Annotated in this window: 55 protein-coding genes and 1 pseudogene (1 of these 56 running past the window's edge); 28 read left to right on the top strand and 28 right to left on the bottom strand. The window is 61.6% G+C overall.

From position 1 onward, the window contains the following. Together AC0R79_RS00280 and AC0R79_RS00275 are read left to right on the top strand one after the other, a co-directional pair. Positions 1-55: the final stretch of a tetratricopeptide repeat protein gene (locus AC0R79_RS00280; protein ID WP_474732696.1), read on the top strand. 812 nt of this gene lie to the left of the window's left edge; only the last 55 of its 867 coding nucleotides appear in the window; the start codon falls outside the window, past its left edge; the stop codon is at positions 53-55. Positions 56-171: 116 nt separating this feature from the next. Beyond that, entirely contained in the window at positions 172-1260 is a 1089-nt protein-coding gene (locus tag AC0R79_RS00275) for a hypothetical protein (RefSeq protein WP_474732694.1), read from the top strand. Between the two features lie 62 nt (positions 1261-1322). On the opposite strand, the gene AC0R79_RS00270 is transcribed toward AC0R79_RS00275, so the two are convergent. After that, positions 1323-1682: a DUF6124 family protein gene (locus tag AC0R79_RS00270; RefSeq protein WP_221534048.1), complete on the bottom strand. Its 360-nt coding sequence runs from the start codon at positions 1680-1682 to the stop codon at positions 1323-1325. A gap of 434 nt (positions 1683-2116) precedes the next feature. Between AC0R79_RS00270 and AC0R79_RS00265 the strand changes: the two genes are divergently transcribed. Next, complete coding sequence (locus AC0R79_RS00265) at positions 2117-2503, top strand: SCP2 sterol-binding domain-containing protein (protein WP_007954413.1); 387 nt, start codon at positions 2117-2119, stop codon at positions 2501-2503. A gap of 120 nt (positions 2504-2623) precedes the next feature. On the opposite strand, the gene AC0R79_RS00260 is transcribed toward AC0R79_RS00265, so the two are convergent. The 6 genes from AC0R79_RS00260 to exbB all read right to left on the bottom strand — a co-directional run bounded on the left by AC0R79_RS00260 (position 2624) and on the right by exbB (position 9425). Continuing rightward, the gene (locus AC0R79_RS00260; protein ID WP_127800645.1) at positions 2624-4024 is read right to left on the bottom strand and encodes an aminoacyl-tRNA deacylase and HDOD domain-containing protein; all 1401 of its coding nucleotides are present in this window, start codon (positions 4022-4024) and stop codon (positions 2624-2626) included. Positions 4025-4103: 79 nt separating this feature from the next. Then, positions 4104-6179: an ATP-dependent DNA helicase RecG gene (gene recG / locus AC0R79_RS00255; protein ID WP_474732691.1), complete on the bottom strand. Its 2076-nt coding sequence runs from the start codon at positions 6177-6179 to the stop codon at positions 4104-4106. Between the two features lie 9 nt (positions 6180-6188). Further along, the gene (locus tag AC0R79_RS00250) at positions 6189-7118 is read right to left on the bottom strand and encodes a hydrogen peroxide-inducible genes activator (protein ID WP_007954418.1); all 930 of its coding nucleotides are present in this window, start codon (positions 7116-7118) and stop codon (positions 6189-6191) included. Between the two features lie 175 nt (positions 7119-7293). Beyond that, positions 7294-8040 carry a TonB family protein gene (locus tag AC0R79_RS00245; RefSeq protein WP_007954422.1) on the bottom strand — a complete coding sequence of 249 codons (747 nt, stop codon included), beginning with the start codon at positions 8038-8040 and terminating at the stop codon, positions 7294-7296. Continuing rightward, positions 8037-8465, bottom strand: a complete 429-nt coding sequence (gene exbD, locus AC0R79_RS00240) for a TonB system transport protein ExbD (RefSeq protein WP_007954431.1) — start codon at positions 8463-8465, stop codon at positions 8037-8039. Before exbD ends, AC0R79_RS00245 begins: the two co-directional genes overlap by 4 nt. 6 nt (positions 8466-8471) lie before the next feature. Then, positions 8472-9425 (bottom strand): tonB-system energizer ExbB, encoded by a 954-nt coding sequence (exbB, locus tag AC0R79_RS00235; protein ID WP_007954433.1) that lies wholly within the window; start codon positions 9423-9425, stop codon positions 8472-8474. Between the two features lie 188 nt (positions 9426-9613). Here exbB and AC0R79_RS00230 point away from each other — a divergent pair, with 188 nt between their 5' ends. Continuing rightward, positions 9614-10471: an SDR family oxidoreductase gene (locus AC0R79_RS00230; protein WP_474732689.1), complete on the top strand. Its 858-nt coding sequence runs from the start codon at positions 9614-9616 to the stop codon at positions 10469-10471. Between the two features lie 63 nt (positions 10472-10534). Here AC0R79_RS00230 and AC0R79_RS00225 read toward each other — a convergent pair whose 3' ends face one another. The 6 genes from AC0R79_RS00225 to AC0R79_RS00200 all read right to left on the bottom strand — a co-directional run bounded on the left by AC0R79_RS00225 (position 10535) and on the right by AC0R79_RS00200 (position 15844). Continuing rightward, complete coding sequence (locus AC0R79_RS00225) at positions 10535-11275, bottom strand: putative periplasmic lipoprotein (protein WP_007954437.1); 741 nt, start codon at positions 11273-11275, stop codon at positions 10535-10537. A gap of 72 nt (positions 11276-11347) precedes the next feature. Then, positions 11348-11728, bottom strand: coding sequence for a RidA family protein (locus AC0R79_RS00220; protein WP_003229509.1), 381 nt, complete (start codon positions 11726-11728; stop codon positions 11348-11350). Between the two features lie 24 nt (positions 11729-11752). Further along, the gene (gene spoT, locus AC0R79_RS00215) at positions 11753-13858 is read right to left on the bottom strand and encodes a bifunctional GTP diphosphokinase/guanosine-3',5'-bis pyrophosphate 3'-pyrophosphohydrolase (protein ID WP_007954439.1); all 2106 of its coding nucleotides are present in this window, start codon (positions 13856-13858) and stop codon (positions 11753-11755) included. A 57-nt stretch (positions 13859-13915) separates the two neighbouring features. Beyond that, the gene (gene rpoZ, locus AC0R79_RS00210; RefSeq protein WP_003229503.1) at positions 13916-14179 is read right to left on the bottom strand and encodes a DNA-directed RNA polymerase subunit omega; all 264 of its coding nucleotides are present in this window, start codon (positions 14177-14179) and stop codon (positions 13916-13918) included. 168 nt (positions 14180-14347) lie between these two features. Continuing rightward, the gene (gene gmk, locus AC0R79_RS00205; RefSeq protein WP_003229498.1) at positions 14348-14968 is read right to left on the bottom strand and encodes a guanylate kinase; all 621 of its coding nucleotides are present in this window, start codon (positions 14966-14968) and stop codon (positions 14348-14350) included. 12 nt (positions 14969-14980) lie between these two features. Next, positions 14981-15844 (bottom strand): YicC/YloC family endoribonuclease, encoded by an 864-nt coding sequence (locus tag AC0R79_RS00200; protein WP_007954440.1) that lies wholly within the window; start codon positions 15842-15844, stop codon positions 14981-14983. A 267-nt stretch (positions 15845-16111) separates the two neighbouring features. On the opposite strand from AC0R79_RS00200, the gene rph reads away from it, so the two are divergent. Further along, positions 16112-16834 carry a ribonuclease PH gene (gene rph / locus AC0R79_RS00195; RefSeq protein WP_003229494.1) on the top strand — a complete coding sequence of 241 codons (723 nt, stop codon included), beginning with the start codon at positions 16112-16114 and terminating at the stop codon, positions 16832-16834. Positions 16835-16863: 29 nt separating this feature from the next. Next, positions 16864-17232 carry a DUF4870 domain-containing protein gene (locus tag AC0R79_RS00190; RefSeq protein ID WP_474732685.1) on the top strand — a complete coding sequence of 123 codons (369 nt, stop codon included), beginning with the start codon at positions 16864-16866 and terminating at the stop codon, positions 17230-17232. A gap of 63 nt (positions 17233-17295) precedes the next feature. On the opposite strand, the gene AC0R79_RS00185 is transcribed toward AC0R79_RS00190, so the two are convergent. After that, positions 17296-18075 carry an exodeoxyribonuclease III gene (locus AC0R79_RS00185; RefSeq protein WP_007920349.1) on the bottom strand — a complete coding sequence of 260 codons (780 nt, stop codon included), beginning with the start codon at positions 18073-18075 and terminating at the stop codon, positions 17296-17298. 82 nt (positions 18076-18157) lie between these two features. Here AC0R79_RS00185 and pyrE point away from each other — a divergent pair, with 82 nt between their 5' ends. Further along, complete coding sequence (pyrE, locus tag AC0R79_RS00180) at positions 18158-18802, top strand: orotate phosphoribosyltransferase (RefSeq protein WP_007954442.1); 645 nt, start codon at positions 18158-18160, stop codon at positions 18800-18802. 69 nt (positions 18803-18871) lie between these two features. Here the strand turns inward: pyrE and argB are convergent, their stop codons facing one another. The 4 genes and pseudogenes from argB to coaBC form a co-directional block, all read right to left on the bottom strand. After that, entirely contained in the window at positions 18872-19777 is a 906-nt protein-coding gene (argB, locus tag AC0R79_RS00175) for an acetylglutamate kinase (protein WP_007954443.1), read from the bottom strand. A gap of 24 nt (positions 19778-19801) precedes the next feature. Further along, positions 19802-21178 (bottom strand): annotated as a pseudogene (locus tag AC0R79_RS00170) (phosphomannomutase/phosphoglucomutase); the annotation flags it as partial. A 257-nt stretch (positions 21179-21435) separates the two neighbouring features. Further along, positions 21436-21891, bottom strand: coding sequence for a dUTP diphosphatase (gene dut / locus AC0R79_RS00165; RefSeq protein WP_007954445.1), 456 nt, complete (start codon positions 21889-21891; stop codon positions 21436-21438). A gap of 5 nt (positions 21892-21896) precedes the next feature. Then, positions 21897-23105 (bottom strand): bifunctional phosphopantothenoylcysteine decarboxylase/phosphopantothenate--cysteine ligase CoaBC, encoded by a 1209-nt coding sequence (gene coaBC, locus AC0R79_RS00160; protein WP_085606127.1) that lies wholly within the window; start codon positions 23103-23105, stop codon positions 21897-21899. 135 nt (positions 23106-23240) lie between these two features. Here coaBC and radC point away from each other — a divergent pair, with 135 nt between their 5' ends. Then, positions 23241-23915, top strand: a complete 675-nt coding sequence (gene radC / locus AC0R79_RS00155; protein WP_127800635.1) for a RadC family protein — start codon at positions 23241-23243, stop codon at positions 23913-23915. A 77-nt stretch (positions 23916-23992) separates the two neighbouring features. Here the strand turns inward: radC and AC0R79_RS00150 are convergent, their stop codons facing one another. Next, positions 23993-25579, bottom strand: a complete 1587-nt coding sequence (locus AC0R79_RS00150; RefSeq protein WP_007954449.1) for an ABC transporter substrate-binding protein — start codon at positions 25577-25579, stop codon at positions 23993-23995. Positions 25580-26025: 446 nt separating this feature from the next. Here AC0R79_RS00150 and rpmB point away from each other — a divergent pair, with 446 nt between their 5' ends. Both rpmB and rpmG read left to right on the top strand, forming a co-directional pair. Further along, on the top strand, positions 26026-26259 hold the full coding sequence (rpmB, locus tag AC0R79_RS00145) for a 50S ribosomal protein L28 (RefSeq protein WP_003177273.1): 234 nt from the start codon (positions 26026-26028) through the stop codon (positions 26257-26259). A gap of 11 nt (positions 26260-26270) precedes the next feature. Then, the gene (gene rpmG / locus AC0R79_RS00140) at positions 26271-26426 is read left to right on the top strand and encodes a 50S ribosomal protein L33 (RefSeq protein ID WP_003177274.1); all 156 of its coding nucleotides are present in this window, start codon (positions 26271-26273) and stop codon (positions 26424-26426) included. A gap of 119 nt (positions 26427-26545) precedes the next feature. Here the strand turns inward: rpmG and AC0R79_RS00135 are convergent, their stop codons facing one another. From AC0R79_RS00135 to AC0R79_RS00125, 3 genes are all read right to left on the bottom strand, one after another. Next, positions 26546-26767 (bottom strand): hypothetical protein, encoded by a 222-nt coding sequence (locus tag AC0R79_RS00135; RefSeq protein WP_085606120.1) that lies wholly within the window; start codon positions 26765-26767, stop codon positions 26546-26548. A 187-nt stretch (positions 26768-26954) separates the two neighbouring features. Then, positions 26955-27275: a hypothetical protein gene (locus tag AC0R79_RS00130; RefSeq protein ID WP_474732681.1), complete on the bottom strand. Its 321-nt coding sequence runs from the start codon at positions 27273-27275 to the stop codon at positions 26955-26957. Positions 27276-27324: 49 nt separating this feature from the next. Beyond that, positions 27325-27687, bottom strand: coding sequence for a cupin domain-containing protein (locus AC0R79_RS00125; protein WP_085606116.1), 363 nt, complete (start codon positions 27685-27687; stop codon positions 27325-27327). 235 nt (positions 27688-27922) lie between these two features. Between AC0R79_RS00125 and AC0R79_RS00120 the strand changes: the two genes are divergently transcribed. Both AC0R79_RS00120 and AC0R79_RS00115 read left to right on the top strand, forming a co-directional pair. After that, positions 27923-29416: an aldehyde dehydrogenase gene (locus tag AC0R79_RS00120; protein ID WP_474732679.1), complete on the top strand. Its 1494-nt coding sequence runs from the start codon at positions 27923-27925 to the stop codon at positions 29414-29416. 184 nt (positions 29417-29600) lie between these two features. Then, entirely contained in the window at positions 29601-30746 is a 1146-nt protein-coding gene (locus AC0R79_RS00115; RefSeq protein WP_007954456.1) for an MFS transporter, read from the top strand. A gap of 21 nt (positions 30747-30767) precedes the next feature. Here the strand turns inward: AC0R79_RS00115 and AC0R79_RS00110 are convergent, their stop codons facing one another. Then, positions 30768-32303: a phospholipase D family protein gene (locus AC0R79_RS00110; protein WP_433899878.1), complete on the bottom strand. Its 1536-nt coding sequence runs from the start codon at positions 32301-32303 to the stop codon at positions 30768-30770. 378 nt (positions 32304-32681) lie between these two features. Here AC0R79_RS00110 and AC0R79_RS00105 point away from each other — a divergent pair, with 378 nt between their 5' ends. From AC0R79_RS00105 to AC0R79_RS00070, 8 genes are all read left to right on the top strand, one after another. After that, complete coding sequence (locus AC0R79_RS00105) at positions 32682-33344, top strand: DUF1120 domain-containing protein (RefSeq protein WP_085606112.1); 663 nt, start codon at positions 32682-32684, stop codon at positions 33342-33344. 130 nt (positions 33345-33474) lie between these two features. Continuing rightward, entirely contained in the window at positions 33475-34182 is a 708-nt protein-coding gene (locus tag AC0R79_RS00100; RefSeq protein WP_474732676.1) for a fimbria/pilus chaperone family protein, read from the top strand. After that, positions 34182-36605, top strand: a complete 2424-nt coding sequence (locus AC0R79_RS00095; protein ID WP_474732674.1) for a fimbria/pilus outer membrane usher protein — start codon at positions 34182-34184, stop codon at positions 36603-36605. The genes AC0R79_RS00100 and AC0R79_RS00095 overlap by 1 nt, the downstream gene beginning before the upstream one ends. Positions 36606-36618: 13 nt before the next feature. Further along, positions 36619-37161 carry a hypothetical protein gene (locus AC0R79_RS00090; RefSeq protein WP_127800629.1) on the top strand — a complete coding sequence of 181 codons (543 nt, stop codon included), beginning with the start codon at positions 36619-36621 and terminating at the stop codon, positions 37159-37161. A gap of 221 nt (positions 37162-37382) precedes the next feature. Beyond that, positions 37383-38033 carry a DUF1120 domain-containing protein gene (locus AC0R79_RS00085; RefSeq protein ID WP_127800627.1) on the top strand — a complete coding sequence of 217 codons (651 nt, stop codon included), beginning with the start codon at positions 37383-37385 and terminating at the stop codon, positions 38031-38033. Positions 38034-38134: 101 nt separating this feature from the next. Then, positions 38135-38845 carry a fimbria/pilus chaperone family protein gene (locus AC0R79_RS00080; RefSeq protein WP_127800625.1) on the top strand — a complete coding sequence of 237 codons (711 nt, stop codon included), beginning with the start codon at positions 38135-38137 and terminating at the stop codon, positions 38843-38845. Next, the gene (locus AC0R79_RS00075) at positions 38845-41268 is read left to right on the top strand and encodes a fimbria/pilus outer membrane usher protein (RefSeq protein ID WP_474732671.1); all 2424 of its coding nucleotides are present in this window, start codon (positions 38845-38847) and stop codon (positions 41266-41268) included. Before AC0R79_RS00080 ends, AC0R79_RS00075 begins: the two co-directional genes overlap by 1 nt. 13 nt (positions 41269-41281) lie before the next feature. Then, the gene (locus AC0R79_RS00070; protein ID WP_474732669.1) at positions 41282-41809 is read left to right on the top strand and encodes a DUF1120 domain-containing protein; all 528 of its coding nucleotides are present in this window, start codon (positions 41282-41284) and stop codon (positions 41807-41809) included. Here the strand turns inward: AC0R79_RS00070 and AC0R79_RS00065 are convergent. After that, the gene (locus tag AC0R79_RS00065) at positions 41806-43227 is read right to left on the bottom strand and encodes an aminotransferase-like domain-containing protein (RefSeq protein WP_007954479.1); all 1422 of its coding nucleotides are present in this window, start codon (positions 43225-43227) and stop codon (positions 41806-41808) included. The genes AC0R79_RS00070 and AC0R79_RS00065 overlap by 4 nt on opposite strands. Positions 43228-43406: 179 nt before the next feature. On the opposite strand from AC0R79_RS00065, the gene AC0R79_RS00060 reads away from it, so the two are divergent. Beyond that, on the top strand, positions 43407-43652 hold the full coding sequence (locus AC0R79_RS00060) for a DUF1127 domain-containing protein (protein WP_007954481.1): 246 nt from the start codon (positions 43407-43409) through the stop codon (positions 43650-43652). Positions 43653-43769: 117 nt separating this feature from the next. Here AC0R79_RS00060 and AC0R79_RS00055 read toward each other — a convergent pair whose 3' ends face one another. Beyond that, positions 43770-45080: an NAD(P)/FAD-dependent oxidoreductase gene (locus AC0R79_RS00055; protein ID WP_474732667.1), complete on the bottom strand. Its 1311-nt coding sequence runs from the start codon at positions 45078-45080 to the stop codon at positions 43770-43772. Between the two features lie 144 nt (positions 45081-45224). On the opposite strand from AC0R79_RS00055, the gene AC0R79_RS00050 reads away from it, so the two are divergent. Continuing rightward, positions 45225-45578 (top strand): YkgJ family cysteine cluster protein, encoded by a 354-nt coding sequence (locus tag AC0R79_RS00050; protein WP_085606094.1) that lies wholly within the window; start codon positions 45225-45227, stop codon positions 45576-45578. A 4-nt stretch (positions 45579-45582) separates the two neighbouring features. Here the strand turns inward: AC0R79_RS00050 and AC0R79_RS00045 are convergent, their stop codons facing one another. Next, entirely contained in the window at positions 45583-46071 is a 489-nt protein-coding gene (locus AC0R79_RS00045; protein ID WP_003177284.1) for an Lrp/AsnC ligand binding domain-containing protein, read from the bottom strand. A 154-nt stretch (positions 46072-46225) separates the two neighbouring features. Between AC0R79_RS00045 and dadA the strand changes: the two genes are divergently transcribed. The 6 genes from dadA to AC0R79_RS00015 all read left to right on the top strand — a co-directional run bounded on the left by dadA (position 46226) and on the right by AC0R79_RS00015 (position 52319). Beyond that, positions 46226-47530 (top strand): D-amino acid dehydrogenase, encoded by a 1305-nt coding sequence (dadA, locus tag AC0R79_RS00040; RefSeq protein WP_007954487.1) that lies wholly within the window; start codon positions 46226-46228, stop codon positions 47528-47530. Then, entirely contained in the window at positions 47502-47855 is a 354-nt protein-coding gene (locus AC0R79_RS00035) for a RidA family protein (RefSeq protein WP_039765240.1), read from the top strand. The genes dadA and AC0R79_RS00035 overlap by 29 nt, the downstream gene beginning before the upstream one ends. 95 nt (positions 47856-47950) lie before the next feature. Next, on the top strand, positions 47951-49024 hold the full coding sequence (alr, locus tag AC0R79_RS00030) for an alanine racemase (RefSeq protein ID WP_201818877.1): 1074 nt from the start codon (positions 47951-47953) through the stop codon (positions 49022-49024). 88 nt (positions 49025-49112) lie between these two features. Beyond that, positions 49113-49661, top strand: a complete 549-nt coding sequence (locus AC0R79_RS00025; RefSeq protein ID WP_003229444.1) for a cupin domain-containing protein — start codon at positions 49113-49115, stop codon at positions 49659-49661. A gap of 182 nt (positions 49662-49843) precedes the next feature. Then, positions 49844-50260, top strand: a complete 417-nt coding sequence (locus AC0R79_RS00020) for a c-type cytochrome (RefSeq protein WP_474735200.1) — start codon at positions 49844-49846, stop codon at positions 50258-50260. Positions 50261-50396: 136 nt separating this feature from the next. Further along, positions 50397-52319, top strand: coding sequence for an acetyl-CoA hydrolase/transferase C-terminal domain-containing protein (locus AC0R79_RS00015; protein ID WP_474732663.1), 1923 nt, complete (start codon positions 50397-50399; stop codon positions 52317-52319). A gap of 132 nt (positions 52320-52451) precedes the next feature. Here the strand turns inward: AC0R79_RS00015 and AC0R79_RS00010 are convergent, their stop codons facing one another. Beyond that, entirely contained in the window at positions 52452-53024 is a 573-nt protein-coding gene (locus AC0R79_RS00010) for a xanthine phosphoribosyltransferase (RefSeq protein WP_075946495.1), read from the bottom strand. 57 nt (positions 53025-53081) lie between these two features. Then, on the bottom strand, positions 53082-55091 hold the full coding sequence (gene rep / locus AC0R79_RS00005; protein WP_007954499.1) for a DNA helicase Rep: 2010 nt from the start codon (positions 55089-55091) through the stop codon (positions 53082-53084).

Raw genomic sequence — 55091 nt, 5'->3', positions numbered from 1 at the left:
GAAAATACCTCAACGTGTAGTTGAGCGATCCGTCTTTCAGGGAATGAAAAATTGAACATGTTTGTGCGCTTTATCGCGTTGAGTATCGGTTTGTCCGTGGGCCATGCTGGCAGCTGGAAGAAGTGATGGATTACTCGCTTTGAAACAGGTGGCAAGTTGAAAAGATTAGGTTTGATCGCGTTATTGCTGTGTTCTTTCTCTGCGGTGGCGGGGCCGATGTTCCCGTCACTCACGTCGTGCAGGGACGTTGGCAGCGACTGCGCGCTGGCGCTGAAGGACAACTTTCTGATGGACGCACATTCCGAGCAGCGCCTTTCCGAGACGGCGGAGCCGGCAGGGGCGATGAGTGACTTCTGGCTGTATCGAGATGGCGAGCGCTACATCCTTCAGGAAGAAAATTACTCCCAGGCGAAGTCGCGCCGTTGGCTGGTTTTCACCTATGACAGCGGCAAAGTTGTGCTCGACGGCGCTTATGTTTTCTCGATCGACATTGATATGAACACCGGGCCCTACTGGCATGGCTACGACTGCCGAGGTGATGCCAAGCCGTTCGCCGTGCCTACGAAAGATTCGTTCAGTGAGGTCGCTTTGGAGGCGTTGTGCGGGGAGGCCGAAGGCTGGGTCGTCTCGGGCGGGGATACCAAGGTGCCGGTGTCGGCCAAAGGGCTGGCCGTCAGTGTTCCCGTTTATCACGACCGCAACCGTGAGGGTTCAGCGACGTACCTGTTTACTGTAAGCGATGTTCCGGATCTTTCGAAACTGGTTTGCCTGTCCAACTGTGCTGATATCGCGGAAGCGCCGAAGCGCGTTTCGCAGGAGACGGCGCCGTTGAAGCACGGGCAGGATGGAACGTTGTGCTCGGATGACGAAGACATCTACTTCAGCTGCCCGCTGGAGGGCGGCAAGACGGTTTCTGTTTGTGCGCGGGGAAACAGCAAGCCCACGGCCGGTTCTGTTCAGTACCGTTACGGTGTGCCGGGGAACATCGAGATGGTCTACCCGAAGAATGCTATGCCACCCAAGGGAAAATTCTTTGTTGTAGATGCGTCGGAAGGGAGCGTGAACCTGAACATCATCAAGTTCAAAAGCGGTGCGTATACCTACCTTGTTAGCCAGGCCTTCGTGAGTTTTCTGACGGTGCTCAAGGAGGACAAGGTTGTATTCAGGCAGCGATGCGGCTCAGGAAGTTATTCCTTCATAAACCGGGCGGCGCTCCAAGGGTTGGAGTCGCGATCAAAAAGCGCAGAGGACTTTCGCTAGTTGCTGTTGCCGAAGATCAGAAAAGGGGACTCAACGTCCCCTTTTTTCCGCCCGCAATTCAGCTACGGCTTGGCCTGATACTCCCGAAACTCAATGTGATCGAGCGTGCCTTCCACCATCAACCGCACACCGTCCGCCATTCTGCTCAGGCCCAATGCCATCGAGCGGCGGGGGCCGTCGAGGTCGTCGGCCAGGTTGGCGGCGATGGCGCTGATGGACAGGAGGTCTTCGGAGGCGTTGGCCATGAGGGCTTCGGCGTCGGCGTTGGGGCAGAGGGCGAACAGGCCGCCCAGGCGTTTGGGGCGTGGGGCTCTGGGTTTGAAGTGGTGGTCGAGGGCGCGTTCGGCGGCTTCATGGAGTTTCTTCGAGTCTGGGAATTCGTAGGGAGAAACTTCTTCGTCAGTGAGGGTTGGATCGATCATCGGTGTAAATCCTTTGGAGTTGGAAAGATTTGCCCCGGTTTTCGGACTTGCACATCCGGTCACCGATTTTGCGGCGACACACAGAGGCTATCGACGATGGTCCAGCCTGCCTAGTTCATGGACAGCACTGCAGTTTGAAGGACATTTCCCAAGGATTTGCGAGGTAGAAGATCAAAAGATCGCCGCCTCCGGCAGCTCCTACAGGAATGTGTTTCTTCAGGTGTAGGACGGGGGGATGGTGTGACGCGGAGCGTCACGGGATGCATTCCCACGCAGAGCGTGGGAACGATCAAGCCCAGAGGGTTAAATCGTGACTTGGTAGTCATCTGGCCGGGAAAAACCTACATCGTCTTCTATAAATCCAAGATAGTGGCGAATCCGTCCGAATCCCTTACACTCCCCCAGCCGTTCATTTTCCTTTTGAGGCTGTGCGCATGAAATTTCGTTTTCTTCTGTGGATGCTGGGTCTGTTGATGGGTAAGGCCAGTCGGACAAATCCCGCGTTCCAGCAGCAGTTGGGTGACAAGGATCTGGTGTTTCAGCTGCAGACTCTGGACGGGAAAGTGGCGCGGCATTTCGTGGTGAAGGACCAGCGCATTACCAGCAAGTCCGGGGTGGTGGCGGAGCCGGCGTTTGCGATTGCCTTCAAGGATGCGGCGTTCGGGTTTGCCACGATGCAGGCGAAGAACAAGCAGTTGGCGTTCATGCAGGGGATTCAGGACAAGTCGATCCAGCTCAAGGGCAATCCGGCGCTGGTGATGTGGTTTCAGGGGTTGATGAAGTATTTGAAGCCGCGGAAGGCGAAGGCCAAGGCTGCTTGAGTATTGCGTGAGGCTGTGACGCGGAGCGTCATGGGCTGCATTCCCACGCAGAGCGTGGGAACGATCAAATACAAAGGCCCCACACTCGGTTGAGTGTGGGGCCTTTTTTATGAGCGCAAATCAGGCCTGGCTGAACTGCGAAGCCAGTTCGCGCAGCAGGACTTCGGCTTCCAGGACTTTGCTGACAACGTCATTGGCCTTATCGCGAGTCAGGCCAACACGCTCCAGCAGCGCATCCGGAATGTCTTCATCCGGCCCGGAGCCGATGCCGCGACTGCGCAGCAGGCGCACGGCCAGGCAGACGAGGTTCGGGTATTCGGCGTAGGCGCCGTCGTAGTTCGGGTCGTGCTGGAAGCGCAGGGCGGTGGCCAGTTCGTCCGGCATGTCCCAGTAGCGCATCAGCCAGGAGCCGATCTGTTCGCGGCTGATGCCCAGCAGGTGTTGCTCGACATAGCTGTGGCACAGGTGCGGGTTGACCTCCAGGTGGCGGCAGATCAGCGAGAAGTGCGGCGGGAACACGTGGGCCAGCAGCAGGTAGCCGAAGTTGTGCAGCAGACCGGCGAGGTAGGTCAGGCCGGATTCCGGGCGCTGGGCACGCGGCATGGCGCGGGTCAGGCCTTCGATGACGGCGGCGGTGTAGATCGACTGCTGCCAGTACGGCGTGGTGTGCTGCGGGTGGTCTTTCGGCAGGCTCAGGGTCTTGCCGAGGGCCAGGCCCAGCGCCAGGTTGATCACCAGATCGAAGCCCAGCACGCGGACGATCGCGTCTTCCACCGAACGGATTTTGCCCGGCGAGGCGTAGTACGGCGACGCCGCCCAGCTCACCACTTGCGCGGCCAGCGCCGGGTCGGTTTCGACCACGCCGGTGATGTCGTCGATGGTGGCGTTGGGGTCGACGCGCAGCTTGATGATTTTTTGTGCGGTTTCGGCCAGCGGCGGAATCTCGATGGTCGCTTCCAGACGCTGCTGGATGCGCCGCGCGGTGAACGCCTGCACGGCCTGGGTGATTTCCTCGCGGTCATCGTCCGGGCGGTCGAGGTTCGGGCGGATGCTGCTCAGGGCTTCGCCGAAGTTGGCGGCGCTGGCCTTGGTCAGCATGGTCTTGAAGTCTTCGCTGGCGATTTCCAGCAGCAGGCCCGGCTCGCCGGAGTTGATCAGCAACTTCGGCTCGCGCAGCAGGCTTTCTTCGTAGAGGCACGGCGAGCTGGTCAGCGCCGGCAGGCCCGGCAGCAGGCTCAGGCTGTGTTTGCCGAGCATCTTTTCCAGGCGCTCGGTGGACACGGCGGTCAGGCGACGGCCCGTCAGCTCGGCGAGGCGGTTGAGATCCAGCAACTGGCTCTGTGGAAACAGCACCATCAGCGCGCCGACCGCGTCATCCAGCAACACGGCCTGCACTTTGCGCGAGGCATTGAGGCCGTGGTGGTCGAGCACTTCTTCGTAGGCGATGCCCAGCTTGTTGAGCAGCAGCCGAATAACAGACGGAGCGTGCGGGAGTTCGGGGGCGAGAGCAGCTTCGGTCATGGTCTGTATCCGTTTTTGAAACAATTGCTGGAGTATAACCAGCTTGGTTGGAACGAGCTTTGAGAAACTGCGACGGTGCTCACACTTGGCCGTATTGCTGCCCGTGTCGCAGCCATCGGTCGAGCAGCGGGCTGACGTGGGTGGGCCAGCGTTCGAGCAAGGCTTGGGCGGCATCGCGTACGGCGGGCAACAGATCGGCGTCGCGCATCAGGTCGGCGACTTTGAATTGCAGCAGGCCGGTCTGGCGGGTGCCGAGCATTTCGCCGGGGCCGCGCAGTTCGAGGTCTTTTTCGGCGATGACGAAACCGTCGTTGGTCTCGCGCATGATGCCCAGGCGCTGGCGACCGATCTGTGACAGCGGCGGATGGTAGAGCAGCACGCAATGGCTGACCGCGCTGCCCCGGCCGACACGACCGCGTAACTGGTGCAGTTGCGCAAGGCCCAGGCGCTCGGGGTTTTCGATGATCATCAGGCTGGCGTTGGGCACGTCCACGCCGACTTCAATCACGGTGGTGGCGACCAGCAGTTGCAGGTTGCCGGCCTTGAATTCGGCCATGACGGCGGCTTTCTCGGCGGGTTTCATGCGGCCGTGGATCAGCCCGACCTTCAGCTCGCCGAGGGCGGCGGTGAGGTCTTCGAAGGTGGTTTCGGCGGCCTGACAGGTCAGCTCTTCGGACTCTTCAATCAGCGTGCACACCCAATAGGCCTGTCGGCCCTCGGCGCAGGCGCTGCGCACCCGTTCGATGACTTCGACGCGGCGGGTGTCGGTGACCAGCACGGTGTTGACCGGGGTTCGGCCGGGTGGCAGTTCGTCGAGGATCGAGGTGTCGAGGTCGGCGTAGGCGCTCATCGCCAGCGTCCGTGGAATCGGCGTGGCGGTCATGATCAGTTGATGCGGGCACATGCGCCCGCCGACGCCTTTCTGCCGCAGCGCCAGACGCTGCTGCACGCCGAAGCGGTGCTGTTCGTCGATGATCACTAGCGCGAGGTTCTTGAACTGCACTTCATCCTGGAACAGCGCGTGGGTGCCGACCACCATCGGTGTGCCGCTGGCGATCTGCTCCAGCGCGGCGACGCGGTTCTTGCCCTTGAGCTTGCCGGCCAGCCACGCCACGTCGATGCCCAGCGGTTCGAGCCAGCGCTTGAAGGTGATGAAGTGCTGCTCGGCGAGGATCTCGGTCGGCGCCATCAGTGCGACCTGATAACCCGCTTCCAACGCTTGCAGCGCTGCTAGGGCGGCGACTACGGTTTTGCCCGCGCCGACGTCGCCCTGAATCAGCCGCAGCATCGGTTCGTGCTGACTGAGGTCGTAGGCGATTTCGTTGCCGACTCGCTGTTGCGCGCCGGTCGGGTTGAAGCCGAGGTTGGCCAGGTATTTCGCCGGCAGCTTGGTGGCTTTCGGCATCGCCGGTGCGCGCAGGGAGCGCATGCTTTCGCGCAGGCGCTGCTGCGATAACTGGTGAGTCAGCAGTTCTTCGAAGGCCAGGCGATGCTGGGCCCAGTGATGACCGAGGGCGAGTTCGTCGACGTCGGCATCGGCGGGCGGGTTGTGCAGGTAGCGGATCGCGTCGGCCAGCGGCGCCAGTTGGTAGTCGCGGGCCAGTTCGGTCGGCAGCCAGTCGGGCAGGGTGGCCGGCTTGAGCAGGGTCAGGGTCTGCATGCACAACTGGCGCAGACGCGCTTGGGTCAGGCCTTCGGTCAGCGGGTAGACCGGGGTCAGGGTTTCATCCACCGGTGGCGGTTCGTCGCCGTTGATGGCGCGGTATTCCGGGTGGTAGATCTCCAGCCCCGACGCGCCGGGCCGGGCTTCGCCGTAGCAGCGAATCCGCGTGCCGCGCTTGAGGCCTTCTTTCTGCGCGTTGCTGAAGTGGTAGAAGCGCAGGCTCAAGCCGCCGGTGCCGTCCTGCAAGCGCACGACGAGGCTGCGCCGCCGGGCCATGACCACGTCGGCGCCACTGACGGTGCCTTCGACCACGGCGTCCTGCCCCGGCCGCAATGCGCCGATCGGCACCACGCGGGTGCGATCCTGATAACGCAGCGGCAGGTGGAACAGCACGTCCTGGAGGTTTTCCAGGCCGACCTTGGCCAGTTTCTCGGCCATGGCTTCACCGACACCCTTGAGTGCGGTGACCGACACCTGCGACAGTTCAGTCATGACGCTGGCTTAACCGGCCGTGACCGGCGCGGCAGGTTTGGCAACCGAGCACAGGCGAATGGAGTCAGCGAGGATCTCGATGGCTTTCGGCCGTGGGAAACTGGCGCGCCAAGCGATGGCCACCGTGCGGAACGGCACTGGTGCCGACAACGGACGCACTTCGATCACGCCCGGGGCGTAGTGATGGCTGTCGACCGCCGACAGCGGCAGGATCGAGATGCCCAGGCCGGACGCGACCATGTGGCGGATGGTTTCCAGCGAGCTGGATTCGACCGTGGTGTGCTTGGCGCCGTCGTTGCCCTTGGTCAGGGTCGGGCAGGCTTCCAGCACCTGATCGCGGAAGCAGTGACCTTCGCCGAGCAACAGCAGGCTCTTGTCGTTGAGCAGGGCGGCGTCGATGGATTCTTTCTGGGTCCACGGGTGCTGGGCCGGCATCAGGACGTAGAACGGCTCGTCGTAGAGTTGCAGGGTCAGCACGTCGGCTTCGTTGAACGGCAGGGCGATGATGATCGCGTCCAGTTCGCCGTTGCGCAATTTGTCGCGCAGCACGTGGGTGAAGTTTTCTTCGATGTACAACGGCATCTGCGGGGCGACCCGGTGCAGTTGCGGAATCAGGTGCGGGAACAGGTACGGGCCGACGGTGTAGATCGCGCCGACTTTCAGCGGGGCGGTCAGCTGGTTCTTGCCGGCCTGGGCCAGTTCGCGGATGCCTTGGGCCTGCTCCAGCACTTTCTGCGCCTGGGCGACGATGCCTTCGCCGACCGGGGTCAGGCGCACGGCGCTTTTGCTGCGCTCGAAAATCAGCACACCGAGTTCGTCTTCAAGCTTTTTCACGCCCACCGACAGGGTCGGCTGGCTGACGTGGCAACGCTCGGCCGCGTGGCCGAAATGCTGCTCTTGGGCGAGGGTAACGATGTAGCGTAATTCTGTGAGGGTCATAGCAAGCGTCCATGAAGATGCGGGCCAAGCATACCGGCTGCAATCGATAGACGCACGTTATCAGACTGAGTGATGAATGCGACACCGGGCAATGCCGGTTTGCCGTGGATGGATAAGCAAAAGGCACCTTTCGGTGCCTTTTTGGCTGGATCAGGCCGAGCTCCGCGGGTGCGGATCAGCGGCGGCGTTCCAGCGAGTACACAAACGGCGCAACGATTTCGATCGCGCCATTGGTCAGCATGTCGGCCGGTGGCTTGGGCAGCGGTTGGGCGCGGCGGATCATTTCCAGGGTGGCCCGGTCCAGATCGGCGTTGCCGGAGCGGCCCACCAGTTCGAACGACAGCACGTTGCCTTCGCCATCGACCACGAAACGCAACCGGTTCAAGCCTTCCTTGCCCCGTGCCTGAGCGCTGGCCGGGTACTTCTTGTACTTGGCCAGATGCGCGAGCAAGGTGCCTTGCCAGCTGGCCTTGGCGGCCATTTGTGCAGGCGACGGGCCCGGTGCAGGCTGGGCGGATTTCTCCGTCGGGGCCTGAGTCGGTTGGGTATCGGCCGGCTTTTCTTCGGACGGTTTCTCCTTCGGCGGATCGGGCAGTTTCTTCTCGATCGGCTTCGGCGGTTTTGGTTTCGGCTTGGGTTTCGGTTTCTGCACCGCGATCTCGGCTTTTGGCGCTTCGGCCAGTTTCGGGATCGGCAGTTCTTCAACCGGAGCCGGTGGCTGCGGTGGCGTGACGACTTTCGGCGGTGCGGGCGGTGGCGGGGCCGGAACCGGTGCCAGCTCGACCATCATTGCCTGCGGCGGCAATTCGATGGGCGGGCGGGCGGTCCAGTTCAGCGCCAGCGCGATGGCCAGCGCGTGAACACCCAGCACCACGGCCAGGCTACCGCTGTAACGCGTCAGCTTATGGCGCGTCGTGATCATTTCTTGACCGCGCTCTCGAGTCCGACCAGACCGACCTTCAGGTAACCGGCGGCGCGCAGGTTGTCCATCACGCTCATCAGGTCGCCGTAATCCACGCCTTTGTCGGCCTGGAAGAAGATCGTCGTGTCTTTCTTGCCCTGGGTCTTGGCGTCGAGTGCGGCGCCGAGGGTTTCGGCTTTCACTTCGTCTTCGCCCAGGAACAGGCGCTGGTCAGCCTTCACGCTGAGGAACACCGGTTTCTCCGGCCGCGGCGCCGGTTTGGCGGTCGAGGCAGGCAGGTCAACCTTGATGTCCACGGTGGCCAGCGGCGCGGCCACCATGAAGATGATCAACAGCACCAGCATCACGTCGATGAACGGCGTGACGTTGATTTCGTGGTTCTCGGCCAGATCGTCGTCTGCGCCTTCTTTCAAATGCAGGCCCATGGCCGATTACCCCACTTTCACCATGTGCGGTTGCGAGCTGTTGCGCTCAGGCTGGTGGTCGAGGTCGCGGCTGACCAGCAGCAGCACCTGAGCCGACGCATCGGACACCTGAGCCTTGTAACCGGCGATGGAGCGGGCGAAGACGTTGTAGATGACCACGGCAGGAATCGCGGCAACCAGACCCAGTGCGGTAGCCAGCAGCGCTTCAGCGATACCCGGTGCTACGACGGCAAGGTTGGTGGTCTGGGTTTTGGCGATGCCGATGAAGCTGTTCATGATGCCCCACACGGTGCCGAACAGACCGACGAACGGCGCGGTGGAACCAATGGTGGCGAGGACGCCGGTGCCGCTGCTCATGTTGCGGCCACAGGCGGCAACCAGGCGCTCGAGGCGGAAGCTGACGCGTTCCTTGATGCCTTCTTTCTCGCGGGCGTTGGTCGACAGGCGCATTTCTTCCAGCGCGTCGTGAACCAGCAGGTTGGCGAGGGTGCCTTCCTTCGCGGCGGTGGCGCTGGCCTCTTTAAGCGTGGCGGCTTTTTTCAGGGCGGCAATCTCGCCGCGCAGACGACGCTTGGCGCCCATCAGCTCGAAACCCTTGGCGATCCAGATGGTCCAGGTGATGATCGAGGCGATGGCCAGGCCGATCATCACGGCTTTAACGATCACGTCGGCGTTCTGGTACATGCCCCATGGCGACAGGTCGTGGGCCATGCCCAGAGTGTTGTCGGCTTCGAGGACTTCCGGCGCATCGGCGGCGCTGGCCTCTACGGCCTGCACCGGGTCGGTCGCGGCAGGTGCGGCTGCCGGAGCGCTCTGTTCGGTGGCGGCTGGCGCGGCCGGGGCTTGTGCGTCAGCGAATGCGGCGACTGGCGCCAGCATCAGGCTGAGCAGCAGGGCAGCCACAGCGCTCCAGGCGCGAGGTCGGTTGGTTGGCGAAGCGGAGTTTTGAATGCGTGTCATGCTGGCCGGACCTGAGATAGAAAAACGGTAATGCTCTTCCAGGCCTCGTAAGGCCGAGAACAAAAGTGGCGTGCATTATTGCAAGTAATTCTTGTTAACAGAAGTAATAGAGTTGCTTTTTTTCCTTCATTGCTAGCCGCTCGTCCCTTGCCGAGGCTAGTCTGTCGCTTTCCGATGGGAGTTTTTTGATGTCCGCGCCTACTGTTTTGATCGCCGGTTGCGGTGATGTCGGCAGCCGTCTGGCCACGCAATTGCTGGCTGCCGGCTTCCAGGTCTACGGCCTGCGCCGTGATATTTCACGTTTGCCGGATGGCGTTATCGGTGTGGCCGGTGACTTGTTCAATGAAGATTGCCCCGAGACGTGGCCGGTGGGCGCTATCGATTACCTGGTGTATAGCGCGGCGGCCACCGATCACGATGAGGCCGGTTATCGCGCGGCTTATGTGCAGGGTTTGCAGCATGTGCTGGGTTGGCTGAACGATTACGGTCAGGAGCCGGAGCGGCTGCTGTTCGTTTCCAGCAGCAGTGTTTACGGGCAGCAGAACGGCGAATGGGTTGATGAAAAATCCGAAACCGTCGCCGCTGGTTATTCCGGTCGGTTGATGCTGGAGGCCGAGCAGGTTGCGCTCAACAGCGGCATTCCTGCGAGCATCGTGCGCCTGACGGGTATTTATGGCCCCGGCCGTGAATGGCTGCTGACCCAGGTGCGTCGGGGTTATCGCGTGGCGGTCGATCCGCCGCTGTATGGCAATCGCATCCATGCCGACGACGCGGCGGGGTTGATGGCGTTTCTGCTGGAAGCAGCTCGCAAAGGCGGGTCGCTGGATGACATCTATATCGGCGTGGACGATGCGCCAGCGCCGCTGGCCGAAGTGGTGGCGTGGCTGCGTGAGTATCTGGGCGTCACCGAATGGTCGGAGGACGAGAGCGTGCGTCGCACCGGCAGCAAGCGTTGCAGCAATGCCCGGGCGAAGGCGCTGGGTTGGGTGCCGAAGTATCCGAGTTATCGCGAGGGGTATGCCGCGATTCTTGAGGGGCGCTGCTGATCTTCGGTCGTAAAAAAGGCGGGAGCAAATGTTTGCTCCCGCCTTTTTTGTCTCAAGCGCCGATCATTGCTTCTCGAGCAACCACTTGCGTTCACCCGGGGTGAACTGCGGTTGTTCGTCCGCCAGCGCGGTGTTCACGGCTTGCAGGATTTCCAGCTCTTTGCCCTTGCGAACAAAGATCCAGTTGTTGCCCTGGCCGTTCTGCTGCAACCACATGCTGTCGTTGCCGCTGCTCATCGATGCGCAATCGCCTGCGAGGCACAGCGCATAGCGGTCGGCACCCGGCAGGCCGGAGACTTGACCGTCCGCCTGGAACTGCACGGTGGCGCCTTCGCCCTGGCCGCTGGTGATCGTCCAGTTGCCGCCCAGATAAGCGGAATACAGCGCGCGTTCGAAGCTGGCGCCAATTGGTGCGCCTTCCGGCACCGGGATCTGCGCGCGGTCAAAGACCTGTTCCGGTTCGTTTTCGTTGGCGGCTTGTTGCAGTTGGCCGCCGTCACGTTTCAGCTCGCTGGCGGAGCTACCATAGAAATCGACTTTCCAGGCACCGGACTGTTCGCCGAGCAAGCGACCTTCGACGTTTTCGAAACCGTTGGTATAGCGGGCCTGACCGGCCTTGGTGTTGACGTCCCACTCCAGGTTCGGGCCATAAGCCTGAAGCGCTTCGCGCAGGGGACCGCCCTTGGCAGCGGCATCGATGGCGACCTGATTGATCCAGGTGCCGCTGATGTCACGGTCGGCAGGGTTGCTGGCGCAACCGCCGAGGAAAATGGCGAGCAGCGAGAGAGCAAGCGCTTTGCGCATGGTGGAATCCTTTCAAAACCTTTTCTTTACCGCAGAGCAGTCGGCGCGGCGTCTGAGGCCGCGCCGTGCGCATTACTCGATGACCAGAATGGCATCCATTTCAACCTGCGAACCCTTTGGCAGGGCTGCTACGCCGATAGCGGCGCGCGCCGGGTACGGCTGGTCGAAGTACTTGCCCATGATCTCGTTGACCTTGGCGAAGTGGCTCAGGTCGGTGAGGAAGATGTTCAGCTTGACGATGTCCTTGAACGAACCACCGGCGGCTTCGGCCACGGCTTTCAGGTTCTCGAACACCTGGACGGTCTGGGCTTCGAAGCCTTCGACCAGTTCCATGGTTTTTGGATCGAGGGGAATCTGACCCGACATGTAAACGGTATTACCGGCCTTGATCGCCTGAGAGTAAGTACCGATGGCGGCTGGGGCCTTGTCGCTGGTGATAACGGTCTTGGTCATGTATGACTCCTTGTAATGTTTGAGTTATGCACGCATGCGGGTGATGCGGATCACCCCGGTCAGGGCGCGCAGTTTCTTGATCACGCGGGCCAGGTGCACACGGTCGTGGACGCTGACCACCAACTGGACAACGCTGATGCGGCCATCGCGTTCGTCCATGCTGATTTTCTCGATATTGCCGTCGGCTGCGTTGACGCTGCTGGCCAGCAGGGCGATCAGGCCGCGCTGGTGTTCCAGCTCGACGCGCAGTTCGACGTTGAATTCGCCGGTGACATCCTTGGCCCACGAGAGCTGGATGCATTTTTCCGGGTTGTGGCGGATTTCGCTGATGTTGCGGCAGTTGTCCAGGTGCACGACCATGCCTTTGCCCGCCGACAGGTGACCGACAATCGGATCGCCCGGGATCGGCGTACAGCATTTGGCGTAGCTGAGGACCAGGCCTTCGGTGCCGCGAATCGCCAGCGGACCTTCCGGGCTTGGCAATTGTTCGCCTTCGCCAAGCAGGCGGCGCGCCACGACGTAGGCCATGCGGTTGCCCAGGCCAATGTCTTCCAGCAGGTCTTCGATCAGTTCGAGGCGGTACTCGGTGAGCATCGCCTTCACGCGTTCGGCCGGAATCTGTTCCAGCGCGCTGTCGAAGCCGTTGAGCACCTTGTTCAGCAGGCGTTCGCCGAGGCTGATGGATTCGGAGCGGCGCTGCAGTTTCAGCGCATGGCGGATGTGCGTGCGCGCCTTGCCGGTGACCACGAAGTTGAGCCACGCCGGGTTCGGCCGTGCGCCGGGAGCGCTGACGATCTCGACCGTGGAGCCGCTTTGCAGCGGTTCGGACAGCGGTGCGAGACGACGGTTGATCCGGCAGGCGATGCAGCTGTTGCCGACGTCGGTGTGCACCGCGTAGGCAAAGTCGACCGCCGTGGAGCCTTTGGGCAGCTCCATGATCCGGCCTTTGGGCGTGAACACGTAGACCTCGTCCGGGAACAGGTCGATCTTCACGCTCTCGATGAATTCCAGCGAGTTGCCGGCACGTTGCTGCATTTCCAGCACGCCCTTGACCCACTGACGGGCCCGGGCATGGGTGCCTTTCGGCTGCTCGTCGCCGCTGGATTTGTACAGCCAATGGGCGGCGATGCCGTTGTTGGCCATCTCTTCCATTTCGCGGGTGCGGATCTGGATCTCGATCGGTACACCGTGCATGCCGAACAGCGTGGTGTGCAGCGACTGATAGCCGTTGGCCTTGGGGATCGCGATGTAATCCTTGAAGCGCCCCGGCAACGGTTTGTACAAATTATGTACAGCACCCAGCACGCGGTAGCAGGTATCGACCTTGTCGACGATGATCCGGAACGCGTAGACGTCCATGATCTCGTTGAAGGCCCGACGCTTGCCGCGCATTTTCTTGTAGATGCCGTAGAGGTGTTTCTGGCGACCGCTGACTTCGCCCTGGATGCCGTCGATGGCGAGGCAGTGGCCAAGGGACTCTTCGATCTTGTTGACGATTTCCTTGCGGTTGCCCCGGGCGCGCTTGACCGCCTGGTAGATCCGCGCGGAACGCATCGGGTGCATCGCCTTGAAGCCGAGGTCTTCGAATTCGATGCGGATCGCATGCATGCCCAATCGGTTGGCGATGGGTGCGTAGATCTCGAGGGTTTCCTTGGCGATGCGCCGGCGTTTCTCGCCGGACAGCACTTCCAGCGTGCGCATGTTGTGCAGGCGGTCGGCAAGCTTGACCAGGATCACGCGAATGTCGCGCGCCATGGCCATGGCCATTTTCTGGAAGTTTTCAGCCTGGGCTTCGGCCTTGGTCTCGAAGTTCATCTGGGTCAGTTTGCTGACCCCGTCGACCAGTTCGGCCACGGTTTCACCGAACTGCGCTTGCAGCGCTTCTTTGGCGATACCGGTGTCTTCGATCACGTCATGCAGCATCGCAGCCATCAGGCTCTGATGGTCCATGTGCATGTCGGCAAGAATATTCGCCACCGCAAGAGGATGCGTGACGTACGCCTCGCCGCTTCGGCGGCGTTGGCCGTCGTGGGCTTGTTCGGCGTAGAAATACGCTCGGCGGACCAGGTTGACCTGGTCATTGCCGAGGTAGGTCGATAAGCGATCGGCGAGGGCGTCTATGCTCGGCATGATGTCTCCTGCCGTAGGCTGTGATCCCGCGCCGTGCTACGTCGACCAGGCATAGGCTTAGACGGCCTCGTTGGACTCGTCCTCGAACGCAGCGAAGACAGGGTCTTCGTGGACGATTTCCTGCTCGGCGATGAACTCGTAGCTCATCAGGCCTTCAGCGATTTCACGCAGCGCAACTACGGTCGGTTTGTCGTTTTCCCACTGAACCAGGGGCTCTTTGCCGCCGGTGGCCAGTTGACGGGCACGCTTGGTAGAGAGCATGACCAGCTCAAAGCGGTTTTCCACGTGTTCTAGGCAGTCTTCAACGGTTACGCGGGCCATGGTATTCCTCGGAGCGAATGCAATATGCGCGCTGCCCGGTTGGGCGAGCGGACTCAATAGTTTAAAAAATCACCAGCGATTAGGGAAGCGCTGATTTTTTGACCAGACCCTTCAACGCGCTGCAAGTGCCAATGTAAAGCCCTTGCAGCGGTTTTGGGAAGTGCTGTTTCAGCCCAGCAATTCAGCCAGCAATTTGCCGAAACGCACTTGCTGGCGTTTCTGTTGCAGCTGATTGGCGCGGAAAATCGCCTTCAGATCGTCCAGCGCGTGGGCGAAATCGTCGTTGATGATCAGGTAGTCGTACTCGACGTAGTGGCTCATCTCGCTGACCGCTTCGCGCATCCGGCCGTCGATGATTTCGTCGCTGTCCTGGCCACGGTTGGTCAGGCGCTGGTGCAGGGCCTGCAGCGATGGTGGCAGAATGAAGATCGAACGGGCCTGCGGCATCAGCTTGCGCACTTGTTCGGCGCCTTGCCAGTCGATTTCCAGAATCAGGTCGTGACCTTCATCCAGGGTCTGCTGCAGACGGCTTTGCGAAGTGCCGTAGAAGTTGCCGAAGACTTCGGCGCGTTCCAGGAAGTCGCCGTGCTCGCCCATCTTCACGAACTCTTCGCGGGTCACGAAGTGATAGTTCACGCCGTCCACTTCGCCCGGGCGCATGGCGCGGGTGGTGTGGGAAATCGAGACGCGGATCTCCGGGTTGGCGTCGGTCAGGGCCTTGACCAGACTGCTCTTGCCCGCGCCCGAAGGGGCGGAAATGATGTACAGGGTGCCGGTGCTGTGGGTCATGTCGGGGTAGCCTTACTCAATATTCTGCACTTGTTCGCGCATCTGCTCGATCAACACCTTGAGGTTGACCGCCGCCTGGGTGCTGCGCGGGTCGAAGGCCTTGGAGCCCAGTGTGTTGGCTTCGCGGTTGAGCTCCTGCATCAGGAAGTCCAGGCGCCGGCCGGCGGCACCGCCGGATTTCAGCACCCGGCGAACTTCGATGATGTGGGTGCTCAGGCGATCCAGTTCTTCGGCCACGTCGCTCTTTTGCGCGAGCATGACCATTTCCTGTTCCAGGCGCTGCGGGTCCATCTCGGCCTTCATGTCGGCGAAGCGGTCGAGGACTTTCTGGCGCTGGGTGGCGAGCATCTGCGGAACCAGTTCGCGCAGGGTCACCACGTCTTCCTCGATGGAGGTCAGGCGGTCGTTGATCAGGCGGGCCAGCTCCGCGCCTTCGCGCTCGCGGCCGGCCTTGAGATCTTTCAGGCCCTGATTGAACAGGGCCAGCGCCTCGGCGTTCAACGCCTGCGGGTCGGTGGCGTCGGCGACCAGTACACCCGGCCAGGCCAGCACTTCCAGCGGGTTCAGCGCCGCCGGGTTTTTGATCAGGCCGGCGACGGTTTCGGCCGCGGCGACCAGTTGTGCAGCGCGCTCGCGATCCACCTGCAGCGGCTTGCCGGTGCTTTCCTCGGTGAAGCGCAGGGTGCATTCCAGTTTGCCGCGCGAAAGGCCCTGGCGCAGGGCTTCGCGGACGGCGCCTTCGAGGTCGCGAAACGACTCTGGCAGGCGCAGGTGGGGTTCCAGGTAGCGGCTGTTGACCGAGCGCAGCTCCCAGCTCAGGGTGCCCTGAACGCCGGCTTTTTCGACGCGGGCGAAGGCGGTCATGCTGTGCACCATGGGGTGACCTCGCGATACAGATCGGCGCGAATTGAAGCTCCGCAGCTCGATATCAATGAATTTAAGCCGACTGGCAGCAAAGGCGCAGGATTGTAGCGCAGTGCGGCAGATGCGCCCAAACACACGGTGTGACAAAGGGCTGCAGGCCGTCGGCGAAGCGCGTTTCAGGGCCTTCGGTCGTCGGCCGGATTTTTTAACGAGTGCCCAGGCGCGGTGCGCGGCTCTATAATGCTCCGCAGTTTTCCGTCCCCAGTACAGGTATCTCCTATGAAACGTCCAAGTGGTCGCGCTGCCGATCAGCTCCGCTCGATCCGCATTACCCGCAACTACACCAAACACGCCGAGGGATCCGTACTGGTCGAATTCGGTGATACCAAAGTCATCTGCACCGTCAGCGTCGAAAACGGCGTGCCGCGTTTCCTCAAAGGCCAGGGCCAGGGTTGGCTGACCGCCGAGTACGGCATGCTGCCGCGCGCCACCGGCGAGCGTAACCAGCGTGAAGCGAGCCGTGGCAAGCAGGGCGGTCGTACCCTGGAAATCCAGCGCCTGATCGGCCGTTCCCTGCGCGCCGCGCTGGACATGTCCAAGCTGGGCGACGTCACCCTGTACGTCGACTGCGACGTGATCCAGGCCGACGGCGGTACCCGCACCGCGTCGATCACCGGCGCCATGGTTGCGTTGGTCGATGCACTGAAAGTGATCAAGAAGCGCGGCGGCCTGAAAGGCGGCGACCCGCTCAAGCAAATGATCGGCGCCGTTTCCGTGGGCATGTACCAGGGCGAGCCGGTGCTGGATCTGGACTATCTTGAAGATTCTGCCGCCGAGACCGACCTCAACGTGGTAATGACCAGCACCGGTGGTTTCATCGAAGTGCAGGGCACCGCCGAAGGCGCGCCGTTCCAGCCTGAAGAGCTGAACGCGATGCTGGAGCTGGCCAAGAAAGGCATGAACGAGATCTTCGAACTGCAAAAGGCTGCACTGGCCGACTGAGCAGGTTCTTAACCCGCAAGGAGGACGCGATGAGTGATGAGCAAGAGTTGCTGCCCAAGCCGAGCCAGGAGGTTCGCCAATGGGCGATGTTTTGTCACTTGTCCGCCTTGCTGGGGATCTGGATTCCGTTTGGCACGCTGATCGGGCCGCTGGTCCTGTGGCAGATGAAGCGCGAGACCGATCCCTTCATCGACGCCCAGGGCAAGGAAGCGTTGAATTTCCAGATCACCGTGGCGATTGCTTCGATGGTCTGCTTCGTTCTGATGCTGTTGCTTATCGGGTTCGTGTTGTTCGGCCTGCTGGCCATTGCGGCGCTGGTGTTGACGATTATCGGCGGAGTGAAAGCCAGCGAAGGCTTCCCTTATCGTTATCCGTTCACCTGGCGGTTGATCAAATAACGAACGATCGCCCACAAAAAAACCGACAGTGAAGTCGGTTTTTTTGTGTCTGCGAAAGGCCGCTTAGATGGTCAGCGTCCAGTCGTAGTCGACGATCAGCGGCGCGTGCTGCGAGAACCTAGGCTGACGCGGCAGGCGTGCACTGCGCACGAAGCGCCGCAGGCCCGGAGTCAGGATCTGGTAGTCGAAGCGCCAGCCCAGATTCAGCATCTCGGCCTGTTCGTTGTCCGGCCACCAGCTGTACTGGTCGCCTTCGCGGCTGACTTCGCGCAGGGCATCTACGTAGCCCATGTTGCCGACAATCTCGTCCATCCAGGCGCGTTCCGGCGCGAGGAAACCCGGGGATTGCTGGCTGTCGCGCCAGTTCTTGATGTCGAGCTTCTGCTGCGCGACGTACAGCGAGCCACAATAAATGTACTCGCGACGTTTGCGCCGCTGTTTGTCCAGGTACTTGCCGAAGTCGTCCATGAGCTTGAACTTCTGGTTCAAGTCCTCATCGCCGTTCATCCCCGAAGGAAGCAGCAAGGTGGCAATACTGACTTTGTCGAAATCTGCTTGCAGGTAGCGCCCGTAGCGGTCGGCCGTCTCGAATCCGAGACCGCTGATGACAGCCTTCGGTTGCAACCGCGAATACAAAGCCACGCCGCCTTGGGCAGGGACTTCAGCATCGCAGGCATAAAGGAAGTAGCCATCCAGTTGGAAGGCTGGGTCGTCCAGTTCAAAGGCGGAGGCACGGGTGTCCTGCAGGCAGATGACGTCGGCATTCTGTGCCTGCAGCCAACTGAGCAAACCGCGCTCGACTGCAGCCTGAATACCATTGACGTTCACACTGATGATCCGCATAAATGGCCCCAAAAATCGCGTGCGTGTATGATACACGGCGTCAAGCTAATTAGCTAAATCCGTGGTATTTGGGGTTTTTTTCATGCAAGCGTATCAGCGCGATTTCATTCGTTTTGCCATCGATCGCGGCGTTTTGCGCTTCGGTGAGTTCACCCTGAAGTCCGGGCGCACCAGTCCTTACTTCTTCAATGCCGGCCTGTTCAACTCGGGTTCCGCGCTGGCGCAGCTGGGTCGTTTCTACGCCGCAGCCATCGCCGAGAGCGGCATTCCGTTCGACGTGCTGTTCGGCCCGGCCTACAAAGGCATCCCGCTGGCGGCAACCACTGCCGTGGCGCTGGCCGAACACCACAACCGTGACCTGCCATGGTGCTTCAACCGCAAGGAAGCCAAGGCCCACGGCGAGGGCGGCAGCCTGGTTGGCGCACCGCTGACCGGCGAAGTGCTGATTATCGACGACGTGATCACCGCTGGCACCGCGATCCGTGAAGTGATGCAGATCATCGCTTCCCAGGACGGCGCCAAGGCTGCCGGCGTGCTGATTGCCCTGAACCGTCAGGAGCGCGGCAATGGCGAGCTGTCGGCCATCCAGGAAGTCGAGCGTGATTTCGGCATCCCGGTCATCAGCATCGTGTCGCTGAACCAGGTGCTGGAATTCCTGGCAGACGACCCGCAGCTCAAGCAGCACCTGCCGGCCGTTGAAGCCTATCGCGCCCAGTTCGGCGTCTGATCGCAGCTTCAGGCAAAAAAAGACCCCGCTCAGCCAGGCTGAGCGGGGTCTTTTTGTTTGCGCGAGCGCTTATGGGCGCTTGCGATTGCTGATCAGCGTACCCACACCGGTGTCGGTGAAGATTTCCAGCAGGATCGCGTTCGGTACACGGCCGTCGATGATCAGCGAGCTGCCCACGCCGCCCTGTACCGCTTCCAGCGCGCAGCGGATCTTCGGCAGCATGCCGCCGTAGATGGTGCCGTCGGCGATCAGGTCGTCGACTTGCTGGGTGCTCAGGCCGGTCAGTACGGTGCCCGACTTGTCCATCAGGCCGGCGATGTTGGTCAGCAGCATCAGCTTCTCGGCTTTCAGCGCTTCGGCAACCTTGCCGGCCACCAGGTCAGCGTTGATGTTGTACGACTCGCCGTTTTCACCCACGCCGATCGGCGCGATCACCGGGATGAAGTTGCCTTTGACCAGCAGGTTCAGCAGTTCGGTGTTGATCCCGACCACTTCGCCCACATGGCCGATGTCGATGATTTCCGGCTGGGTCATCTCTGGGGTCTGGCGGGTGACGGTGAGCTTCTTCGCACGAATCAGCCCGGCGTCTTTACCGGTCAGGCCGATGGCGCTGCCGCCGTGACGGTTGATCAGGTTGACGATGCTTTTGTTGACCTGACCGCCGAGGACCATTTCCACCACGTCCATGGTCGCGGCGTCGGTGACGCGCATGCCGTCGACGAAGTGGCTTTCGATCGACAGGCGCTTGAGCAGATCACCGATCTGCGGGCCACCGCCGTGCACGACCACCGGGTTGATGCCCACGGCCTTCATCAGCACGATGTCGCGGGCGAAGCCGGTTTTCAGCTCCTCGCTTTCCATCGCGTTGCCGCCGTATTTGATCACCAGGGTCTTGCCGACGTATCGGCGGATATAAGGCAGCGCTTCGGACAGGACCTTGGCAGTGTTGGCGGCGGCATCGCGTTCGAGGGTCATTCAGGGCTCCGGGTGAATCAGCAATCAGAACGGTAGTTGGAGATCAGGTGCAACGCGTTTCAGTTGGGCATGGAACACAGCCTTGATGCGCTGCAGTTCCGCCTCGTCATCGGCCTCGAAGCGCAGCACCAGCACCGGTGTGGTGTTGGACGCGCGCACCAGGCCCCAGCCTTTGGCGTAGTCGACCCGCACGCCGTCAATGGTGGTCAGGTCGGCGCCTGGGCCCCACTGCGCATCGTGCAGTGCATCAATGATGCTGAATTTGCTCTCTTCGGTCACATGGATATTGATTTCCGGCGTGGAAATATCGTTCGGGAAGGTCGCGAACAGCTCCTCGGCCGAAGATTTTTCCTTGCTGAGGATTTCCAGCAGCCGTGCGGCGCTGTAAATGCCGTCGTCGAAACCGAACCAGCGTTCCTTGAAGAAAATGTGCCCGCTCATTTCGCCGGCCAACAGCGCGCCGGACTGTTTCATTTTCTTTTTGATCAACGAGTGACCGGTCTTCCACATTAGCGGCCGACCGCCATATTCCTTGATCAGCGGGATCAGGCGACGGGTGCATTTGACGTCGAAGATGATCTCCGCGTCCGGGTTGCGCGCCACCACGTCACGGGCGAACAGCATCAGCAGACGGTCCGGGAACACGATGGTGCCGGTGTTGGTCACCACGCCGACGCGATCGCCGTCGCCGTCGAAGGCCAAGCCGATGTCAGCATTGGTTTCCTTGACCTTGGCGATCAGGTCGACGAGGTTTTCAGGCTTGCCCGGATCCGGATGGTGGTTCGGGAAGTTGCCGTCGACTTCGCAGAACAGCGGGATGACTTCGCAGTTCAGCGCTTCGATCAGTTGCGGGGCGATCACACCGGCCGCGCCGTTGCCGCAGTCGACCACGACTTTCAGGCGCCGGGCCAGTTTGATGTCCTGGACGATTTCGGTGTTGTAGCGGTCGAGGATCTCGACCTGAGTCACGCTGCCCGTGCCGCTGCTCAGGTTGCCGGTCTTGAGGCGCTCGTGCAGGGCCTGGATCTGCTCGTTGGCGAGGGTGTCGCCGGCGATCACGATCTTGAAGCCGTTGTAGTTCGACGGGTTGTGACTGCCGGTGAGCATCACGCCGGATTTACCGGCCAGCACGTTGGCGGCGTAGTACAACGCAGGCGTCGGCACCAGGCCGACGTCGCTGACATGGCAGCCGCTTTCGGCGATGCCTCGGATCAGTTCGGCAACCAGTTCCGGACCGGACAGACGGCCGTCACGGCCGACGGACACATTTGGTTCGCCTTGGGCCAGGCTCTGGGAGCCGATGGCGCGACCGATCCAGTAGGCGGTTTCGGCATTGAGGAATTCCGGCACGGTGCCGCGAATGTCGTAGGCGCGGAAGATGCTGTCGGGAAGCTTCGGGGCGACTTGGGCGGGGGTGCTCATCTGCGAAAATGCTCCATCTCGAAAGTGGCTGGACACACCGACGACTCATTCGACGGCAAGCTCAAACTGAAGGGTATGACGGCGGTTTTCACAGAGAGTTCGTGGTGTGAAAGGGCCATGACGCCTTGTGCGGCGTGGCTTTGGCCAGCCAATGCCTTGATTTTCAGCGGTAAAGCTTCCAGATGATTCTGCGTATTTTTATGGCGAGAGAGCAGGCTCCCTCGCCACAAAACCAATCACTTGGTGCCGGAATGGCCGAAACCGCCAGCGCCGCGCTCGGTCTCGACGAACTCTTCGACCATTTCGAAGTGCGCCTGCACCACTGGCACCAGCACCAGCTGCGCCAGGCGCTCGCCGACCGGCATGGTGAATTCGGTCTGGCCACGGTTCCAGCAGGACACCATCAGCGGGCCCTGGTAGTCGGAGTCGATCAGGCCGACGAGGTTGCCCAGCACGATGCCGTGCTTATGGCCCATGCCCGAACGCGGCAGGATCAGCGCGGCGAGATTCGGATCGCCGATGTAGACCGACAGACCGGTGGGGATCAGCACCGTTTCACCCGGCTTGATCACGATGTCCTCTTGCAGCATGGCGCGCAGGTCGAGGCCGGCGGAGCCCGGTGTGGCGTATTGCGGCAGCGGGAATTCGGTACCGATGCGTGGGTCGAGGATCTTGGCTTGCAAAGCGTGCATGTAAATTAAACCTGGTTCAGACGTTCGGCGATAAAAGTGACCAGTTGGCGAGCGATCTTGCTCTTGCTGGTCTGGGCGAAAACCGTGGCGTGCAGCGCACGGTCGATGACGCTGCAGGCGTTTTCTTCGCTGTTGAAACCGATGCTCGGGTTGGCGACGTCGTTGGCGACGATCAGATCGAGGTTCTTGTCCTTCAGCTTGCGTGCAGCGTAGTCGAGCAGGTGTTCGGTCTCGGCGGCGAAGCCGACACTGAACGGACGGTCGGGACGGGTCGCGATGGTGGCCAGGATGTCCGGGTTACGCACCATTTGCAGGACGAAGCCGTCACCGCTCGTAGGGTCTTTCTTTAATTTTTGCGGGGCGACGACTTCCGGACGGTAGTCCGCGACCGCCGCCGAGGCGATGAAGATGTCGCAAGGAATCGCGGCTTCGCACGCGGCGAGCATGTCGCGGGCGCTGACCACGTCGATCCGGGTGACCCGATCCGGCGTCGGCAGGTGTACCGGGCCGCTGATCAGGGTCACGCGGGCGCCGGCTTCCACCGCCGCTTCAGCCAAGGCGAAGCCCATTTTGCCGGAGCTGTGGTTGGTGATGTAGCGCACCGGGTCGATGTTTTCCTGGGTCGGGCCGGCGGTAATCACCACGTGCTTGCCGGTCAGTGCCTGACGCTGGAAGCAGTCCGCCGCGAGCTGGGCCAGATCGGTGGCTTCCATCATGCGGCCCATGCCGACGTCGCCGCAGGCCTGGCTGCCCGAGGCCGGACCGAAGGTCTTCAGACCACGGCTTTCAAGGAGTTGCAGGTTGGCCTGGGTCGCCGGATCCCGCCACATGGCCTGGTTCATGGCCGGAGCGACAGCGACGATGGCGTCGGTGGCCAGCACCAGCGTGGTCAGCAGATCGTTTGCGATGCCTTGGGCCAGACGGGCGAGCAGGTCGGCGGTGGCCGGGGCGATCAGCACCAGATCGGCCCATTTGGCCAGTTCGATGTGGCCCATCGCGGCTTCAGCAGCCGGGTCGAGCAAGTCCAGGTGAACCGGGTGGCCTGACAGGGCCTGCATGGTCAGCGGGGTGATGAATTCGCTGCCGCCACGGGTCATGACCACGCGCACTTCGGCGCCCTGATCGATCAGGCGGCGCACAAGGTCGGCGCTCTTGTAGGCAGCAATACCGCCGCCGACGCCCAGAACGATGCGTTTCCGATACAGCCGCTGCATAGGTCTGCCTTTCATTTCGTTGGTGACATACGTGGCGAAACCCCCTCCCCAGGGTGAATTCGCCCGCAAAAAAGATGGGCTACGATATCACAGCGACCGCTACGGAACAGCGGCGCCCACAGACAAGGAAGGTGTATGAGTATTCGCGATTGGCCGGCGGCGGAAAGGCCGCGGGAGAAGCTGTTGGAACAGGGCTCGGGAAGTCTTTCCGATGCCGAATTGCTGGCGATTTTTCTACGGACTGGCGTATCCGGTAAAAGCGCGGTGGATCTGGCACGACACTTGTTGAGTCAGTTCGGCAGTCTGCGTGCGTTGCTGGAGGCTGATCTCGGGGCGTTCAGCGAGCAATTGGGCCTGGGGCCGGCGAAGTTTGCCCAACTGCAAGCTGTGTTGGAGATGGGGCGGCGACATCTGGCCGAGCGCATGCGCCAGAAAACGGCGCTGGAGAATCCACAGGTGGTACGTGATTACCTCAAAGCCATGCTGCGCCACGAGCCGCACGAGGTTTTCGGTTGCCTGTTTCTGGATTCCAAGCATCAAGTGCTCACCTTCGAGGCTCTGTTTCGCGGCTCGATCGACAACACCGCCGTGCATCCCCGCGAAGTGGTGAAGCGCTCGTTGGCCAATAACGCGGCGGCCGTGATCCTGTGCCACAACCATCCGTCGGGGAACAGCGATCCGAGTCAGGCTGATCGATTATTGACCAAACGCTTGCAGAAGGCTTTGGAGTTGATCGACGTGCGGGTGCTGGATCACTTCATCGTTGGCGATGGTGAACCGTTGTCGATGGCGGAGTGTGGTTGGATGTAATTGAGATTCTGAAAGCGAGGCGGGCCCCTGTGGGAGCGAGCAGGCTCGCTCCCACAGGGGATTTGTGTGGTGGCAGGTTATTTGAGGGTGACCTTGGAGTAATCCTGCCGCCCAAACGGGCTTACCGAATAACCCTGCACGTCCTTACGCGTCAGCGCATACGCCGTCGGATGCGCCAACGGCAGCCACAGCGCCTGCTGCTGGATCTGCGCCTGCGCCTGTTCGTAAAGCTTGGTGCGCACACCTTGCTCGCTGGTGGTCTTGCCGGCGCTGATCAGTTTGTCCAGGTCGGCGTTGCAATAGCGGGCGAAGTTGGTGCCGGATTTCACCGCCGCGCAGGAAAACTGCGGGGTCAGGAAATTGTCCGGGTCGCCGTTGTCGCCGGCCCAGCCCATGAACAGCAGGTCATGTTCGCCAGCCTTGGCGCGGCGGATCAGCTCACCCCATTCGATCACGCGGATTTCTGCCTGAATGCCGATTTCCGCCAGATCGGATTGCAGCAATTGCGCGCCGAGGCTCGGGTTCGGGTTCAGCAGGCTGCCGGACGGGCGGGTCCAGATGGTGGTCTGGAAACCGTCCTTCAATCCAGCCTTGGCGAGCAGTGCCTTGGCCTTGTCCACGTCGTGGGCGTAACCCGGCAGGTTTTTCGCGTAGCTCCAGGTATTCGGCGGATACGGACCGTTGGCGGCTTCGGCGGTGTCTTCGAATACAGCCTTGAGGTAGTTGGCCTTGTCGAAGGCGAGGTTGATCGCCTGACGCACTTCCGGTTTGTCCAGCGGCGGATGCTGGCTGTTGATGCCAACGAATGCGGTCATGAACGCGTCAGTCTTTTCGACTTTCAGCGTCGGCTCCTGCTTCGCCGCCTGTACGTCCAGCGGTTTTGGCGACAGGGCAATCTGGCACTCGTTGCGCCGCAGCTTTTGCAGGCGCACGTTGGCGTCCGGGGTGATGGCGAAGATCAGCGGGTCCACCGCAGGCTTGCCGCGGAAGTAGTCCGGGTTGGCCTTGTAACGGATCGACGCGTCTTTCTGGAACCGGGTGAACACGAACGGGCCGGTGCCGACCGGCTGGCTGTTGAGCTTGTCGGTGGCATCGGCCTTCAGCAGTTTGTCGGCGTATTCAGCAGAGTAAATGGATGCGAAACCCATGCTCAGGGTGGCCAGGAACGTCGAGTCCGGGTGATCGAGGGTGAAGCGCACGGTCAGCGGGTCCAGCGCGTCGATCTTCTTGATCAGGCTCGGCAACTGCATCGACTGGGCGTGCGGGAAGCCGCTCTGGGCGACTTTGTGCCACGGGTTGGCCGGGTCGAGCATGCGGTCGAAGCTGAACTTGACGTCTTCGGCGGTCAGTTCGCGGGTCGGCTTGAAGTAGTCGGTGGTGTGGAACTTCACCTGCGGGTGCAGCTTGAACACGTAGGTCAGGCCGTCGGTGCTGACTTCCCAGCTGTCGGCCAGGCTCGGGACGACCTTGCCGCTGGCGGTGTCAAAGTCCACCAGGCGATTCATCAGCACGTCGGCCGAGGCGTTGGTGGTGGTCAGCGAGTTGTACTGCACCACGTCGAAGCCTTCGGGACTGGCCTCGGTGCAGACGCTCAGGGCGGCGGCCTGGGCCAGTGGACTCAGTAACAGCGGGGCGAAGAGCAGGGGGAGGGCAGCGAGGCGCATGGTCGGCTTCCTTTACAGATCGAAGGCCCATCTGCAAGTGCAGTCTGGAAAAGGTCTACCCTAGTGGTCGCGATTGCAAATGACTATCCCCTTTTTGCATTTTCGGGGCTGCTGGGCGGATGATTTGTCGGAAGAGACGGCAGGAAAAGTCTCGATCGCGGGTATGATCGTTTTTCTTCGACGAATGGTAAAAATTGCCGGCAGCCTTTGCCCAAGCCGCTTGCGGCCAGAAAAAGCGGCTTTTTAGCCATTCTTTGCACACGGAAAGTTGTTGCTCCCTGGTCTTTCTGGTATAAAGCAGCGCTCTTTTCTAGGGGCCCGGTTCCTTCGCTTGTAGGTGTAGCCGGTAAGACCTCTAAAGAATCGCGGCGCCTGGCGCCACAATGACTAGAGATTAAGCGGCCAACCCATGCCGGGTTGGGCATGTGGTTTTAGAGGGCTGAGGCATGTCTAGAGTATGTCAAGTTACCGGTAAGGGTCCGGTGACTGGGAACAACATTTCCCACGCAAACAACAAAACCCGTCGTCGTTTCCTGCCGAACCTGCAGCATCACCGCTTCTGGGTTGAAGAAGAGAAACGTTTCGTACGCCTGCGCGTTTCCGCCAAAGGCATGCGTATCATCGACAAGCGTGGCATCAGCGTTGTGCTGGCCGAGCTGCGTCGCGACGGCAAGGTTTAAGGGAGCTAATCATGCGTGAATTGATTCGTTTGATCTCGAGCGCCGGTACTGGTCACTTCTACACTACCGACAAGAACAAGCGTACTACTCCGGACAAAATCGAGATCAAGAAATATGATCCGGTTGTTCGCAAGCACGTGATCTACAAGGAAGGCAAAATCAAGTAATTGATTTTTCCCGACTTACGAAAAAGGCCCGTATCTCACGATACGGGCCTTTTTTGTTACGCGTGATTCAGTGCAGTCGACTCACGCTCCAGCTGGTCTTGTCCGGTTGATCCGAGGCTTCAGGCTTTTTGTTCGTTGGAGCGATCAATTTCGATCACGTCGATGTTGCCTTGAGCATCAAGGTGAACTGTCAGGCGTCCCGGGCTGAGATCTGCGGTGAGATACCCGGTACCACCGCGTACGTCCCGGCCGGTCAGCTCGGCAAGATAAGCTTTGACGCTGGCTACGTAGCGACTGCCAATCATATGGCGTACCTGGTGAGTTACTTGTTCATTGTTCATGTTCGCATTTCCTTTGCGTGATTGAGACGTTCATTGGCTGAACTCACCAAGTGTGTGGCCGACTTCGGAAGGAGCTGCGGTATATAGTTATTTTTTGCGCCCGCGGTGCTTCCCTGTGCGGATCACCGTGCAACCCTTGCGAAAAGGCCCGTATCTGAAAATACGGGCCTTTTTTGTTGCCAGATGATCAACCGCAGATCAGTTCATCGATCTCATTGCGTTCGTTGACCAGTACCCTGATCCGGTCAGGTTTGGGCAGGAGATTGAACAGATCCTCCGGCCGTTCCAGCCGATGCTTTTGCACCCCGGCTGCAATACGGATGGCGCTCAGGGTTTCAGGGGTTGCGAGTTGGCCGACAGCGAATTGCGCGGCGTTGATATTGCAGAAATCAGGCACGGTGCCTCCTTGCGTTTCATTCGGTTGGAAGCGCTCGCCGGTCAGTCCTGCCGAGACATCCTGCCTCGGTAGGAAATTGCCCGATGTATGAGCGCTGCCGCGAAGTTTCACTCAGAAGCACTGCACGCGTCTTACTCGCGTAGTCACCACTTGTGTCGGATCAGGCCTTCTGTTCGAAGATCACATAGACCTTGCGGCAAGCCTCCAGCACTTCCCAGGTGCCACGGAAACCGGCCGGAATCACGAAGCGGTCGCCGACGCGCAGGGTCTTGGCATTGCCTTCACTGTCACGCAGCACCGAAACGCCCTGCAGGATTTCGCAGTATTCGTGCTCGGTGTAGTTCACCGTCCACTGCCCGACCGCACCTTCCCATACACCGACACCCATCTGCCCACAAGGGCTGTCGTACTGATTGAACACCGCTTGCTCGGGATCGCCCTTGAGCACTTTGGCCGGGTCCGGGCGATAGCGTTCGGCTTCGGTTGTGGTCAGGCTGATGTCGACGACGTTCTGGATGTTCATTGTTGTTTTCTCCCGTGATGACGGCGCGATGGCGTGAAAGGGCCAAAGTCTATGTTGATTAAATTGAACGCCGCAAGGCCGTATGGCGAGCTTATGTCAAATATATTGAAACAACCCCGGCCGCTGGTTTAGGGTGGCGGATGCCTTGGGCCGAAAAGCAGGCTGGCCGGGCAGTATTCCTGAGGACGACCGCGACGATCGCGGCGCTCGTATTGAACAAGAGGAGGACACTCGAATGACCACCCTGACTCGTGCCGACTGGGAACAACGCGCCCGCGACCTGAAGATCGAAGGCCGCGCCTACCTTAATGGCGAGTACACCGATGCCGTCTCCGGCGAGACCTTCGAGTGCATCAGCCCGGTCGATGGCCGTCTGCTGGGCAAGATTGCCAGCTGTGACGCCGCCGACGCCCAGCGCGCCGTGGAAAACGCCCGCGCCACCTTCAATTCCGGCGTCTGGTCGCGCCTGGCGCCGACCAAACGCAAAGCCACCATGATCCGTTTCGCCGGCCTGCTCAAGCAGCACGCCGAAGAACTGGCCCTGCTCGAAACCCTCGACATGGGCAAGCCGATCAGCGATTCGCTGTACATCGACGTGCCGGGCGCTGCGCAAGCGCTGAGCTGGAGCGGTGAGGCGATCGACAAGATCTACGACGAAGTCGCCGCTACGCCGCACGATCAACTGGGTCTGGTGACCCGTGAGCCAGTCGGCGTGGTCGGGGCCATCGTGCCGTGGAACTTCCCGCTGATGATGGCCTGCTGGAAACTCGGCCCGGCCCTGTCGACCGGTAACTCGGTGATCCTCAAGCCATCGGAAAAATCCCCACTGACCGCCATCCGTATCGCCGAACTGGCGGTCGAGGCCGGTATTCCGAAAGGTGTGCTGAACGTGCTGCCGGGCTATGGCCATACCGTCGGCAAGGCGCTCGCTCTGCACAATGATGTCGACACCCTGGTGTTCACCGGTTCGACCAAGATCGCCAAGCAACTGATGATCTATTCCGGCGAATCGAACATGAAGCGCGTCTGGCTGGAAGCCGGCGGCAAGAGCCCGAACATCGTGTTTGCCGATGCACCGGATCTGCAGGCCGCCGCCGAATCCGCCGCCAGCGCCATCGCCTTCAACCAGGGCGAAGTCTGCACCGCAGGTTCCCGTCTGCTGGTCGAGCGTGCGATCAAGGACAAATTCCTGCCGATGGTGATCGAAGCGTTGAAAACCTGGAAACCGGGCAACCCGCTGGATCCGGCCACCAACGTTGGCGCGCTGGTCGACACTCAGCAGATGAACACCGTGCTGTCCTACATCGAGTCGGGCCACACCGACGGCGCCAAACTGGTGGCCGGCGGCAAGCGCATTCTTCAGGAAACCGGTGGCACCTACGTCGAGCCGACGATTTTCGACGGCGTGAGCAACGCGATGAAAATCGCTCAGGAAGAGATCTTCGGCCCGGTGCTGTCGGTCATTGCCTTCGACACGGCCGAGGAAGCGATCAACATCGCCAACGACACGCCTTACGGTCTGGCGGCAGCGGTCTGGACTCAGGACATTTCCAAGGCGCACCTGACCGCGAAGGCCCTGCGTGCCGGCAGCGTGTGGGTCAACCAGTACGACGGCGGCGACATGACCGCACCGTTCGGCGGCTTCAAGCAGTCGGGCAACGGCCGCGACAAGTCGCTGCACGCTTTCGACAAATACACCGAGCTGAAGGCGACCTGGATCAAGCTGTAAATCGCTGAGGGAGCCTGCCGAGGCGGGCTCCCGAACGATACAAAGATCCCTGTGGGAGCGAGCTTGCTCGCGAAAGCGGTGTATCAGTCAGCACATTTGCTGAATGTGAAACCGTTATCGCGAGCAAGCTCGCTCCCACAGTGTTTTGTGGTGCATATAAAAATTATCCACAGGAGCGTGGACCATGCGTTGGGCGACGTATTTCGCCGTGTTGGCGTCTGTCTTGAGTGTTGGCCTGGCCCTCGGTGTCAGCATGCCGCTGGTGTCGTTGCGCCTGGAGGGCTGGGGCTACGGCTCGTTCGCCATCGGTGTGATGGCGGCAATGCCGGCCATTGGCGTGTTGCTGGGGGCAAAGATTTCCAGTCATCTGGCCGCGCGCTTCGGCACCGCGAACCTGATGCGCCTGTGCCTGTGGGCCGGGGCACTGTCCATCGGCCTGCTGGCGCTGCTGCCGAGTTACCCGATATGGCTGGTGCTGCGGCTGATGATCGGGGTGATCCTGACCATCGTGTTCATCCTCGGCGAGAGTTGGATCAATCAACTGGTGGTCGAGCATTGGCGCGGACGACTGGTCGCTCTGTATGGCAGCAGTTATGCGTTGAGCCAACTGTCTGGTCCGTTGCTGTTGGGCGCACTCGGCACCGATCACGATTACGGTTTCTGGGTGGGTGTCGGTCTGCTGATCGCTTCGCCGTTTCTGCTGCTGGGTCGCAGTGGCGCGCCAAGCAGCGAGGCCAGCAGCGTGACCTTCGGCGATCTGTGGGGGTTCGCTCGTGAACTGCCGGCAATCGCCTGGGCGGTGTCGTTGTTCGCCGCGTTCGAAGCAATGATCCTGACGCTGTTGCCGGTGTATTGCCTGCAACAGGGCTTCACCGCCGAAATTGCGCTGGCGATGGTCAGCACCGTGGTGGTGGGCGATGCGCTGCTGCAATTGCCCATCGGTGCACTGGCCGATTATCTGTCACGGCGGACCCTGTTCACCGGCTGCGCCGTGGTGCTGATGCTGTCGAGTCTGGCGATTCCGATGTTGCTCGACACTTTGCTGATCTGGCCGCTGTGGGTGCTGTTCGGCGCCAGTGCCGGGGGCCTGTTCACCTTGTCATTGATCCTGATCGGCGAGCGCTACCGCGACGATGCGCTGGTGCGCGCCAACGCGCATGTCGCGCAGCTGTGGGGCGTTGGTTGTCTGATCGGGCCGTTGATGGCGGGCGCGGGCAGTCAGTGGATCAGCGGGCATGCGTTGCCGTGGCTGATGGCGGCCGGTGCCTTCGGGCTGGTGATTCTGCTGTCGCGGCAAGGGGCGTTCGGCAAGGTGCCGGAGCCCGCTTGATAAGCCGGTTGGAGCGGGCTGCTACAGCATCCGCTCCAGTCCCACGGTGGTGCTGAACCACGCATTGAAGCGCCGCCACCAACTGCCGGGCTCCTTGGTCAGCGTGTGCATCTGGCCATTGTCCTCGGTGACCCACACCACTTTTCCGTCCTGCAGTTTCGCTTCGTAGCTGAGCGCCGGCGCCATGCCTTGCAAGGCCAGCTCGCGCACATGGGCTGCCAGTTCAGGACTGTCCACCAATACGCCGACTTCGGTGTTCCACAGCACTGAGCGCGGGTCGAAATTGAACGAGCCGATGAACGATTTCTTGCCGTCGAAGATCATCGCCTTGCTGTGCAGGCTCGAATCCGAGCCGCGATAGGACTTGCTGTAAAACAGGTGCGGGCCGCTGCCGTCGTTATCCCCGGGCTGGCGCCGCAGCTCAAACAGCTTCACGCCATGTTCCAGCAACGCCTTGCGATACGGCGCATAACCGCCGTGCACCGCCGGCACGTCGGTGGCTTCCAGCGAGTTGGTCAGCAGGCTCACCGACACGCCGGCATCGGCCCGGCCGGTCAGGTAGACCAGCCCTGGCTGCCCCGGCACGAAGTAGGCAGAAATCATCACCAGTTCTTTGCTGACACCGGTCAGCTCCGGTGCCAGTTGGGTCGTCAGCAGCAGTTGCGGATCGGGTTCGCCCTTGGCCAGCACCTTGCTCGGCGCATCCCACAGCGCCTGGTTCCAGGCCCAGATCAGCTCCTTGCGCCAGATGTCCATGCGCGGGTCGGTGCGGTAGGTCATCAACTGCTGATACAGCGCGTGATTCTGTTTGCGGGTTTCTTCGAGTGATTCTTCCAGGCGTGTGCGGGTGTTCTGCAGGTCTTTGGCCGAGGGTTTGCTGGAAAGGAATTCGTCGATCGGCTTGCTCAGGGCGCTGTTCCAGTACTGGTCGAAACTGTGCCCGAGCTGTTCGGCGACCGGCCCGACACTGAGCATGTCGATATCGGTGAAGTTCAGGTTGGGCTCGGCATCGAAGTACTCGTCGCCCAGGTTGCGCCCGCCAACGATGGCCGCGCTGTTGTCCGCCAGCCACAACTTGTTGTGCATCCGCCGGTGTTGCAGCGATAGGTTGAACAGCCGCCCGGCCGCCCGGGTCACGCCGGTGCTGCGCCCCAGGTGCAGCGGATTGAACAGGCGGATCTGGATCTGCGGATGTGCCGCCAGGGTGGCGATGATCAGGTCGAGGCCGTCGCTGGTGGTGTCGTCCAGCAGGATCCGCACCCGCACGCCACGATCGGCGGCCTTCAACACTTCCTCCACGAGCATTCGCGTACTGATGCCGTCATGGACGATGTAGTACTGCAAATCGAGGCTGCGTTGCGCGTTGCGGATCAATTCGGCGCGGGCGGTGAAGGCTTCGGTGCTATTGGACAGCAGACGAAAGCCGGACTGGCCCTTGTAAGGCGCCGCCTGGGCCTGGATCGAACGGCCGAACGCGGAGTCGGACGCCGGCAGCGCCTGGCTCGGTTCGCGCGGGACATCCAGCGAGGCGCACCCGGCGAGCAGCAGGACGAACATCAGTGCAAATGGCAGGGAATGTCTGGGGCTCAAGTCGGGTCGTTCCGGGTGTGGGCGAGGTCAGGAGTATGGCACGGCGCACGCCGTCTGTTGCCTGTTCGAAAAGGGCAATCAATCCGATCCCTGAAGCAGAGCGGTTTGTAGTTCGTGGCTGTCGGCAGGAGGCCGTTTCTTAAACAAGTCGAGGATTTTTCCGGCTGACGTCAGCTACGGCCCGCAGCGATTTTTCCAGTGCGCAATACACTCTCGCCTTACATCACTGCCGGGAGGCAATCGGAATAATGACAACGCTGATTCTGAAGCAGGACGTTTCCTGTTTTTCAGCAGAAGAAGCGCAGCTGGCTGTCATCTTTCGATTCTTATGGAGTGAGAATTTTCATGCGCAAGACCTTTCGTGCAATCGCTGTCGCAAGCGCCCTGTGTCCGGCACTGGCCATGGCCGATGGTGCAGACCTGACCATCACCGGCACCATCATCCCGACCTCGTGTACGCCGTCCTTTGCTGACGGTAATACGGTCGAGTTAGGGGACATCCCCGCCGGGTCACTGAATCGCGACCGGCAGACCGAGCTGCAAACCCGCAATGTAACGCTGAGCATCCGTTGTTCGGCAAATGCGCCGATGGCCATCAAAGTGCATGACAACCAGGCACATACCCAGCTGCCCGGTATCGTCGTGGATGGCACCGATTGGGCGATGTACATCTACGGAATCGGACAAGTCGCGGGCGCCAAGATCGGTGGCTACGGCCTGCGATACGGTACACCCACCGTCGATGGCAAGCCTTCGATGATCATGTACAAGCAAGGGGGCATGGCCAACTGGGACACCCCCGATACGGCCACGCTGGTCGGAAAAAATGCGGATGGCGGCAATCTTCGCTATTCGTGGGGAGGATCCCTGGCCGCAGGCCCGACGCCGGGCGTCGTGCACATCTTTCCCATGACGCTGGTGCCGGTCATCGGCCCGTCCGCGAATCTGCCGATTACTTCTGAAATCGCGCTCAACGGCTCGGCAACGTTCGAGCTGCTCTACCTCTGACAGAACGCGCAACGCGCCAATCATCGACAGGCACCGGTCGCTTCCGGGGCCTGTCCTTTCCAATCAATGTTATCGGCTGGCCTGTGGCCCGGCACGGATGCCGGCTGCGCGCTCGCCCGTGGACAACGTCATGAACGCCTTTGTGCGAAAAGCCATCGCCAGTGTGCTGCTGGTTTCTTTTTGGGTGCCCGGCCCGATCCGGGCGGCGGGAATGGTTCCCGAGACGCCTGTCGTTGTGCTCGACGAAGGCGTGGGTGAGGCCGGTATCAATGTGTTCAACAGCGAGTCGCATCCCGCGCTCCTGCACACGTCTGTCGAAGACGTGCCGCAAGATACCGAGTCATTGCTGCTGCTGACACCGCCGGTGGCACGGGTCGAGCCTGGTGCGACGCAGCGTGTGCGTTTCATTCTGCGCAGTGCGGAGCCTTTGAAGACCGAACGCCTCAAGCGCGTGATCTTCGAGGGAATCGCGCCGCAGGACTCGACGGGCAAGGCGCAGGTGAGTCTGAGCCTGCGCCAGAACATTCCGGCGATCCTGCGCCCGGCGAATCTGCCGGTCGACCGCGAGCCCTGGAAGCATCTGGTGTGGTCGCGACAGGGCACTGACATTCAGGTGCGCAATCCCAGCCCGTACGTGGTGCGGCTGGGCCATTCGGTGACACTGCTGCCCGACAACACAGAGATGGATCTGGGCCGCACCTATGTGCTGCCCGGCGAACAACTGACCTTGAGCGGGACGCCTGATCCGAGCGGTTCGCCGCTTCAGGTGCGGCTGTTTCCAGTGACCACCTACGGTTTCGCCATTGCGCACTTCGATGCTCCTTTGGTGACGGATTGATGCATCGAGGTTGTCTGGCCGGCGCGGCGTTGATCATCGTTCTCGGCACCGCTTCCGTCGCCAGAAGCGCCGAGGGGCTGTCCGTGCAGTTCAATCCGGATGTACTGAAATCCCGTGGGCTGGATCCGCGCCTGGCCGAGTACTTCAGTCGGGCGCCACGTTTTCGCGAGGGCGTGCAGGCAGTCTCGCTATCGGTCAACGGCGTTGCGAAGGGGCAGGTGCAGGTCGCGTTCGATGCCGAAGGCGAGTTGTGTTTCACGCCTTCACTTCCGGAGCGGGGCGGATTCCGGGCGGCGGATCACGTCGAGTCGGCGGGTGATTCGGGATGCGAACTGTTCGCCCGGTACTTTCCGGGTGCGGTGGTACAAGCCGATCCGTCGCAGGAACACATCTCGCTGCTGTTGCCCACCGATGCGCTGGTGCCTGATCGCCCGGCCCGTCGCAGCTTCCTAAACGGGGGTACGGCAGGCCTGTTCAACTACGACGCCTTGCTGCTGGGCAGTCGTTTCGCCGGCCAGTCTTCGCAGTTCCGCAATCTGAATGCCGAGCTGGGCCTGAATGCGGCGGACTGGTCGTTTCGCAGTCGGCAGGTGTACAGCGAGTTCGCCGGAGAGAATCGCCTCGAGCATTTGTATGCCTACGCCTCGCACACTTCGGAACGCTATCAGGCCAACCTGCAACTGGGTCAGTTGAACATGGTCTCGCCGCTGTTTTCCGGTGAGGCATTCAACGGTTTTCAGGTGCAACCGGAACTGGCCCTGATGGCGCTGGACGATGACAGCTCCGGTGCGCGGGTTGAAGGCATTGCCTATTCCGCCGCGCGAATCGAAGTCACCCAGAACGGTGCGCTGATCTACACCACGGTGGTGCCCAGTGGGCCGTTCACGCTGGTGGGTTTGCCGCTGCTCAGTCAGAGCGTGGATCTGGAAGTGACGGTGCACGAAGAGGACGGTCAGCAACGGCGTTTCATTGTGCCGGCGACGCAGTTGCGGGGCGGTATGACGGGCCGGGCGGCAGGCTATGGGCTGGCGGTCGGTCAGGTAAGGCGTTATGCCGGTGACGAGCGTGATGCGCCGTCCTTTGTCGCTGCCAGCAAGGACTGGCGGCTGGGCCCGCGCGGGCAGGTCACGGCCGGCGCCATGTTTGGCACCGGCTATGAGTCGCTGGGCTGGGCAATGCAGGGCGGCATCGGTGGTCGGCTGATACTCGGTGGGCGCCAGGTGATTTCCCGGGCACAGGATCAGGCCGTGTCCGGCACGCAATTGCAGTGGACGGCCAGCGGTCGGTTGAGTGAACGGTTGTCGACAAGTGTTGCGCTGACCCAGCAGACCCAGGGTTTCCGCACGCTGTCGGACACCACCTGGGATTCGCGCAATGATCGACCGTTCCAGCGAGTGCGCAATCAGCTGACGGCAAACCTGAGCACCAGCAGTCCGGTGTACGGAGGCTTTTCCGCCAGCTATTCGCGGTTTTCCATGTTTGACGGGACGGCCACGTCCAGAGTCGCCCTGGCCTGGTCGCAGAGTATTCGGCGGGCCAATGTGACATTGACGGTTGAGCGCGATGTTGCCGGAGCCTCCGATGATGCTCGTGGCACAGCGGCCTATCTGAGTGTCAGCCTGCCGTTGGGCGCGCGCCAGACCTTGCGCGGTTACGTGCGTAACGACGACGTGAGCGGCACCCGCAGCGGTCTGCGATTCAATGAACAGCTCAGCGACACCCTGGCCTACAGCATCGGCGCCGAGCGACCGGATGACGGCAGCGCCGGGTTCAACGGACGGGTCAATCTGTTGCCCCGCTATAGCCAGCTGGATATGGGCTATTCGCGCAGTGGTGCGGATAGCCAGAACTATGACATCGGCCTGCGTGGCGGTGCGCTGGTGCACGGTGGTGGCGTAACGCTGTCGCCTTATCCGCTGCGCGAAACCTTCGCCTTGCTCAAGGCCGGCGACAGCGCGGGCGTCAGGTTGAACACCCCGCGAGGCCCGGTCTGGACCGATCATTCCGGACACGCCGTGGCAGCGAGTCTGCCGGCGTACAGCAAAGGACGGGTCGAGCTGGACACGGCCAGCCTGGGACGCAATGTCGATGTGCACAACGCTTTTCAAGAGGTCGAAGCCGGGCGTGGCGCCTTCGCGCATCTGGCGTTCGACATGGTCACCGCGCGGCGCCTGCTGTTGCAGGCGCGCACCGCCGACAACGTTCTTCTGCGCAAGGGCGGAGCCGTTTTCGACGCGCAGGGACAGTACATCACCAACGTACTGGAGGCCGGCACGATCTTCTTGCCCGATGTCCGGCCAGACACGAGATTGCACGTGGTGCTGCCCGATGGCAGTCGCTGCCGGTTGGTCTACAGCCTCGGCGAACAGCCCGACACGCAATCGCTGTATGAAACGGCGCAAGCCACCTGCCACGCGGTTTAAGGAGTCAGTCACCATGCATCGTTTGAATACCGGCACGATCGGTCTGGCATTGCTCAGTGCCGTGTTTATCGCCGATCAGGCACAGGCGCAGTCGGGCTGTGCAGTCAGGCTGGGGCAGCCTTCCATCGATTTTGGAGCGATGACGCGCGGTCAGTTGCTGCAGCAGCCCCTGGACAATGACCAGCTGAGTTTCGGGCGCCGACGGGTGCAGATCACCGTTCAGTGTGAACGGACAGTTGCGCTGCGACTCGACCTGGCGGCGCCGGCCGCGGATACCGTGGACTATCGGTTTGGCGCAGGGGTGTTGAGGGTCCATGTGATGGCTGTCCGGGTGGATGGCAAGGCCGCGCAGTGGCTTGGATTTGAACCGGGTGCCGCATCCGGCGCGGCTGTCTGGCCCACCGGGCAAAGCCTGATTCCCGCGCGGGCGGGCGTTGCACTGGAAGGTCAGCGCATGGACGTCGAAGTGGAACTTGAAGGACGGGTAGGGTCAGCGCAGACCCGGGTTGCCGATCTGACCCGGTTCGGGATCGATCTGCGCTTTCAGGCGTACTGAATCTCGGACCCCGGAAACATGGCGGTTCAAAGCATCCGGCCACGGCAGCGTAGGATCCCGCCACCAAGCTCAAATTACCTATTAAACCAGTCGTGATTTCGCTGTTTGAGCGCTCCCGTTTCCTACAGATTTATCTCTCATAAGCCGCAATCATCAGCCCGCTTACTTACATACCAAGTTTGTAGGGACTGAACTGTCAATCAAATGGAAGATTACGGCTTATGAAAAAGACATACCGTCTTGCAGTACTGGCGGCGGCGCTGCTGCCAACAATGGCAATGGCAGAAAGCGTTGACCTGAATGTCATCGGCACCATTATTCCGACGTCCTGCATTCCGGCCTTCGCCGGTGGCAGCACGGTGGATCTGCGCAAAATTTCGGCGGCGACGTTGAATCCGACCACTCAGACACTGTTGGCCGGTAGCGATGTGTCCCTGCACATCAATTGCGATGCACCGGCTCCGGTGGAAGTGTCGGTGCGCGATAACCGAGCCGGCACCAAGCTGCCGGGCATCAGTGATGGTGCCGGGCAGAGTGATCCGGCGCTGTTCTACGGGTTGGGTGACATCAACGGTACGCCCATTGGGGGTTTCGCCTTGCGTCACGGCATTCCGGAGACTGACGGCAATGCGCAGATATTGCTGACCCGGACGCTGGCGTTCCCGACATGGGGTGTGCCGACCAGTACGCTGGTCAGCAATGCGCCACAGTTGTACTCGTGGGGCGCCAACGCCGCGACCGGTCCGGTTGCCGCCCGTCACCACGGTTTCCCGATGTACCTGCTGCCGATCATCGGCCCAAGCAACGCTCTACCGATTGCCAACGAAATCCCGCTGGACGGCTCCGTGACGTTCGACATGTTCTACCTCTGACGGCAGCGTCCCGGTGCCTCTCACGCACCGAGACTGACTGACGCACGCGAGCGCGGTCCGGCATCTGCCGGATCGCATCCAGGATTTCACGGATTATCCCGATGCTCATTTCTTTCAAGTCTGTTCTCAGGACGGCGCCGCTGTGCCTGTCCGCATGGTTTTCAATGCCGCTGGCCCACGCCGCCGGAATGGTTCCGCAGACGCCGGTGCTGTTGGTCGAGGAGGGCATGGGTGAGGCGGTGATGAACGTGCGCAATACCGACACGCATCCCGCACTGCTGCACACCACTGTTGAGAACATCGAGGACCGCGACGACGTCCTGCTGGTCTTCACCCCGCCCATTGCCCGGGTCGAACCGGGCGGCATTCAGCAAGTGCGATTCATTCTGCAAAACCGGCAACCGTTGAAAACCGAACGCCTCAAGCGGGTGATCTTTGAGGGGATCAGTCCGGCCAGTGATGCTGCCGGAGCCCGAGTTGCTCTCGGTGTACGCCAGAACCTGCCAGTGATTTTGCGCCCTGCCGGGTTGCCGGTCGAACGTGAACCCTGGAAGCGGCTGACCTGGTCAATGGATGCCAACGGTGTACAGGTCGTCAATTCGAGCCCTTACGTGGTGCGGCTGGCGAAAACGATTGTGCCTCTGCCGGGCACCCGCTCGGTGAACCTGCCCAAGACTTACATCCTGCCCGGCGAGCGAATGCACGCCGAGTTGCCCTTGCACACCTCCGCACAGACGATGGCGGTGAGGATCTTCCCGGCCACCACCTACGGCTTTGCGGTCGACCATTACGACGCGCCGGTTACCCGCTGATGAAGGTCTGCGTTCGTTGGAGCGTGTTGCTGCTTGCGGCCAACTGCAGTGCGCTGGCGGCCGAGTCACTGGAGTTCGACGCCCGCGTGTTGAGAGACCGTGGCATCGATCCCGCGTTGGCGGCGTACTTTCGTGAAGCGCCGCGCTTCATCCAAGGCGAGCATTCCGTGGCGCTTGAGGTCAACGGACAGGCCAGAGGCCGCGTGCGGGTATCGTTCAACGAGCGCGGTGAACTGTGCCTGCACCCCCAATGGCTGAACGTTGCGGGAGTACGCCCGCCAACCTCGATGGACAAGTTGCGACCGGAGCAGTGCATGACGCTGGCGGAGGGATTTCCCGAAGCAATCGTGCGACTGGACCCGGGACGCGAACGGATTGACCTGCTGGTACCGACCGACAGTCTGATGCTGGCGGAGCGTACGCCAAACAACTTCGCCCATGGTGGTACGGCCGGCGTTTTCAACTACGACGCGTTGATGGTCGGCAGTCAGCAGGAAGGCCGGCACGACAGGTTTCAAAGCCTCGGTTCGGAGGTTGGCCTGAATGCCGGGGACTGGGTGCTGCGCAGCCGACAGTCCTACACGTCGACCTCCGGCAACTCACGGTTCGAGCACCTGTATGCCTACGGTGCGCGTACGCTGGAGGACGCCGAAGCCAGCCTGCAGGTCGGGCAATTGAATCTCGCGTCGAGCTTGTTTGCCGGCGAATCCTTCAACGGCGTGCAGATCGTGCCGGAAGCGGCATTCACCCAGTTGCGCGCGGCGCAGGACGGCGCGCGCGGGCAGGTGGAAGGTGTCGCGTATTCGCCGGCCCGCATCGAAGTCCGGCAGAACGGCGTGATGATCTACACCACCATGGTGCCGAGTGGGCCGTTCACGCTGCGAGCACTGCCGCTGCTGAGCAACCGGATTGATCTTGAGGTGACTGTCCACGAACAGGATGGGCAGGCGCGGCGCTTGCGCGTGCCGGCGGCCAGCCTCCACGAAGCGCAATGGGCCGGGCCGAGCGGTTTCAACTTTGCGCTGGGCACGGTGCGACAGCTGGGCTCGGACGACCGACAGACGCCTTCTTTCACGGCGTTCAGCAAGGATTGGGATTGGGGGCAGGCCACCCGACTGAGCGCCGGTGTGCTCGCGGCAACCGACTACCTGTCGACAGGCTGGGGCCTGCAACGACAGTGGGCCGGCGGCTACGCAATGGGCCTGCGACAGGTGCTGTCCGATGACCGCTCCAGTGGCGCGGGAGGCAGCCAGACGCAACTGACGCTCAGTGCGCCGCTGTCCGAGAGCCTGTCGACGAGCCTGGTTGCGGTGCGCCAGAGCCGGAATTTTCGCACGCTGTCAGACACCGGCTGGGATCAGGAGCTCCACCGGGCCGAATCCCCCGGTCGCGATCACTTGGTGTTTTCTCTCACCGGCTCAGTGGATCAATGGGGGGCATTCGGGGCGACCTGGTCGCGATATTCGACTAAGGGTGAGCCGTCGCAGTCGCGTCTTGGCCTGTCGTGGTCGCGCACATTGCCTGAGCGCATCAGCCTGTCGTTGAACCTGGAACGTGCCATCGGCGACACGGCATCTGATCGCCTGGGCAACTCCGCTTACCTGACGCTGGGAATGGCGCTCGGTGGCCAGCGAAGGCTGCGCGGCTATTTGCGCCGTGATGATCGATCCGGCCTGCGCCGGGGCGTGGCCGTCAGCGACGTACTGGGTGAAAACCTGGCCTACAACGCCAACGCGGAGTACCGCGATGAGACTGCGGCCAGTTACGGCGTGCGCTTCAATGCGCTGCCGCGCTACACCAGCCTGGACGTCGGCGTCGGCCAGCGATCCGGCGCGACCGATTACGACGTGGGGCTGCGCGGCGGTGTGGCGCTGCATCGCGACGGCGCAACCTTGTCGCCTTATCCCTTGCGCGACACCTTCGGCGTACTCAAGGCCGGTGATCGATCAGGCGTAAAACTGAACACGCCTCAAGGACCGGTCTGGACCGATGGTTCGGGTCACGCAGTCGCGGCGAGCCTGCCGGCCTGGTCGACGGCACGGCTGGAAGTCGACCCGCTCAGCCTGTCGCGCAACGTCGAAGTGCTCGACGGGGTAAAGGAAGTGCAGCCCGCCCGTGGGTCGGTGCAGCATCTGGACTTTTCCCTCGTCACCGTCCGGCGATTGTTGCTCAACGCCATGACCGCCGACCGGCAATGGCTGGCCAAGGGGCTGAGCGTTCACGACGAACAGGGCCGCTACCTGACGACGGTCCAGGACTCCGGAACGATTTTTCTGCCCGACGCAAAAGCCGGTCAGCGCCTGCATGTGCAGCTCCCTGACAACACGCGGTGCGAGTTGCGTTTCCCTCTTTCCGAATTCCCTGACGACAGCGCGCTCATCGAGCGGGTCGATGCCACCTGCGCGCCGGCCGAGCTGTCCTGAACGAGTGCATCTGATGAAATTTCTGCCGGTTTGGATCGTGTTGCTGTGCCTGGTATTTGAACCGGCGTCGGGCGCCGAGACGTGTCAGTCGAGCCTGTCGCCCGCGAGCGTGAACCTGGGTAGCGCAACGCGCGCCGACCTGCTGCAACGCACGGCGCTGGATGGCCGAGGCCCGGGCTTTGGTCTGCGCAGCGTGCACTTGCGGGTGCACTGTCCCGACGTGCGCCTGATGCGCTGGGCTTTCGCCGCGCCCCCGGCTGATCCGCAACGTTTCCGTTGGGCGGCGGGCACGTTGCAACTGCGTATCGTGGCTGTGCGTCTCGACGGTGCGGAGGTGCACTGGCGGCTGGACACCGGCCAACCGGTCGAAGGTGATTTCCTGCGACCGGGTATCCACGTCGTCCCATGGCAGGCGGACGCCGGTGCCCGGGGCAGCCTGCTGGAAGTGGAGATGGAACTGGATGCGCGGGTCGATGACGCGTCAAGCCGCCCCGTCGATCCGGAGCGGTTTGAAGGTCAGGGCGCATTTACGGTGGACTAATCGACCTCCGCCAACAGCTTGATCGCGGCCGCGCCGACCTTGCGCACGGCCTCTTCGATCAGGGCTGTCGGTTTGGCCGCGTAGTTCATGCGCAGGCAGTTGCGGTACTTGCCCGAGGCGGAAAAGATGCTGCCGACAGCAATCTGTACGCCCTGATCGTGCAGCGCACGATTCAGTTTCAGCGTATCGAAACCTTCCGGCAGTTCGACCCAAAGCATGAAGCTGCCTTGCGGGCGGCTGGCGCGGGTGCCGGCCGGGAAATAGCGCGTTACCCAGTCGATCATCACGTCACGATTGCGCTGGTATTGCGTGCGCATCCGCCGCAAATGCGGTTCGAAGTGCCCGGCCTTGAGAAATTCGGCGATGGCGATCTGCGGCTGGGGCGCGGTGGAGCCGGTGCTGATGTATTTCATGTGCAGCACGCGTTCGAGGTAGCGACCGGGCGCGACCCAGCCGATGCGCAGCCCCGGCGCGAGGGTCTTGGAAAACGAACTGCAGAGTAAGACGCGGCCATCTTCGTCGAAGGACTTGATCGTGCGCGGACGCGGGTAGGTGTAGGCCAGTTCGCCATACACATCGTCCTCGATGATCGCCACGTCGAAGCGCTGGGCCAGGTTGAGCAGGGCGCGTTTGCGCGACTCCGGCATGATGTAGCCGAGCGGGTTGTTGCAGTTGGGCGTGAGCTGGATGACCTTGATCGGCCATTGCTCCAGCGCCAGTTCCAGGGCTTCGAGGCTGATGCCGGTGAGCGGGTCGGTGGGGATTTCCAGGGCTTTCATGCCCAGCCCTTTGAGGGTCTGCATGGCGCCGTGAAAGCTTGGCGAATCCACCGCGACGATGTCGCCGGGCTCGCAGATCGCGTGGATGCTGGTGGACAGCGCTTCGTGGCAACCGGTGGTGACCACCAGATCGCTGGCGCTCAACTGGCAGCCGGAATCGAGCATCAACCGGGCGATCTGTTCGCGCAGTTCGAGGGTACCGTGGATGTTGTCGTAATACAGACCAGGCATGTCCTGACGGCGGCTGATACGGGCCAGCCCGCGCAGCAGCGGTTTCATCGTCGGTGACGAGATGTCCGGCATGCCGCGACCGAGTTGCACCACGTCCTTGCGCGGCACGGCGCGAATCAGCTCCAGCACCTGATCCCACTGGGAAATCTCCACCGGCCGCTGCGCGGGACGCCCGACCGCCGGCAGCTCGGGCAACTCGCGACCGACCGGCACGAAGTACCCGGACTTGGGTTTCGGCGTGGCCAGGCCGCTGTCTTCCAGCATCCGATAGGCCTGCTGCACCGTGCTCAGGCTGACCCCGTGTTCTACGCTCAAGGCGCGCACCGACGGCAGGCGATCACCAGGACGGTAGAAGCCTTGTTCGATGCGGGTGCCGAGCAGTTCGGCGAGGTTCACATAGAGCGTCATGGCACTGCCTCGATGCAGATGATTCGTTAAACCAGTACAGATGCGGCGTAAATCGACAATTCAGTCTCAGAGACAGCAAATCTGTATGGAAATAATACAGATGTGTTGAATCTGTAATGCTTTTGCTCGCCCGCGCATCATGGAATCTCTGGCTACCCAAGTAAACAGGAGCAATGAAAATGAACGGTTTGAGCGATGTGCGGCTGACGTTACACAGTCAGGAACTGGAGGCAGGGCAACAGGACAACGCGCGCAACGAGATCATGCGCAACGCACCGTCCGGCCTGAGTCGCTGGGGCCTGTTCTGGCATCGTCTGCACACGCGCAAGGCGTTGCTGCGCCTGACGCCCGAGCAGCTCAAGGACATTGGGCTGACCCGCGAGCAGGCGCTGGAAGAGGGGTTGAAGCCGTTCTGGCGGATCTGAAATCTGTATCGGGATCGTTCCCGCGCTCTGCGTGGGAACGCCGCCCCGGACGCTCCGCGTTCGCTGTGACGCAGAGCGTCACTGGATGCATTCCCACGCAGGAGCGTGGGAACGATCTCAGACCAACTCTTTAAGCCGATGCCACAACATCCCCAACGCCAACAGCGGCGAGCGCAGATGCTTGCCGCCGGGGAAGGTGATGTGTGGCACTTTGGCGAACAGGTCGAAGCCACCACTGTGCTGACCGCTGATGGCCTCGGCCAGCAACTTGCCCGCCAGGTGCGTGGCATTCACGCCGTGACCGGAATAAGCCTGGGCGTAATACACATTCGGCTGATCCGCGAGCCGGCCAATCTGCGGCAGACGGTTGGCACCGATGCCGATCATCCCGCCCCACTGATAATCGATCTTCGCTGACGCGAGCTGCGGGAACACTTCGAGCATCTTCGGCCGCATGTACGCGCCGATGTCCTTTGGATCACGCCCCGAGTAATGGCAGGCGCCGCCGAACAGCAGGCGACGGTCCGCCGAGAGCCGGTAGTAATCGAGCGCCACCCGCTGGTCGCAGACCGCCATGTTCTGCGGCAGCAGGGCGTGGGCCTGTTCTTCGCTCAGGGGTTCGGTGGCGATGATGTAGCTGCCGGCCGGCAGTACCTTGCCGCTGAGTTGCGGGTTCAGATTGTTGAGATAGGCATTGCAGCCCAGCACCAGGGTCTTCGCCCGCACCGAACCTTGCGCCGTGTGCACCCGGACTTCCGGGCCGTAGTCGATACGGGTGACCGCCGATTGCTCGAACAGCTTCACACCCAGTTGCTGCGCCGCTGCGGCTTCGCCGAGTGCGAGGTTCAGCGGGTGCAAATGACCAGATCCCATGTCGATCAAGCCGCCGACGTAGCGGTTAGAGCCGACCACGGTGTGCATTTCGTTCGCTTGCAGCAGACGGGTTTCGTAGCGATAACCGAGGTCGCGCAGTTCTTCAGCGTCTTCGGCAAAACCTTCAAGGTCGGAAGGTTTGTTGGCGAGGTCGCAGTAACCCCAAGTCAGGTCGCAGGGGATCTGAAATTTTTCGACGCGCTGGCGGACGATTTCCACCGCCTCCAGCCCCATGAGTTTCATCTGACGCACGCCGTCGGCGCCGATCACGTTGGCGAACTGATCGAGGCCGTGACCGACCCCGCGAATCAGTTGTCCGCCGTTGCGACCGCTGGCGCCCCAGCCGATCCGGTGCGCCTCCAGCAACACCACGCTCAAACCCCGTTCAGCCAGTTCCAGCGCGGTGTTCAGCCCGGAGAAACCGCCACCGACCACGCACACGTCCGCGATCTGTTCACCTTGCAGCACCGGATGATCGGGCTGCGGCAGGCTGCTGGCGGCGTAATAAGAGGCAACGTGGGGTTGGCTCGCGGTGGCTTGGGCGCGGGCATTCATGGGCGTCATCCTGAGCGGGTGTCGAGAAAATTTGACGGAGCATAAGCCGCAGGCCAGAGGCCGGGCAACATTGTCGGCCCGTGGTGTCTGGATCACGGCTTTTGCGGCACAATTGCCGCCTATTTCGCTCCGGTTACCGCTGCAATGAGCTGCAACAGTCAGAAAATCCGCACCCTGCGTCAGCAGATTCCCACGTTCGAATGCGTGCCGGGCTGCCATGACTGCTGCGGGCCGGTGACCACCTCGCCCGAGGAAATGTCCCGCCTGCCGCGCAAGACCCGCGCCGAGCAGGACGCGGCCATGGAAGAACTCAACTGTGTGCACCTGGGGCCGAATGGCTGCACGGTGTATGACGAGCGGCCGCTGATCTGCCGGTTGTTCGGCACCACCCAGACCTTGCCGTGCCCCAACGGCCGGCGGCCGGTGGAGCTGATTCACCCACGGGTCGAGCAGCAGGTGTTCGAGTACATGGCTGAAAACCGGCAAGTGCTGGTCTGAGCGATCAGTCCGGAATCGGCAGGCTCAGGCTCTCTTTCACTTCTTCCATCACGATGTAGCTCTTGGACTCGCGCACATGCGGCAGCTTGAGCAGGATGTCGCCCAGTAGCTTGCGGTACGAGGCCATCTCGGAAATCCGCGCCTTCACCAGATAGTCGAAATCCCCTGACACCAGATGGCATTCCAGCACGTGGGGCAATTTCAGCACCGCGCGTCGGAACTCTTCGAAAGTATCGCCGGATTTGTAGTCGAGGCTGATCTCGACGAACACCAGCAGACTACCCTTCAAGTGCTGCGGATTCAGGCGGGCGTTGTAGCCCATGATGATCCCCTCGCGCTCCAGGCGCCGCACCCGCTCGGTACATGGCGTGGTGGAGAGCCCGACCTTTTCGCCCAGTTCGGTGAATGAAATCCGCCCGTCCGCCTGCAGGATCCGCAAGATGTTGCGGTCGATCTTGTCCAGCTCACGTTTGGTCTGAGTGTTGGTACGCATAGGGGATGCGCCTCCGTGAAAAGGGTTTTTGCCGAGAATTGTCGCCAAATATAGGCGCTTATACAGTGAAAAGCACTGGCAAATCTTTTTTACACTGCGCGCATCATTGCTCTAACAACAGACGTACGCGGCACGCCGCGATGAGGGATACAAAATGCGCGTTATGGTCTTGGGTAGCGGCGTCATCGGTACCGCCAGTGCTTACTATCTGGCCCGTGCCGGGTTTGAAGTGGTGGTGGTCGACCGGCAGCCCGCCGCGGCCATGGAGACCAGTTTCGCCAACGCCGGCCAGGTCTCGCCGGGCTACGCCTCGCCGTGGGCCGCGCCGGGCGTACCCCTCAAGGCCATCAAGTGGCTGCTGCAACGCCACGCGCCGCTGGCGATCAAGGCCACCGCCGACATCGACCAGTACCTGTGGATGGCGCAGATGCTGCGCAACTGCACCGCCAACCGTTACGCGGTGAACAAGGAGCGCATGGTGCGTCTGTCCGAGTACAGCCGCGATTGCCTCGATGAATTGCGCGCCGAAACCGGTATCGCCTACGAAGGCCGCAGCCTAGGTACTACGCAGTTGTTCCGCACCCAGGCGCAACTGGATAACGCCGCCAAGGACATCGCCGTATTGAAAGAGTCCGGCGTACCGTTCGAAGTCCTCGACCGCGCCGGCATTGCTCGCGTCGAACCGGCTCTGGCCGGTGTCACCGACATCCTTGCCGGTGCCCTGCGCCTGCCGAACGACCAGACCGGCGACTGCCAGATCTTCACCACACGCCTCGCCGAAATGGCCACCAAACTGGGTGTGGAATTCCGCTTCGGCCAGGACATCCAGCGCCTCGACTTCGCCGGTGACCGCATCAACGGCGTGTGGATCGACGGCAAGCTGGAAACCGCTGACCGCTACGTGCTCGCTCTCGGCAGCTACTCGCCGCAACTGCTCAAGCCGCTGGGCATCAAAGCCCCGGTGTATCCGTTGAAGGGTTACTCGCTGACCGTGCCGATCACCAACCCGGCGATGGCCCCGACTTCGACCATCCTTGACGAGACTTACAAGGTCGCGATCACCCGTTTCGACAACCGCATCCGCGTCGGCGGCATGGCGGAGATCGCCGGTTTTGACCTGTCGCTGAACCCGCGTCGGCGCGAAACCCTGGAGATGATCGTCAACGACCTTTATCCTCAGGGCGGCAATCTGGCCGAAGCGAGTTTCTGGACCGGCCTGCGTCCAACCACCCCGGATGGCACGCCGATTGTCGGCGCCACCCCGTTCAAGAACCTGTTCCTGAACACCGGTCACGGCACTCTCGGCTGGACCATGGCGTGCGGCTCCGGTCGCTTGCTGGCTGACCTGATGGCGAAGAAAAAGCCGCAGATCAGCGCCGAAGGCCTCGATATTTCCCGTTATGGCAACACCACCCAGGAGTCCGCAAAGCATGGCAATCCAGCGCCAGCTCACCAATGAGCGCATGAGTCAGATCGTCAGCCACAACGGTACTGTGTACCTGTCCGGGCAGGTCGGCGATGACTTCAACGCCGGTGTCGAACAGCAGACCCGCGACGTACTCGCCAACATCGAGCGCCTGCTCGATCTGGCCGGCACCGACAAACAGCATCTGCTGTCGGCGACGATCTACCTGAACGACATCGAAGCGCACTTTGCCGGCATGAATTCGGTGTGGGATCAGTGGCTGCCCAAGGGCGCCGCCCCGGCCCGTGCCACGGTTGAAGCGAAGATGGCCAAGCCGAGCATCCTGGTTGAAATCTCCATCGTCGCCGCGTTGCCGTAACCCGTTGTAAAGATCCCTCTCCCGGTGCTGTTGGCGGTTCACGCCGCCAGCCAGCGCCGGTTTTTATTCCCATGACCGCCAAGAAGTCTGCTGCCATGCGTCCTGCCCGTGCCCTGATCGACCTTCAAGCCCTGCGTCACAACTACCGTATCGCCCGTGAAGTTACCGGTGCCAAGGCACTGGCAGTGATCAAGGCCGATGCCTACGGCCATGGCGCGGTGCGTTGCGCCCAGGCGCTGGAGGCTGAAGCGGACGGCTTCGCGGTGGCGTGCATCGAAGAAGCCCTGGAGCTGCGTGCCGCCGGGATTCGCGCGCCAGTGCTGCTGCTTGAAGGTTTTTTCGAGGCCGATGAGCTGGCGCTGATCGTCGAGCACGACTTCTGGTGCGTGGTGCATTCGCTGTGGCAGCTCGAAGCGATCGAGCAGGCGACGTTGAGCAAACCGATCACCGTGTGGCTGAAGCTCGATTCGGGCATGCACAGGGTCGGCCTGCATCCGAAGGATTACCCGGCGGCTTATCAGCGTCTGCTGGCCAGCGGCAACGTGGCGAAAGTCGTGCTGATGAGCCACTTCGCCCGCGCCGATGAGCTGCACGAGCAGAGCAGCGCCGATCAGGTCGCAGTGTTCGAAGCCGCGCGTCAGGGCCTGGCGGCCGAAGTCAGCCTGCGCAACTCGCCGGCGGTGCTGGGCTGGCCGCAGATTCACAGCGACTGGGTTCGCCCGGGCATCATGCTCTACGGCGCCACCCCGTTCGAAGAAGCCAACGCCGTGGCCGAGCGCCTGCAACCGGTGATGACGCTGGAATCGAAAGTCATCAGCGTGCGTGAGCTGCCGGCCGGCGAACCGGTGGGCTACGGTGCGAAATTCATCACCGACAAGCCGATGCGCATCGGCGTGGTCGCCATGGGTTATGCCGACGGTTATCCGCGCCAGGCGCCGACCGGCACCCCGGTGCTGGTGGCCGGTCAGCGCAGCCGCATTCTTGGCCGGGTGTCGATGGACATGCTGTGCATCGACCTGACCGACGTGCCGCAAGCCGGCCTCGGTTCGACTGTCGAGTTGTGGGGCAAGAACATCCTCGCCAGCGACGTGGCGAAGTGGGCGGACACCATTCCGTACCAGATCTTCTGCAACCTGCGTCGAGTGCCAAGGCTCTATTCCGAGGGTTGAAGCGCAAGCGGGGCCCAAGTGTTGTAAATACTGAACGCTGTCGCCATGATAACGCTCAATATTTCTACAGCATCAGGAGGCTCCAGCCTTGGACGTCGGTGAACGACTGCAATCGATCCGCAAGCTCAAAGGGCTTTCCCAGCGTGAACTCGCCAAGCGCGCGGGCGTCACCAACAGCACCATTTCGATGATCGAAAAGAACAGCGTCAGCCCTTCGATCAGTTCGCTGAGGAAAGTTCTGGGCGGGATTCCCATGTCCATGGTCGAGTTCTTTTCCGAAGAGATCCTGCAGGAAAAACCGACCCAGATCGTCTACAAGGCCAACGAGCTGATCGACATTTCCGACGGCGCCGTGACCATGAAACTGGTCGGCCGCGCGCACCCGAGCCGGGCCATCGCGTTCCTCAATGAAATCTACCCGCCGGGCGCCGATACCGGCGAAGAAATGCTCACCCACGAAGGCGAGGAAACCGGGATTCTGGTGGAAGGGCGCCTGGAGCTGGTGGTGGGTCTTGAAACTTTTATCCTCGAAGCCGGCGACAGCTACTACTTTGAAAGTACCAAGCCGCATCGTTTCCGTAATCCGTTCGATGCACCGGCGCGACTAATCAGCGCAGCCACGCCGGCGAATTTTTAAACAAAGAGGCGCCAGGCCATACCGGCGAAGGCACCCGAAACGTTTTTCCACAGCGCGATATAACCCCTTCGACTTTGGGGTTGTTTCAGTGAAGCGGGCTAACCGCTATACTTGCGCCCGCCTGCGAACCGTGGCCGCAGGCGTGAATAGCCACCATTGAGGGTGAACGCGTGAACCTAATTATGAAAATGCTGGCTGCACCAGCAACGGTACTGGCCCTCTGGGCTGTCAGCGCTCAAGCTGCGACGAATGACGACATTGCCAAACGCCTCGAGCCGGTCGGCCAGGTGTGTGTCCAGGGCAAGGAATGCAAGGGGATGGAAGTCGCTGCTTCGGCAGGCGGCGGTGGAGGCGCCAAGACGCCGGACGAAGTGATTGCCAAACATTGCAACGCTTGCCACGGCTCCGGCCTGTTGGGCGCACCGAAAATCGGTGACGCCGCCGCCTGGAAAGAGCGCGCCGATCACCAGGGCGGCCTCGACGGCATCCTGGCCAAGGCCATCACCGGCATCAACGCCATGCCGCCGAAAGGCACCTGCGCCGACTGCTCCGATGAAGAGCTGAAGGGCGCCATCCAGAAGATGTCCGGCCTGAAATAAGCCGCGCTTCTGACGAAAAAAACCGTCTTCGGACGGTTTTTTTGTGCCTGCGATTCAGGCCTGAGGCTGTTCATTGCAGCAAACAACCGGCAATCTCGGTCGTACCTCTATTCACGGAACGGGCAGGAGGCTTCAGATGGTGCAGTTGTGTTCGATCGAACAGGCAGTGGACGACGTGCTGGCGCGGTTGCCGGCGCATATCCACATGGGCCTGCCGCTGGGGCTGGGCAAACCCAATCCCTTCGTCAACGCGCTGTACCGGCGGGTCGCCGGATTGCCCGAACGTCAGCTAACGATCTACGCCGCCCTGTGCCTCGGCCGGCCAGCGTTGGGCGACGGTTTGCAGAAGCGCTTCATCGAACCCTTCGTCGAGCGGGTGTTCGGTGATTACCCGGAACTGGAATTTCTCGCCGACCTGCACCGCGACAGCCTGCCGTCCAACATCCGAATCGAGCAATTCTTCATGCAGCCCGGCAGCCTGCTCAACAGCGCGCCGGCCCAGCAGGATTACGTCAGCAGCAACTACAGCCACGCCGCCCGCGACATCAACGCCGCCGGCCTGAACCTGGTGGCGCAGTTGCTTGCCAGCAGCAGCGAACATCCGGATCGCCTGAGCCTCAGTTGCAACCCGGACATCACCCTCGACCTGTTCCCGATGATCGCCAAACGCCGGGCAGCGGGGGAGACCATTCTGCTGGTCGGCCAGGTGCACACCGAGTTGCCGTACATGCCGGGCGATGCCGAAGTCGACATCGATACTTTCGACCTGCTGATCGACGAGAAGGACAGCAGCACGCTGTTTTCCACACCGAACATGCCCGTCGGGTTTCAGGATCACTTCATCGGGTTGCACGCCAGTACGTTGGTACGCGATGGCGGCACCTTGCAGATTGGCATCGGTTCGATGGGCGACGCGCTGACCGCTGCGTTGCTGGCGCGTCAGGCCGACAACGCCGGTTACCAGGCCTTGCTGGCCGATGTGAACCTCAGCCAGTGGGCGCAGTTGATCGAACGCGAGGGCGGCATCGAGCCGTTCGCCAAAGGCCTTTACGGTTGCAGCGAAATGTTCGTCAACGGTCTGCTGGTGCTGGCCGAGGCCGGGATCATCCGGCGCAAGGTTTACCCGGATGTACAGACTCAGGAGCAGGCCAACGCCGGAATCCTCGACGAGGCGGCGCAAACCGACGGCATTTCAGTGCATGGCGGCTTCTTCCTCGGGCCGCGCAGTTTCTACGAACGCTTGCGCGAGTTACCGCTGAGCAAACGCCTCGAATTCAACATGACCCGCATCAGCTACATCAACGAGCTGTACGGCCAGGAAGAGCTCAAGCGCCTGCAGCGTCTGGATGCGCGGTTCATCAACACCGTGTTCACCATGACCCTGCTGGGCGCCGGGGTGGCGGATCAACTGGAAGACGGGCGGGTACTCAGCGGCGTCGGCGGGCAATACAACTTCGTCGCCCAAGGCCATGCGCTGCACGATGCGCGCTCGATCCTGCTGCTGCGCAGCTGGCGCGAATCCGGCGGCGATGTCAGCTCGAACATCGTCTGGGAGTATGGCCATTGCACGATTCCACGGCACCTGCGCGACATCGTGGTCACCGAATACGGCATCGCCGATCTGCGCGGCAAGTCGGATGCGGTGGTGATCGAGGCGTTGCTCAATATCAGCGATTCACGCTTCCAGCAGGGCTTGATCGAGCAGGCGCAGAAGGTCGGCAAGCTGCCGAAGGATTTCCGTCTCGATCCGCGCTTTACCGACAACACCCCGCAACGCTTGCAGGCGATTGCCGCGCGGCATCCGAATCTGTTTCCGGAATATCCGCTGGGTTGTGATTTCACTGAGGTCGAGAAGGATCTGTTGCGGGCGCTGAACTGGCTGAAGAGCAAATTCAAGCTGACGGAGATTCTGGAACTGGGCAAGGCAGCGCTGGACGCGCCTGAGGCTTCGCTGTATCCGGAGCATCTGGCGCGCATGCAGCTCACCGATCCGGAAGGTCTGAAGGAAGACCTGTTTCAGCGGTTGTTGCTTACTGGCCTGAAGGCGACCGCGCAGTAACAGCCACACAAAACACTGTGGGAGCGAGCTTGCTCGCGATGGCGGCCTGACAGCCAACACGATGTTGAATGTAATGGCCTCATCGCGAGCAAGCTCGCTCCCACAAGTATTGCGGCGCAGTTGAGTCAGTGATCAGTCGATGAACGTCACGACGCCGCCCGCCAGCGACTTCACGCGAGCCAGCGACTCGACGCGGTAACCCTGCGAATCCAGCTCCGCACGGCCGCCTTGGAACGACTTCTCGATCACGATGCCCAGGCCCGCGACGGTGGCGCCGGCCTGTTTGATGATCGAGATCAGCGCCTGGGACGCCTTACCGTTGGCCAGGAAGTCGTCGATGATCAGCACGCGGTCGCTGCTGGTCAGGTGACGCGGGGAGATGGCCACGGTGCTTTCGGTCTTCTTGGTGAACGAGTAAACGGTCGCCGACAGCAGGTTTTCAGTCAGGGTCAGGGACTGTTGCTTGCGGGCGAAGATCACCGGCACGCCGAGGTTCAGACCGGTCATGATCGCCGGGGCGATGCCCGAGGCTTCGATGGTGACGATCTTGGTGATGCCCGAATCCTTGAACAGCGTGGCGAATTCGTCGCCGATCAGCTTCATCAGGGCCGGGTCGATCTGGTGGTTCAGGAAGGCGTCGACCTTCAGGACCTGGTCGGAAAGCACGATGCCTTGTTCGCGGATTTTCTGGTGCAATGCTTCCATGAAGCTGTCCTCATTTGACGCTTTGTGCGTCGAAGGTCTAGTAAAAAGTGGTCAATTCTAGCGCTTTAACATCGCGCGTATATCAGCCAATGCGCTGTTGCCCCGCACGGCTTTGACTTCGGTCGGTGTGTCGTCGTTGCCTTCCCAGGCCAGGTCGTCCGGCGGCAGTTCATCGAGGAAGCGGCTTGGCGCGCAGTCGATGATCTCGCCGTACTGTTTGCGCTTGGCGGCGAAGGTAAACGCGAGGGTCTGGCGCGCGCGGGTGATGCCCACGTAGGCCAGGCGGCGTTCTTCTTCGATGGTGTCGGCTTCGATGCTGGAGCGGTGCGGGAGGATTTCCTCTTCCATGCCCATGATGAACACGTAAGGGAATTCCAGGCCCTTGGACGCATGCAGCGTCATCATCTGCACGCCTTCGGCGCCGTCTTCCTCTTCCTGCTGACGTTCGAGCATGTCACGCAGGACGAGTTTGCCGATGGCGTCCTCGACGGTCATTTCGCCGTCTTCGTCTTTTTCCAGGGTGTTCTTCAAGGCTTCGATCAGGAACCAGACGTTGCTCATCCGGTAGTCCGCGGCCTTGTCGCTGGAACTGTTGGTGCGCAGCCAGTTCTCGTAGTCGATGTCCATGACCATGCTGCGCAGGGCGGAGATCGGGTCTTCGCCGGCGCACTGCTCGCGCACCTTGTCCATGAAGCGCTTGAAGCGCGACAGGCGATCGGTGAAGCGGCTGTCCAGATGCTCGCCCAGGCCGAGTTCGTCGGTGGCGGCGTACATCGAGATCTTGCGTTCGGTGGCGTAGTTGCCGAGCTTTTCCAAAGTCGTGGAGCCGATTTCCCGGCGCGGCACGTTGATCACCCGCAGGAAGGCGTTGTCGTCGTCCGGGTTCACGATCAGGCGGAAGTAGGCCATCAGGTCTTTCACTTCCTGACGCCCGAAGAAGCTGTTGCCGCCGCTCAAACGGTACGGCACCTGATGGTGCTGCAGTTTCAGCTCGATCAGCTTGGCCTGGTAGTTGCCGCGATAGAGGATCGCGAAATCGCTGTACGGGCGGTCGGTGCGCAAGTGCAGGCTGAGGATTTCCATGGCCACGCGCTCGGCTTCGGCGTCCTCGTTGCGGCAGCGGATCACGCGGATCTCGTCGCCGTGGCCCATTTCACTCCACAGCTGCTTCTCGAATTCGTGCGGGTTGTTCGAGATCAGCACGTTGGCGCAGCGCAGGATGCGGCTGGTGGAGCGGTAGTTCTGCTCCAGCATCACCACTTTCAGGGACGGGTAGTCGTCCTTGAGCAGCATCAGGTTTTCCGGCCGCGCGCCGCGCCAGGCGTAGATCGACTGGTCGTCGTCGCCCACCACGGTGAACTGGTTACGCTTGCCGATGAGCATTTTCACCAGCAAATACTGGCTGGCGTTGGTGTCCTGGTATTCGTCGACCAGCAGGTAACGCACCTTGTTCTGCCACTTTTCGAGGATGTCGGCGTGCTCTTCGAAGAGTTTCACCGGCAGCAGGATCAAGTCGTCGAAGTCCACCGCGTTGAACGCCTTGAGCGTGCGCTGATAGTGGGTGTAGACGATGGCGGCGGTCTGTTCCTTGGGGTTGCGGGCGTTTTCCAGGGCCTGGGCCGGCAGGATCAGGTCGTTTTTCCAGGCGCCGATCATGTTCTTGATCTCGTCGACGCCGTCGTCGCCTGCATATTCCTTCTGCATGATGTCAGTCATCAGCGACTTGACGTCGGTTTCATCGAAGATCGAGAAACCGGGTTTGTAGCCCAGCCGTTCATGTTCCTTGCGGATGATGTTCAGGCCCAGGTTGTGGAAGGTGCAGACCGTCAGGCCGCGACCTTCGCCGGCACGCAGCAGGGTGCCGACCCGTTCCTTCATCTCGCGCGCGGCCTTGTTGGTGAAGGTCATGGCGACGATGTACTGGGCACGGATGCCGCAGTTCTGGATCAGGTGCGCGATCTTGCGCGTGATCACACTGGTCTTGCCGGAGCCAGCACCGGCGAGCACCAATAGAGGGCCGCCGACGTAGTTCACGGCTTCTTGCTGCCGGGGATTGAGTCGGGACAT

This window comes from Pseudomonas sp. HD57-3, from assembly GCF_056113135.1.
The sequence above is the reverse complement of the archived record's forward strand: the minus strand, read 5'-3'. Positions and strand labels throughout refer to the sequence as shown.

Excerpts from the sequence above, each read along its gene's own strand:
- rpmG (WP_003177274.1), top strand. The coding sequence starts at position 26,271 with ATGCGTGAATTGATTCGTTTGATCTCGAGCGCCGGTACTGGTCACTTC.
- exbB (WP_007954433.1), bottom strand. The coding sequence starts at position 9,425 with ATGACACGCATTCAAAACTCCGCTTCGCCAACCAACCGACCTCGCGCC.
- rep (WP_007954499.1), bottom strand. The coding sequence starts at position 55,091 with ATGTCCCGACTCAATCCCCGGCAGCAAGAAGCCGTGAACTACGTCGGC.
- recG (WP_474732691.1), bottom strand. The coding sequence starts at position 6,179 with ATGACTGAACTGTCGCAGGTGTCGGTCACCGCACTCAAGGGTGTCGGT.
- alr (WP_201818877.1), top strand. The coding sequence starts at position 47,951 with ATGCGTCCTGCCCGTGCCCTGATCGACCTTCAAGCCCTGCGTCACAAC.
- AC0R79_RS00135 (WP_085606120.1), bottom strand. The coding sequence starts at position 26,767 with ATGAACAATGAACAAGTAACTCACCAGGTACGCCATATGATTGGCAGT.
- AC0R79_RS00095 (WP_474732674.1), top strand. The coding sequence starts at position 34,182 with ATGCATCGAGGTTGTCTGGCCGGCGCGGCGTTGATCATCGTTCTCGGC.
- pyrE (WP_007954442.1), top strand. The coding sequence starts at position 18,158 with ATGCAAGCGTATCAGCGCGATTTCATTCGTTTTGCCATCGATCGCGGC.
- AC0R79_RS00075 (WP_474732671.1), top strand. The coding sequence starts at position 38,845 with ATGAAGGTCTGCGTTCGTTGGAGCGTGTTGCTGCTTGCGGCCAACTGC.
- AC0R79_RS00220 (WP_003229509.1), bottom strand. The coding sequence starts at position 11,728 with ATGACCAAGACCGTTATCACCAGCGACAAGGCCCCAGCCGCCATCGGT.
- AC0R79_RS00120 (WP_474732679.1), top strand. The coding sequence starts at position 27,923 with ATGACCACCCTGACTCGTGCCGACTGGGAACAACGCGCCCGCGACCTG.
- rph (WP_003229494.1), top strand. The coding sequence starts at position 16,112 with ATGAAACGTCCAAGTGGTCGCGCTGCCGATCAGCTCCGCTCGATCCGC.
- coaBC (WP_085606127.1), bottom strand. The coding sequence starts at position 23,105 with ATGCAGCGGCTGTATCGGAAACGCATCGTTCTGGGCGTCGGCGGCGGT.
- gmk (WP_003229498.1), bottom strand. The coding sequence starts at position 14,968 with ATGACCCACAGCACCGGCACCCTGTACATCATTTCCGCCCCTTCGGGC.
- AC0R79_RS00260 (WP_127800645.1), bottom strand. The coding sequence starts at position 4,024 with ATGACCGAAGCTGCTCTCGCCCCCGAACTCCCGCACGCTCCGTCTGTT.
- AC0R79_RS00115 (WP_007954456.1), top strand. The coding sequence starts at position 29,601 with ATGCGTTGGGCGACGTATTTCGCCGTGTTGGCGTCTGTCTTGAGTGTT.
- AC0R79_RS00200 (WP_007954440.1), bottom strand. The coding sequence starts at position 15,844 with ATGGTGCACAGCATGACCGCCTTCGCCCGCGTCGAAAAAGCCGGCGTT.
- AC0R79_RS00190 (WP_474732685.1), top strand. The coding sequence starts at position 16,864 with ATGAGTGATGAGCAAGAGTTGCTGCCCAAGCCGAGCCAGGAGGTTCGC.
- AC0R79_RS00150 (WP_007954449.1), bottom strand. The coding sequence starts at position 25,579 with ATGCGCCTCGCTGCCCTCCCCCTGCTCTTCGCCCCGCTGTTACTGAGT.
- spoT (WP_007954439.1), bottom strand. The coding sequence starts at position 13,858 with ATGCCGAGCATAGACGCCCTCGCCGATCGCTTATCGACCTACCTCGGC.
- AC0R79_RS00265 (WP_007954413.1), top strand. The coding sequence starts at position 2,117 with ATGAAATTTCGTTTTCTTCTGTGGATGCTGGGTCTGTTGATGGGTAAG.
- radC (WP_127800635.1), top strand. The coding sequence starts at position 23,241 with ATGAGTATTCGCGATTGGCCGGCGGCGGAAAGGCCGCGGGAGAAGCTG.
- AC0R79_RS00185 (WP_007920349.1), bottom strand. The coding sequence starts at position 18,075 with ATGCGGATCATCAGTGTGAACGTCAATGGTATTCAGGCTGCAGTCGAG.
- AC0R79_RS00045 (WP_003177284.1), bottom strand. The coding sequence starts at position 46,071 with ATGCGTACCAACACTCAGACCAAACGTGAGCTGGACAAGATCGACCGC.
- AC0R79_RS00010 (WP_075946495.1), bottom strand. The coding sequence starts at position 53,024 with ATGGAAGCATTGCACCAGAAAATCCGCGAACAAGGCATCGTGCTTTCC.
- AC0R79_RS00065 (WP_007954479.1), bottom strand. The coding sequence starts at position 43,227 with ATGACGCTCTATGTGAACCTCGCCGAACTGCTCGGCACCCGCATCGAA.
- AC0R79_RS00060 (WP_007954481.1), top strand. The coding sequence starts at position 43,407 with ATGAACGGTTTGAGCGATGTGCGGCTGACGTTACACAGTCAGGAACTG.
- AC0R79_RS00035 (WP_039765240.1), top strand. The coding sequence starts at position 47,502 with ATGGCAATCCAGCGCCAGCTCACCAATGAGCGCATGAGTCAGATCGTC.
- AC0R79_RS00230 (WP_474732689.1), top strand. The coding sequence starts at position 9,614 with ATGTCCGCGCCTACTGTTTTGATCGCCGGTTGCGGTGATGTCGGCAGC.
- AC0R79_RS00090 (WP_127800629.1), top strand. The coding sequence starts at position 36,619 with ATGCATCGTTTGAATACCGGCACGATCGGTCTGGCATTGCTCAGTGCC.
- rpmB (WP_003177273.1), top strand. The coding sequence starts at position 26,026 with ATGTCTAGAGTATGTCAAGTTACCGGTAAGGGTCCGGTGACTGGGAAC.
- AC0R79_RS00080 (WP_127800625.1), top strand. The coding sequence starts at position 38,135 with ATGCTCATTTCTTTCAAGTCTGTTCTCAGGACGGCGCCGCTGTGCCTG.
- AC0R79_RS00250 (WP_007954418.1), bottom strand. The coding sequence starts at position 7,118 with ATGACCCTCACAGAATTACGCTACATCGTTACCCTCGCCCAAGAGCAG.
- AC0R79_RS00050 (WP_085606094.1), top strand. The coding sequence starts at position 45,225 with ATGAGCTGCAACAGTCAGAAAATCCGCACCCTGCGTCAGCAGATTCCC.
- argB (WP_007954443.1), bottom strand. The coding sequence starts at position 19,777 with ATGACCCTCGAACGCGATGCCGCCGCCAACACTGCCAAGGTCCTGTCC.
- dadA (WP_007954487.1), top strand. The coding sequence starts at position 46,226 with ATGCGCGTTATGGTCTTGGGTAGCGGCGTCATCGGTACCGCCAGTGCT.
- AC0R79_RS00225 (WP_007954437.1), bottom strand. The coding sequence starts at position 11,275 with ATGCGCAAAGCGCTTGCTCTCTCGCTGCTCGCCATTTTCCTCGGCGGT.
- rpoZ (WP_003229503.1), bottom strand. The coding sequence starts at position 14,179 with ATGGCCCGCGTAACCGTTGAAGACTGCCTAGAACACGTGGAAAACCGC.
- dut (WP_007954445.1), bottom strand. The coding sequence starts at position 21,891 with ATGCACGCTTTGCAAGCCAAGATCCTCGACCCACGCATCGGTACCGAA.
- AC0R79_RS00020 (WP_474735200.1), top strand. The coding sequence starts at position 49,844 with ATGAAAATGCTGGCTGCACCAGCAACGGTACTGGCCCTCTGGGCTGTC.
- AC0R79_RS00085 (WP_127800627.1), top strand. The coding sequence starts at position 37,383 with ATGAAAAAGACATACCGTCTTGCAGTACTGGCGGCGGCGCTGCTGCCA.
- exbD (WP_007954431.1), bottom strand. The coding sequence starts at position 8,465 with ATGGGCCTGCATTTGAAAGAAGGCGCAGACGACGATCTGGCCGAGAAC.
- AC0R79_RS00270 (WP_221534048.1), bottom strand. The coding sequence starts at position 1,682 with ATGATCGATCCAACCCTCACTGACGAAGAAGTTTCTCCCTACGAATTC.
- AC0R79_RS00070 (WP_474732669.1), top strand. The coding sequence starts at position 41,282 with ATGAAATTTCTGCCGGTTTGGATCGTGTTGCTGTGCCTGGTATTTGAA.
- AC0R79_RS00110 (WP_433899878.1), bottom strand. The coding sequence starts at position 32,303 with ATGTTCGTCCTGCTGCTCGCCGGGTGCGCCTCGCTGGATGTCCCGCGC.
- AC0R79_RS00100 (WP_474732676.1), top strand. The coding sequence starts at position 33,475 with ATGAACGCCTTTGTGCGAAAAGCCATCGCCAGTGTGCTGCTGGTTTCT.
- AC0R79_RS00055 (WP_474732667.1), bottom strand. The coding sequence starts at position 45,080 with ATGAATGCCCGCGCCCAAGCCACCGCGAGCCAACCCCACGTTGCCTCT.
- AC0R79_RS00105 (WP_085606112.1), top strand. The coding sequence starts at position 32,682 with ATGCGCAAGACCTTTCGTGCAATCGCTGTCGCAAGCGCCCTGTGTCCG.
- AC0R79_RS00125 (WP_085606116.1), bottom strand. The coding sequence starts at position 27,687 with ATGAACATCCAGAACGTCGTCGACATCAGCCTGACCACAACCGAAGCC.
- AC0R79_RS00015 (WP_474732663.1), top strand. The coding sequence starts at position 50,397 with ATGGTGCAGTTGTGTTCGATCGAACAGGCAGTGGACGACGTGCTGGCG.
- AC0R79_RS00245 (WP_007954422.1), bottom strand. The coding sequence starts at position 8,040 with ATGATCACGACGCGCCATAAGCTGACGCGTTACAGCGGTAGCCTGGCC.